Genomic DNA, 57,550 nt, shown 5'->3' with positions numbered 1-57,550 from the left:
GCTGCTTATCCTCGCCACTATTCCATTAGGCGCCGCTGGGGGAATTGTGGGGCTATGGCTAATGAATACCGTGGGAGCTCAGCTGCCAAAAATTGGCTTAAATGCCATCAGCCAGCCGTTTGATATGATCACCATGCTGGGCTTTTTGATTCTGATGGGGACAGTGGTTAACAACCCGATATTGGTTGTTCATCAGGCGAGAGAGAATCTGCGCACGGCGAGCATGGGGGTTCGTGAAGCCGTTCAAGAGGCGGTGGAGAGCCGTTTAAGGCCTATCGCCATGACGACTCTCACTACCCTTTGCGGCCTTTCGCCGCTGGTGTTTCTGCCTGGAGAAGGCACCGAGCTTTACCGCGGCGTTGGGGCCATTGTGCTATTCGGGCTGCTCGGCACGGCGATCGTCACTGTCACCTTCTTGCCAGCGCTTACCGTTGCCGTGCTGAGTTGGAAAACCAAAAGGCAAGCTGCCTAAACGTTGTCTAAAAGAAGAGCCGTTTAAGTGCCAACCCTGGATCACTTTCGCGCATAAAGGCTTCGCCAACCAAAAAACCATTAACGTTATGGTCGCGCATTAGCTCAACGTCATCGCGGGTATGAATACCCGACTCGGTAATCACCGTAACACCCTCTGGAATGCGCGGCAGCAGATCCAGGGTGGTATTCAGGCTGGTTTCAAAGGTATGCAGATTACGGTTGTTGATGCCGACCAGCTTTAGATCCAGCGCCAGCGCACGCTCAAGCTCGTTGGCGTCGTGCACCTCGACCAGCACATCCATACCCAACTGAATGGCCTGCTGATGCAGGTCGCGCAGCTGTGCATCGTCCAAGGCGGCAACAATCAGCAGAATACAGTCCGAACCAATCGCCCGCGCTTCACAGACCTGGTAGCCATGGGTGATAAAGTCCTTGCGAATCACCGGCAATGTGCAGACGTCCCGAGCGGCAATTAGATAGTCTTCATGGCCTTGGAAAAAATCGGCGTCGGTAAGCACGGAGAGACAGGCAGCGCCGCCCTGGGCGTAGCTTTTGGCGATATCCGAGGGGTGAAATTCTTCGCGAATAACGCCTTTTGAAGGTGAGGCTTTTTTCACCTCGGCGATAATCGCCGGATCACCTGTTGCGATGCACGTATTAAGCGCCTCAATAAAGCCACGCGGGGAGCTCTGCTGCTCTCCTAACGCGAGCAAATCCGCCTCTGAAACAGCCTGACGGCGCTCAGCCACTTCTTGGTCTTTGCGAGCAAGAATACGCGTTAAAATAGTCGGCGTTGCCTGTTGGGTCATGTTGATCTCTTCTTATTTAAGAACTTACGCTGAAAAACTTATTGCTTAAACACGCTGGTGAAGTGAGAAAGCTCTCTAAGCTTCTCGAGCGGCAGTTTAGACGCTTGCGCGTCCTGGGCTACCATCACACCCTCTTTTAACGTATCCGCGACGCCCGAACAGTAGAGCGCGGCCCCTGCATTTAGCGCGACCATATCGGCAGCGGCACCTTCACCGGAAAGCGCGGCCTTGACCAAACGCAGGCTGTCTTCGGCGCTGGCGGCTTTCAGCGTTGCCAGGCTCTGGCGCTCTATACCCAGCTCTTCAGGCGTAATGGTGTACTGGATAATCTCACCCTCTTTTAGCTCGGCTACCAAGGTGGGGCTGGCCAGAGATATCTCATCCAGGCCATCCTCGGAGTGAACGACCATCACGTGGCGGCTGCCCAAGGTTCTCAACACTTCCGCCATTAATGGCACTAACGCTGGGGCGTAAACACCAAGTACTTGATTGGGAGCACCAGCAGGATTGGTCAACGGGCCCAAAATATTAAACAGCGTGCGCACGCCCATTTCACGACGCGGGCCAATGGCATAGCGCATGGCCGGATGATGGTTGGGCGCAAACATAAAGCCTACACCCACCTGCTCGATACAGCGCGCTACCTGGTCAGGCTTAAGATCCAGGTAGATACCCGCCACATCAAACAGGTCCGCACTGCCCGATGAAGACGAAACGCTTCGGTTGCCATGTTTGGCCACATGGGCACCAGCGGCAGCGGCGACAAAACTGGCGGCGGTGGAAACGTTAAACAGGTTGGCGCCGTCGCCACCGGTGCCGACAATATCGACAACGTTTTCAGCATGCAGCTCAACGCGCTTCATCAGCTCGCGCATTACCTGGGCGGCAGCGCTGATTTCAACGGCACTTTCGCCCTTCATGGCAAGGCCTACCAGCAGGCCACCAATTTGCGCATCGCTTGCATCGCCGGTCATGATCTGACGCATCAAAGCGTGCATGGCATCGAAAGAAAGGTCTTCGCGGCGCATCACCGCATTAATCGCATCTCGCATTTGCATGAGCAGAGGGGCCCCTAAAAGCGTGTGAAACCGGCCATTAGCCGCGTTTTAAAAAGTTGGCCAACAGCTCATGGCCTTGGCGGGTAAGAATCGACTCGGGGTGAAACTGCACCCCTTCAATATCCAGCTCGCGGTGACGAAACCCCATGACTAAACCGGGGGTTACGTCGTCATCGCCTGTCCAGGCAGTGATTTGTAAACAGTCGGGCAGGCTCGCTTTATCGACCACCAGGGAGTGATAGCGGGTAACCTCAACCGGGTTATCCAGTCCTTCAAACACGCCTTGGTTAGCGTGATGCACGGCAGAAGTTTTGCCGTGCATCACCTGCGGCGCGCGCACAACCTTGCCACCATACACTTGGCCAATCGCCTGATGGCCCAGGCAGACGCCTAAAATAGGCAGCTTGCCTGCAAAGTGTTTGATGGCAGCCATGGAAATGCCCGCTACATTGGGGGTGCAGGGCCCAGGTGACACCACCAGGTGCGTCGGCGCCAGCGTTTCGATCTGCTCAATGGTGATATCGTCATTGAGGTGAGTGTTCACCTGCGCTCCAAGCTCACCCAGGTACTGGACAATGTTGAACGTGAAGCTGTCGTAATTATCGATCATCACCACTTTCGGCACTGACTGTTCCTGTGCTGGCTGTTTGTGCACCGACTGAGCTTGCGCCATTGCCCCACTTACTCCATTGCGTCAGTTCGACCAGGGATAAAACCACTAATAAGGTGATGATACCGCAACCGAGCACTCCCTTGCAGGGGTTAAGTGTCACCCAGGCCCCCCTTTAGACCAACAGCACTAGTGCGATAGATCACAGCCTTGGGGAGGGCCATGGCGACGCCGCAAAGAAGAAACCGTTCGGTCAGTCATAAGGCACGCTATGCTTAGGGGTGTATTAGTGTTCAGCATAGTGGCACTTATCCATTGAGGGAATCCTTCCTTGGGCAATACTTCTTGCGGCCTGGCATTGCAGTGGAACTGGCAACGGGCCACCGCAGTCTTTATTATCTGCCGTCTTTTTCGATAGTTTTTTAGCTAGTTAGGAGCGTGGGATGTCAAAGTGGTTTACCTGGGCGTGGGCGCTCTTATTCATCGCGTTGATAAGCGCTGCGCCAGCTTATGCCAACACAACACTGCGCGTAATTGCCTCCTTTTCAGTCATGGAGGAGCTGGTCAAACGAGTGGCGGGCGACGCTGTCAGCGTCAATGTCATCGTGCCACGGGGAGAAGATGTTCACCGCTGGGAGCTAACACCTCCCAACGTGCTGGCGTTAGAAGAGACACATGTTGTGTTTTATAACGGGCTTGGACTAGAGCCTTGGATACGCCATGTTGAGGCGATGTCTGACGACCAGCTAACGCTAGTGGAAGTGGCTAAAAAGGCCGACTATACGCCGCTGACGATTTCCACCGGGCAGTATAAAGGCGAGCCAGACCCGCACATGTGGATGGATCCAGAGGGCGCTGCAGCCTACATCGATGTCATTGCTGAGACCCTGGCCGAGCACTTACCCGATCAAGCCGCTGCGTTTTATGCCCGTGCTGACGAGGCGCGCAAGGCGCTGAATAATCTTAACCAAGCGGTAAAAGAGCGGCTTGAAGGTATTCCACAAACTAACCGCACATTATTGACCAGCGAGGCAGGTTTTGGTTACTTTGCCCGCACCTATGCCTTTGATGCTCAAGGGGTGTGGGGCGTTAACCACGAGACCCAAGGCAGTGCCCAGGCAATGGCCAAGATCAGCGAACAGCTTACCGAAAAACGCCCCCCTGCGCTGTTTTTTGAAAGCACCACACCTAGTATCCATATGGACGCCCTGTCTCGGGAAGCTTCACTGCCACTAGCCGGCCCGCTGTATGTCGACTCGCTGAGCGGTGAAGATGGCCCTGCTGCCAACTACTCGGACATGTTGCACCATAACGCTGAAGTGATGCATACCGCACTAGGAGGCGCCACGGCTGAATAAGCGGCTGGCCAAAACTAATCAATTACCTTTGTCGGCCGAGGTGTCCTCAACAGCAACTCAGTTAACGAACTGAGCACTAGGTCGGGATGGCTATTCTCTATCGGCTCCCCATGGTTATAACCATAGGGCAGCGCCAGAGTAGTAAAGCCTGCCGCCTTTCCAGCTGCCATATCGTGACGTGAATCGCCGACCATTACACATTCAGCTGGCGGTACTTGACAATGGTGCGCAGCGTGGAGCAGCGGCAATGGATGGGGCTTCTTTTCGGCCAAAGAATCACCGCCGATCCATAGGGTAAAATAGTTCAGCAGCTCGAAGTGATTTAACAGCGGCACAATGAAGCGTTCGGGCTTATTGGTAATCAGCACCAGTGTGAGGCCTTGCTGGTGCAGCGCCTGTAGGGCTTGTTTTACTCCCGGGTAGAGCGTTGTCAGGGTATTGGGCGCAGCGCCGTAGTGTGCCATAAACACATCATAACCGCGTTCAAGAAGCGCTGGCTCAGGCGCTGCTTTTAACGCCCAGGTCAGGGCTCTTTCCACTAATACCGGCGCGCCATTGCCAACCCAATCCCGCACCTTTGTCTCATTCGGCTCGGGTAAATCCAGCTCGCTTAACGTGCGTGCCACGGCGGCGGCAAGGTCGGGCACTGAATCGATCAGCGTTCCGTCCAAGTCGAAGGCAATTAACCGTTTTCCCTGTAGCACGGGGTGTCGTTCTGAGTAGTGACTTGGATGTATTTTCAATGCGCTCTGCCCCATTTTGATTTAAAAACCATTTTACCTGCTCAAAGCACACGTTCGCATTAGTCAGACGCGTCAGAACCTTCTATGCTGGGGCTAATTTAGTTAAAGAGGTAGTCATATGCCCACTCCCAGAATCGTGATTGTCGGCGCCGGTGCTGGCGGCTTAGCCCTTGCCACACGATTAGGTCGCACCTTGGGTAAGCGCAAACGCGCAGAAATTGTGCTGCTGGATCGCAATACCACCCACGTATGGAAACCGCTGCTCCACGAACTGGCTACCGGTGTACTGAACTCCAGCATGGACGAGGTGGATCTTCGCGGGCATTCATCGGCTCACTTCTACCGTTATCAGCGTGGTTCGCTAACCGGCATTAATCGCGAGCAGCAGACGCTGCAATTAGCGCCGATTCATGATGAAGATGGCCAAGAGGTGCTACCCGCCCGCGAGCTTGCCTATGACTATCTGGTCATGGCCATAGGCAGCGTTTCCAACGATTTCGGTACGCCCGGCGTGGCGGAGCACTGCCACTTTATTGATTCGCCCCAGCAGGCCAAGGCGTTCCAGCGCGATATGATCAACACCTTTCTGCGCTATACCGACCCCAACCTACGCCAACATACTCAGTTAACCATTGGCATCGTCGGCGGCGGTGCAACAGGGGTAGAACTTGCGGCCGAATTATTTGACGCTTCGCGCATGCTCAATGCCTATGGGGTGACGTCCGTTGATCACCAGCAAATCAGCGTACACCTACTGGAAGCGGCACCGCGCTTGCTTCCAGGGCTTTCCGAGCGGGTCAGCCAAACTGTCAAAACAGAGCTTGAGAGCATGGGCGTAACCGTCCATACCGATACCGCCGTTAAAGAAGCTCAGGCGCATCAGTTGGTCACCGGTGACGATGAAGTGATCAAGACCGATATCAACGTGTGGGCAGCGGGTATCAAAGCGCCGCCGTTTTTGGCGGAGCTAGGCCTGACAACAAATAAGAAAAACCAAATTGAAGTAAAAAGCACCCTACAAAGCGTCGATGATGAGAAAATTTTTGCTCTAGGCGACTGCGCCAGTTGTCCGATGGGTGAAAGCGGCACGGTGCCTCCTCGCGCCCAGGCGGCTCACCAGCAGGCTAAGCTGCTCGCCAAAAACCTGGTCAATAAACTGGAAGGCAAACCGCTAGCCGATTTCCGCTATCGCGATCACGGCTCACTGGTATCGCTGGCCCGCTACGATGCGGTAGGTAATTTGATGCGAAGCTCTGCCTCCCGCGGCCTGTTTTTAGAGGGCTGGCTGGCTCGCCAAGCCTATGCATCGCTCTACCGCATGCACCAGCTATCTATTCATGGGGCGCCGAAAACGGGGCTGGCCTGGCTGGTCGACAAGCTTAATCGTTACTTAAAACCGCGCATGAAATTGCACTAAACGACACTTACTTATTACTTAGCCAGCGCCGCTCGCATCTGCTTGATCACCGTGTCATAGCCGTGCGGGTCGGTGGCCTGATGGGCGCTGAAAATGGCGGAACCCGCCACAAAGGTATCGGCGCCCGCTGCGGCGATCTCGGCGATGTTATCCACTTTCACCCCACCGTCGATTTCCAAGCGCATATCAAATTTTGAGGCATCAATGCGCGCCCGTGCTTCACGCAGCTTGTCCAGCGTGCCGGGGATAAAGGATTGCCCACCAAAACCTGGGTTGACGCTCATCAGCAGCACCATATCAACTTTATCCATCACATAGTCAAGATAGGAGAGCGGCGTGGCCGGGTTAAATACCAGGCCGGCTTTACAGCCACCATCACGGATCAGCTGCAGCGAGCGATCAACGTGCTCAGACGCTTCCGGATGAAAGGTGATATAGCTGGCGCCCGCCTCAATAAAGTCGCTGATCATGCGGTCTACCGGTTTAACCATGAGATGCACGTCGATGGGCGCCGTGACGCCATGCTTACGCAGGGCCTTACACACCATTGGCCCAATGGTCAGGTTGGGCACATAATGATTATCCATAACATCGAAGTGCACCACATCCGCGCCAGCAGCCAGCACGTTATCCACCTCCTCACCCAGCCTGGCAAAGTCAGCTGATAAAATAGAGGGGGCAATCAAGAAGTTCTGCGCAGCGGTCATATTACATTCCTGCTTATCAATCAGTAGACGAAGTGAAGTGTAGACACTCGATATACCCGCGGGTGTGCAGGCAAGGGAGCAAAGCCGCTATCTTATCAGAGCCGCTTAGCAGAACCACGTATCCGCGTCTCGCATCTCATCACACACATATTCTTAAATAGAATATAAAACATGATTGTAATTCCACATTGATAGATTTAACCTTGCCAATATCGCGACATTAAGCGCTTACTGCTTTTAAGGAGTTTCTTTATGGCACTGCCAACAATTTTCCGCCGCAGCCTGATTGCCATTGCGTTAGGCGTTACGGTAAGTGGAACCGCCGCCGCCCAAGAGCGTGAACTACTCAACTCGTCTTACGATATCGCTCGCGAGCTGTTTGCTGCGATCAACCCTGAGTTTCAAGCCTGGTGGCAGGAAGAGCACGGGGAAGAGATTGCCATTAGCCAGTCTCACGGCGGCTCGTCCGCACAAGCCCGTGCCATCCTTCAGGGTCTACGTGCCGATGTGGTGACCTTTAACCAGGTGACCGACGTGCAGGTACTCGCCGATGCGGGGCTGGTGGCCGAAGATTGGCAGGATGCGTTTGAGAACAATGCCTCCCCCTACTACTCCACCACTGCTTTCCTAGTGCGCAAAGGCAATCCTAAAGGAATTGAGAGCTGGGACGACTTAGTTAAAGAAGATGTACAAATGGTCTTCCCCAACCCGAAAACCTCGGGTAACGGCCGCTATACCTACTTAGCCGCCTGGGGCTTTGCCGAGAACGAGTTCGATGGCGATGAAGAGCAAATCGAAGAGTTTATGCGCACTTTCCTAGCCAATGTGGCGGTATTCGATACCGGCGGTCGTGGCGCAACCACCAGCTTTATCGAGCGTGAAATTGGCGATGTACTGATTAGTTTCGAGTCTGAAGTCAACAACATTCGCAAAGAGTATGGCAGTGACGACTACGAAGTCATCGTGCCACCCGTTAGCATCCTGGCCGAGTTCCCCGTTGCCGTTGTTGGTGAAAATGCTGAGCGCAACGGTAACAGCGATTTGGCCCAGAGCTACCTTGAGTACCTCTACACAGAAGAGACTCAGCGCCTGCTGGCAGGCTTCAACTACCGAGTGCATAACGAAACCGTGGTCGAAGAGTTCGCCGACCAGTTCCCGGAAACCGAGCTGCTTGAAGTAGACGAGGTATTTGGTAGCTGGGATGAAGCCATGGAGACCCACTTTGAGGGTGGTGGCCTTCTCGACCAGTTACAGCGCCGCTAATATTCACTCATGAGCCAGCCTGAACTATGAGTCAACTTGCCTCCTGGCGAACCGGCAGCACCCGTGTGCTGCCGGGTTTTGGCCTTTCTATGGGTATCAGCGTGCTGTTTATCTCGCTGGTGCTGCTGCTCCCGATTACGGGTCTGTTCGGTCAGTTAGCGGAGCTTAGCTTTGCCGAATACTGGGCAATCATCACCGAAGGGCGCGTAGTTGCCAGCTATATGGTCACCATTGGCGCGGCAGCCGTTGCGGCGATTATCAACGCCATATTTGGCTTATTGCTGGCGTGGGTATTGGTTCGCTACGACTTCCCTGGCAAGCGCTTACTCGATGCCTTAATGGATCTCCCCTTCGCGCTACCCACCGCGGTGGCAGGCATTACGCTGGCAACCCTTTATGCCAGTAGCGGCTGGATGGGTGGATTGCTGGAGCCGCTAGGGTTTCAAGTCGCTTACACCTGGGTGGGTATCGCCCTGGCCATGGCCTTTACCAGTATCCCGTTTGTAGTGCGCACAGTGCAGCCGGTGCTGGAAGATATGCCAGTGGAAGTCGATGAAGCAGCTATGTCATTGGGTGCTACCGACGGCGTGGCCTTTCGCCGCGTGATCTTGCCGCATATCTGGCCTGCCTTGGTGACTGGAACGGGGCTGGCGTTTGTTCGTTCGCTAGGAGAGTTCGGAGCAATCATTTTTATCGCCGGTAATATGCCTTATGAAACGGAAATCACCGCGTTGATGATTTTCGTTAAACTGCAAGAGTATGACTATGCGGGGGCCTCGGCGATTGCTTCAGTGGTACTGTTTGTCTCGCTGGCACTGCTACTGGCCATTAATATTTGGCAGGGCCGCTTTGTGCGCCGCCTGCATGGAGGTAAGGGGTAATGCGTCGAATTGGTGATGCGCCGCTTATCCGGCGCCTGCTGATAGGTGCCGCTCTGGTGCTGTCAGCACTGTTTTTACTGCTGCCGCTGGTGGCCATTTTTGCCCAGGCGTTCTCCCAGGGCGTTATGGTTTTCTGGTCGAACGTCAGTAACACCTTCACCCTGCACGCGATTGGTCTGACGCTGATGATTGCGCTACTAACCATTCCTGTGTGCCTAGTATTTGGCGTTGCCCTAGCGTGGCTGGTCACGCGCTTCAGCTTCCCTGGGCGTCGCATTCTGCAAACGTTGATCGATATCCCCTTTGCGGTCTCTCCCGTTGTCGCGGGTCTGATTTACTTGCTGCTGTATGGCCGCAACGGCTGGATCGGCACTTGGCTGGACGGCCATGATATTCAGCTTATGTTTTCTTGGCCGGGCATCCTCATGGTGACTATTTTTGTTACCTGCCCCTTTGTGGCCCGGGAATTGATCCCGTTGATGCAGGCCCAAGGCTCCCGTGAAGAAGAAGCAGCCGTAACGCTTGGCGCTACCGGCTGGACGACCTTCCGGCGCGTCACGCTGCCCAACATCCGCTGGGCACTGCTGTACGGCGTTATCCTTACCAACGCCCGTGCGGTAGGGGAATTTGGGGCTGTTTCAGTGGTCTCCGGCGCTATACGCGGCAAGACCAATACGCTACCACTGCACCTTGAGCAGCTGTATCAGGATTATAATGCCGTGGGGGCATTTGCCTGCGCGGCCTTACTCGCCTTTATTGCCCTACTGACGCTCGCCGCCAAGGCCGGGCTGGAATGGCGCGCAGCGCGCCGGGAGGCATTTGCATGAGCATTCACTTACACAACATTGCTAAGCACTTCGGCACAACCCAGGCGTTAGAGCCAATCAACCTGGATATTCACGAAGGTGAGCTGGTCGGCCTGCTTGGCCCTTCGGGCTCGGGCAAAACGACGCTGCTGCGGATTATTGCTGGCTTGGAAAATGCCGACCGCACCGCACAGCCCAGCAAGATTTTGTTCGGTGACCGCGACGTGACTAATGTACATGTGCGCGATCGGCGGATTGGTTTTGTTTTCCAGCACTACGCGCTGTTTCGCCATATGAGTGTCTACGACAACGTGGCCTTTGGCCTGACGGTGTTGTCGCGTAAACGCCGCCCCAGCAGCGGTGAGATTCGCGCCCGAGTGTTTAGGCTACTTGAAATGGTCAAGCTGGAGCACCTCGCCAACCGCTACCCTGCCCAACTTTCCGGCGGCCAGCAGCAGCGAGTATCGCTAGCCCGCGCCTTGGCAGTGGAGCCGGAAGTACTGCTGTTGGACGAGCCTTTTGGTGCACTTGATGCCAAAGTGCGCCAAGAGTTACGCCGCTGGCTGCGCCACCTGCATGACGAGTTCAATTTCACCAGCGTCTTTGTCACCCACGACCAGGAAGAGGCGCTGGAGCTTTCCGACCGCGTCGTAGTCATGAGTAACGGCCGTATTGAGCAAATTGATACTCCCGATGAGCTCTACCGGGAGCCCAAAAACCGCTTTGTGTTTGAGTTTCTAGGCGATGTAAACCATCTGGAAGGCAAAGTGACCAACGGCGTACTTACCTGTGGCGACGCCTATTGGCACGTGGATCTGCCTGATGGCCATGAAGAGCTGCTGCTACGCCCCCATGAAGTGCGCCTCACCGAGCAACCCACCTCTGAAAGCCATTTACCGGTCACTATCACGGCGATTTCGCCGGTGGGCGCAGAAGTGCGCGTAGAGCTAGAGGCGGATTGGCTCGCCCAGCCTTGGCTTGCTACCGTGCGCCATACTGACTTTGAGCACTTGGCGCTACGCCGAGGGCAACGCTTATTCGCCCACCCCCGCCACTGGCGACGCTTTCCCAAAGCTGAGTCGAAAGCGACGGAGCAAAGCCGCGTGGCATAACGCTGCGGAAGCGCTAGCTGCCCTAAATGGAGCAGCTAGCGTTGACGTTTCATCGCATTAGCTCAAAAACGCATTTGCCTAAAGGTCAGGCTCACCCGTGGCTCAACATCTTTCTTGGTTTTAGGCAGGCTATGTAGCCAATTTTTCTGTGTGGTGCCTTTCATAATTAACAGACTGCCGTGCTCTAGATTAAGCGACACGCTCTCCCCTGTTGGCTTATGTTTAAACGAGAATTTCCTTGCGCCGCCTAGGCTCAACGCCCCGATTGATCCACTCTCAACAAGGTCTTTTTCGGCGTCACTGTGCCAGCTCATGCCCTCATCGCCTGAGCTATAAAAATTACCCAGACACGAATTAAACATCTCCCCGCAGTGGCTCTCCACCACCTGCTTAATCTCTCGTAAAAAATCAGGCCATACTAACGCCATCTTTGTATATCCTGAGTATGTATAGGAAACCGGCTTATCCGCATACTAGGCTATTTTCCTCTTTGTAACGATCTCTTTGCCGTAAATAAACGCACGATCATGCTCCCAGGTTAATTCGCTTAGGCACTTATCCAGATACATATCGGCGGTAACTGTATCCAAGACTTTTCCGTGGTAGTAAACCTCACCATCCCTTGGAAGCAGATTAATCAACTTCATCTCGTCGTTTTCAAACAGATCCATTTTACCCCCTCTAATGCGCGAAGCCGCGGAAAGCGGCGCTAGCCGCCCCGTGGCACGAAGCCAACCCCGACGCCTCAAACCATAAGCCTTCACATTCCGGTTTAAAAACACGCAACAAGAGCAAGAAACGGGTTTTTTTCGATGCTATCAAAAGCCAATACTGCATTGCCATGGAGCAAAAAACCAAGAAACACCCTGACCACTCCAGGTAAAAAACTTAAAAAAGCCAACCATCACTTAGCGGCTTGAGGCTAAGAGAAAATCTTGAAAAGGGACATAAAATGAGAGCAATAGACTATATACGACTGCTGTCGCTAGCCGCTATCTGGGGAGCAAGCTTCCTTTTTATGAGAATCGCCTCACCGGCGATAGGCCCAATCAACACAGCATTTTTTAGAGTCTTTTTTGGCCTTATTGGTTTGGCTTTTATCATCGTTATCATACGTAAAAGTCTGGCGTTCAGAGGCAAACTAGGCAAAATTTTGATTTTGGGTGCTATAAATTCAGGCATCCCATTTCTTATGTACAGCATAGCAGCAACACTACTACCTACTGGCTATTCAGCGATTCTAAATGCGACAACGCCTTTAACAGGTGCCATGATTGGCTTTTTTATCTTTAGCGAGAGTTTAACTATAAAAAAATGGCTGGGCGTAACGCTAGGAATTGTTGGCATCACTGTTATCACCACTGTGGGTGACTCAAGTATCGTTGGCAACATCTATATTGGCGTGGCTGCCTGCATGATAGCCACTATTGGTTACGGCTTTGCTGGCTTTCTTACCCGCAAGTGGATAACCCAACAGGGTGGCCTGGATTCAACGCTGGTTGCGTTTGGCAGTCAAATAGGCGCTACCGCTTTTCTCAGCCCTTTTTTGCTTTGGAATATTTCATCTGGCCCCAGCATTGACTGGCTTCAAGGTGATGTGTGGATCAGCCTGTTCGCAGTCGGCTTTTTATGCACCTCCCTCGCTTATATCCTTTATTTTAGATTGATCGCCGACATTGGGCCGTTACGGTCGCTCACCGTTACATTCTTGGTGCCACCCTTCGCTGTGTTATGGGGCTTTTTAATCCTTGATGAAACGATTTCCAGCGGATTCTTACTTGGCTCTTTGATCATTTTACTTTCCGTTTGGCTAATCGTGAGTCCCGATTCTCAGAAAAACAGCCTAACGAGCTAGCTTGTTTCACTGCTTTCGCATTCACAACAGTGTGCAAAGGCAATATAGAGTGAGACATCGGAAGTGATTGAGCAAAGCCGCATCGCCAGAACATACCGCCAACGCGCTACCCGCGTTATACTGGCGTTTTAGCCATAGCGGAGGAAGACCATGCTTCGGCGTCACTTTTTACGGATTTCGGGTGTACTACTTGCCAGTGCTTGGCTTGCCGGTTGCACCAGCCCTCAATATTTACAGCTCAGCCCTGAACGCAGTGCCCAGGTGCCGCAAGTTGGCTCAGGCCAGCAGGTGACTGTGATTGCCCAGGATGGACGCGATAGCGACATCATTGGCAACCGAGCAGGCGGCGGCATGTCAACGGCGCATATTACCGTGAGCAGCCACGAGCTAATTCCGCGCCTACAAGAAGAAGCTGAGCGCGCGGTACGCGATATGGGCTTTAGCCCCACCACCGAGCAGGCCGAGGGCCGCCCGAGCTTAACGCTGGAGCTTGCTAGTCTGAACTACGCCCGAGGCGATAGTGGTCAGCCGCTGGTCGATGAAGCGCGTCTTGAAGGCGTTTTCCGCGCTATTGCTAAAAATAAGGGCACTACCTATACGGGCACCTACACCTCGCGCCGTACGCAGGGCTACGCCCTTAAGCCCGATGCCGACAGCAACGCACGGATGCTTAGCGATCTACTTAGCGATGGCATGAACCGCGCCTTTAGCGATCCAGAACTGGGCAATTTACTCGCACGCTAAGATACACCTTTATAGAAACACCTTTAACACGGGCTGCGCCTCTTTACTTCTAGAGCCGCGGCCCGCGTCGTTCCAGTGCCCATACGCTTTCCGTTCGGCCACGCTCATCAGGGCTGCCCTCTTCCAGAAACGTCAGCGTGAAGTTGGGGGTGAATAGGCTTTCGATTTCACTTTTGGGCACGCTATAAGGCGGCCCAGCACTGCCATCAGAATGCGACAAACTAATCAGCAAACCCTTGGCACCAGGCGGCACCAACTGAGCAAGGTGAAACGCATAGCGCTGCCTTGTTGCAGGTGGCAACGCTATCAGCGAGGCGCGATCATAAAACGCCCCGATCTCGGCGGCTTGCTGGATATGCAGGTGAAAAAAGTCCCCGCACCATAGCTCCACGCTGCCTTGGCGGGAAATCGTAAAACCTGCCTGACGGTAGCGAGATACCGATGTGCTACGCTGAGCCAAAAACTGCTCAATGGCTTCCGGGGCAAACTCAATTCCCAGAACGGGATAACCCTCGTCTGCCAACCAGCGCATATCAAGGCTTTTACCGCACAGCGGCACCAATACCTTGGTGCCTTTAGCAACACCAAGCGACGCCCAATGACGCAGCAACGCCGGGTGCGCCTGCTGCAGGTGAAAGCCAATACGCCCTTCTTGCCAGCGCTTGCGCCATTGATCGCTCATTATTTGGCCACCGTGAAGTCGATTGCACTATCGAAGAGGAGGCTTATCGCGCCGTTAAAACCAGCGGTCACGCTTTTTACGTCGACGCGGAAGGTGCGGCACAATCAGCCCCACCAACAAACCTGCGCCAGCCACACCGCCGCCATACATGAAGTAACGCATCAGCAGGTCTTCTTCCTGGGTTTCCAGCCGTGCTTGGAGCGCCCTAACTTGCCGGCGGGACTGCTCCGCTTGCGCATCCAACTCTTGGTTGCTGGCCTCAAGCTCGGCAATGCGACTCTCGCGCAACTCTAGAGTCTCAGTCATTGAGGCCGTACGCTGTTCCCAGGTTTCATTGATACTCTCAAGCTCAGCGGTGAGCTCCTCTACCTGGGTTTCTAACGCAGGCAGCTGTTCAACCGCACTGGGTGTTTCTTGAAGCTCATTGCTCAACACCCAGACAGCATTGCCATCACTGTTACGCACTCGGGTGTAGTCACCGCTGGTCTCCAGCACCTCTACCTGCTCGCCTGCGTTGAGCGTGCCAATAATGCGATAACCATCGGTTGGGCCGCTGCGCACATAAGTGCTCAGTTCATCAGTTATCCAGGCTTGGTTAGCAGATTGGGCAGTGGCATTGAGGCTGGTTACACTAAGCAAAATTCCAGCAGCAGCGGCGTAATTTCGATAACGAGTTCTGTTTACTAGCATGACATCATGTCCTGATTAAAAACGCTGCAAGGCGGACGAAGCCAACAGCGCTTATCGCCTAACTTAGCGGTGCGCTTGTCTCATACGCTTACCCTTCTCCGCGCGGGGGCAACGGAAAGGGACGGGGGAACTCCGCTACTCGGGCATCGGTTTTGACCGCTTTCAATGGCCCTTCGCGCTCTACTTCATCAATGCGCACAATAGCATTTAACGGTAGGTAGCTACGCTTGACGCCATCGAAGGTTCGTTGCAATTTTTCAGTCGCAGGGTCAACCACTACCCGTGAAGCATCGTCAAAGACAAACTCCTCGACTTCAATAAAGCCCCAGAGTTCGCTTTGAAAGATTTCTCGGACGTATAAATCCCAAATTTCACCCTGCTGGTGAACCACCACACGGTAGATCGGCTTGGCCGCCATCTTGGCCTAATCCTCTTGCCATTCGTACATTAAAAGTTGAACCGCCTAGCTTACCATATTCCCATCGCCACGCCTTTAGGCTTAACCCTTAGCAAGCTTAGCGTTAATGCGACGGACAAAGCGCTCATTAGCCCGGCATGCCCCCCTCGTGTATGGTAGTTAGCGTGGTTTGGCAATAATATTTTTTCACCAAGAAGGAGTCATCAACATGCAGAAGGATCCAAATAAGGGCTATATCGCTCTGTTAGGCTGGAGCCTCAATGCGATTGAAGCGGCCGAAAATTTTGACCGTCGCTACATTGTCGTTGCACCTGATTGGGCGGAAGAGTATTGCCAAAAACACGACATTCCCTACGTGCCTTGGAATTTCGAGCGACTCAATGACCGCTCGATGGAAATTGCCGAGACGCTTAAAGAGAAAGGCGTCGATGTCGCCATTCCGCTCTACGAAGAGACCGTTGAGTGGGCCGGGGCCATCAACTCTGTGCTACTGGATAACCCGCGCCTTTACGGTCAGTCGTTGCTGCTACGCGATAAAGCGTTGATGAAACGTCGTGCCCAACTTGGCGGCATTCGCGTGGGTATTTTTGAAGAAGCCCACGATAAAGAAGATGTAGTGCGCTTCCTAAAGCGCGTTAACCAGACACTGCTGAAGTTGGACGGCGACCCCAACGACCCGATTCACCTTAAAGCATTTGATAAAGCAGGCTGTCTCGGTCACCGCGTCATTCGTACGCCAGATGAAGTCGATACCATCCCGGAAGAGGAGTTCCCGGTGCTGATGGAATCGCACCTGGATGGCTGGGAATTTGCCGTTGAAGCGTGGGTGCATGATGGCAAAATCGCTTTCTTGAACATCTCTGAGTACGTGACGTTGGGTTACTCAGTGTTTGTGCCAGCGTCACCTGAGCTTGAGATTTACCGCGAGCAGATCACCCAACAGATCGAGAAGTTAATTAAAGCGTTCGACATTGAATTTGGCTTGATCCATCCGGAATACTTTGTCACCAGCGATGGTGAGATGTACTTTGGCGAAGTAGCTTACCGTCCGCCCGGCTTCAAGGTTTTCGAGCTGCTAGAGCGCGTTTACGGCTTCAATGCCTACCAAGCTTCCATGCTAGTCTTCGATCCGAAAACCACGAAAGAAGAAGTGACCACATTTTTCCCGAAAGAAGTGGTCGATGCCAATGGCTTCGCCGGTTGCTTTGGCGTTTACCCCCGCCGCCGTGTGGTCAGCCGCTTGGAAATTCCCGAAGAGACCGAAGATCACCCCTACTTTGAGTCTCATGAGCTAACCTCACCAGTAGAAGAAACCGTTACTAAACGCACCGCGTTTGGTACCCATTGGGGTCTGGTCTACTTCAAAGGCGAGGATGCGCATACGATTCGCGATCTGCTAAAACGCCAAGAAGACCTCGACTTCTATGTATAATCCCCGCTAACGCTGGGATAAGGAGTCACCGTGGAGACAGATCAAGTAACGTCTTCTCAAGAAGATAGCAAGCTCAATGGATTGTTGAGCAAATTTGATGACGCCGTGCGCCTGCTTACCCAGGCGCCCGCCTTCTCAAAGCCCGCCAAGTTGCCTCGTGTGATGGACACTGCGCGGCGAGTACTGCTTCAGGATGGCGGTTGTGCAGCACTGGAGTCCCGCGCGCAAGCGTTTGAGGACTCCGGTGTATTTTTGGGCTCCGATTGGGAAACACCTCAATATTTGGTGCCGACCCTGACAACCTTCTCGCTGAAAAGCGCGGATGCCAATGTGGTCGTCATCGAGGCGCTAAGCGAGCTTCGACTCCTCGCTGTGGCTAAAGGCAATTTTGAGCATCCACTGGTGTCCACAGAGCATGCACACCATTACCTGACTCAGGTAATGGCGATCAATTTGTGGCTACTGTTTTTACCGCCCAGCGAAGCTGAGCGGGAAACCCAGGGGCGCTTGGCCACTATTCCCCGCCAGCTTTTCCAGCATTTAGCCGAGCGGATCGGCTACGAGCACATTGTTGATCGTCTGATTGATGAGATTTGGCGCATTTTAAAACAGCGCCCTATTCAGGTTGATTCGATCAAACAGATGATCACCCAAATTGCGCTGTGTCAGGCCAACCCGGAAATTGATCTTGGCGCCAGCGGCCAGGGTGCCGACCGTTTGGTGAGTTCGCTTTACGGCCCAACTCAAGCCTGTCGTGAAGACCCTGGGGTCGACATTTACCGTGATCGGTTAGAACATATGGATCAGGCTGCTTTGCAGGCGGAATCCACTGGTTTCGCCCGGGCGATGCACGACACCGGCCTGGTATCGCCATATCACGCCGTGTTACTGCGTCATCTACTCGAAGAGGGGGATCACTTACTCTCCGAGGCGCTGGGCCTTTCATCTACCGGCCGCGACTGCCTACTCTGCTATCGCGAGCTGGTTCAAGCGCTGATTCGGGGCGGCGTTTATCCAGCCACCGCACAAGCGGTTTACGGCCTGGCGTTGATGCTTGAACGCGGCATTCTCTATCAGCCGCCGGTAGCACCGGCAATGTGGCGTCAGCTTAATCTACCTCTATCAGAGTGGGCGCAGTCACGACTCACCATGGCCTATGGAGACACTGTTTCTCCCCGGGCACGCTTGATTGAAGGCGTGCTCTGCATGTTGGGACTACCGCTAGGCGTTGGTCAGGGCAACAATCCTACCTGCCAGTCGGCACGGGCACTCTCCATGTGGGCCTATAACGACCCAGATTATCTGCTGCAGATGGTGGCCTGGGCAGCCCGGGATGACGAAATCATTATGCATTTTGAAGGGCAAGCCATTTCATCCATGGCGAGCCTCTCCGGTGTGGCGACCCAGTTACCCATAGACCTCGACCCGGTTTCGCTGATTGTCGTGCCACACCTGGATCGAATTTATGCCGAAATGGGCCGGCGCTGCATTGGTCGCGAAGGGGACCCTCACCGCTGGGTAAATCCTGAATTTCACGGTTGGTGGTCGGGCCGTGGCTTTCGCATTAATGTCGATGTTGCCACCGGTCAACTCAACGATGTGGATGACTTTATTCGCCACTTCTTCGCCTATTACCACCCCTATTACAATGGCAACCAACCGCTGATTCACCCCCAACCAGCGGGCATTGCAGTCACCGATAGCGCAGCGCGCTTTATCGGCTGGCACGCGATTACCATTTTGCGGGCCTCCCTCGACCCCTCTGATGTTATGCGGATTTACTTCTATAATCCCAACAATGATAGCGGCCAAGATTGGGGCGATGGCGTCATTGTGAGTACATCGGGCAATGGTGAACGTTTTGGCGAAGCCTCGCTGCCTTTTGAGCGCTTTGCATCGCGGCTGTATATTTACCACTACGATCCCCTGGAGCGCGTTGACATCGCCGATGTCACCAGCGAAGAGGTGGAAAATGTTAAACACTTCCTGCATCGGAGCTGGGGAGCCTCGCGCCTTCCACCTACTGAACTGCAGGCGGATCAAGGTTCCAACTCAACCCTCCCTCATTCACCGCTACCCGAAACGCCTCACGACGAAGGGTAACAAGCACGCTTAGCGACACTTTCAATCACTATGATGCGACTCGATCAACTGTTGGTCAGCCAGGGGCTGGCCAACTCGCGTACCCGCGCCCAAAGACTTATTCGGCACGGGCGGATACGGCTTACCGAGAACGGTAAACCGTTAACCAAAGCGTCCGAAAAATGGCCCGACGATACCCGGTTTGAAGTAGAAGACGATCCCGAAGAGCGCTATGTGTCCCGAGCGGGGTTGAAATTAGAGGCGGTGCTCACAGCGCTTGAGCTGCGTTTTAACAACGCGGTTGTGCTCGATATTGGTCAATCAACCGGCGGATTTAGCGACTGTGCGCTGCACTTTGGCGCCCGCCATGTGATTGGTGTAGAGGTTGGCCACGGACAGCTTGCACCTGAGTTGCGCGGCGACCCACGCGTCACCTGTCTGGAAGGGGTAAATGCGCGCTCGATGAGTAGTAGCGGCGCCCTCAATAACGCGCTTGCCGCTTTCCCCATTGATAGTGCCATCATGGATGTATCGTTTATATCACAAACGCTGATTCTGCCCGAGATCGCCGCCCTGCTGCCATCGGGCGGTCAGTTGATTTCGCTGGTGAAACCGCAGTTTGAGCTAAGCCCTGGCGCCCTGGATAAACGCGGCGTAGTACGCGACGCTAAACGTTTTGCAGAAGTAGAAGCCAATATTCGCAGCGCCTGCGACGGCTGTGGACTTACCATTCAACACTGGCAGGAGAGCCCAATCACCGGTGGCGACGGCAACCGCGAATTTCTCCTGCATGCAGTAAAAGAGCCTTAAAAAAAGAGAGCTTAAAAGTGCATTACGTCGATGCTGGGGGCAACTGATTCGCCGACTGCACTTTAACCGCCTCGCCTTGCTCAGGATGTAGCCACACATCCATTTGCTCAAACGCCACGCGTACGCCCGCTTCGCGAAACAGTGCATCTACCCGGCAGTTGATTTCATCGGCAGCAAACAGCCGGTCGAGCAGATCGTTGACGAAAATACGCAGTTCAAAGTTAAGGCTGTGCTGCCCATAGCTTAAACAGAAAACCTGAGGCTCAGGATCGGTTAGCACGCGGGGGTTTTCGTCCGCCACTTTACGCAATAGCTGATGCACCTTGGCCATGTCGGAGCCGTGGGCCACACCGTAGGTGAGCACAACGCGGGTGATATTATCCGACAATGACCAGTTGATTAGTTGGTCGGTCACAAAGGTCTTATTGGGGATAATAATCTCTTTACGGTCGAAATCGGTGACGGTGGTCGCGCGGATACGGATACGGCTGACGGTGCCGTGCAAATTTCCCAGGGTAATCGTATCGCCAATCCGAATCGGACGCTCAAACAGGATGATCAAGCCCGAAATAAAGTTGGCAAAAATTTCCTGCAAGCCAAACCCCAACCCCACACTCAAGGCGGCCACCAGCCACTGCAGCTTGTCCCAGGAAACGCCCAGGGTCGACAGCCCCATGACAACCCCCGTGCCCACAATGGTGTAGGAGAGCAGCGAGCTAATGGCATAGGCGCTGCCCTGCTTCAAGGACAGTCGGGACAGCACCATCACTTCCAACAGGCCGGGTAGATTGCCTGCCATGATAAAGGTAATCGCAACAATCAGCAGAGCAGCAAACACGTCGGAGATCGACAGCGCATTGTCGACTAAATCTCCATCCTGAGACTCCCACAGCGATACATTGTCCAAATAGCCAAGCACTGACAGCAAATCTGACCAGACCAAGTAGAGCAGCGCACTAAAGCCAATCAACACTATCAGCTTGGAAAGCCGCAGGGACTGGCTATTGATCTGCTCCATATCCAGCGGCGGCTCTTCCACGACTTCGAGGCCACCTTCCGCCCCTTCCTGCACTTGAGCACGACGGCGCGCCAGAGCACGGCGATAGGCAAGCCGCCTTGCAGCCACCGCAAGGCTTCTTACCAAGGTAGCCTCCACCACAACCCATAACCCCAGCAAGTAAAGCGTGATCGCGAATCGCCCCACTAGTCGCAACGCGGTGTATTCGTAGCCCCAGACAACCAATCCCAACAGCATCAGCGGCACCGAGGCCATCGCTAGCCCCAGCAGCAAGCGAAACAGGCGCACACCAAAAACGGGGATATGCGCCAGTATCAACTGCGCCAGCCACCAACTCATCGCCAACAACCCAAGCGACAGCAACCCCAACGCAACGGGACGCAGTGCCAGCGGGGTTTCCATCTCCCCGGACATCGCTGCAATGGCTATGACGGGCATCAAGGAAATGCCGAACCCACCTAACAGCCGACGTAACCGAGCGTTGTAGTGCGGCGACCAGGTAAAGTGGCGCTCGGCGACGCCATCGGCGACCAGCAGTCTGCGGCCCCAGGCGACCACCGCCCAACTTAATGCCAACTGAAGCAGCGCAGGGGCAACGCTATTAGCCAATGGCCCAGTTGCCCCCAAGAGCCCAACCCCAACCCCCGCCAAGGCCAGCGGGCCGGAGAGCGCCAGCAGCGCATTCAGCAGCACCGCTTTGGGGGTATGCAGCTGGGTATCGCTTTTTAACCGACCAATCTGCGAGTGCAGTTTGTCCAACCGGGCTTTAATCTGGCGTCGTGACCCGATTAATACCAGGCTTAACACCATCAGGGGCGCCCCTCTGAGCACCTCCCAAGAGAGCCCTTTCCAGCGAGTGGGTAAAATGGCTCGCCACTCCCCTTCCTGCCACTCCAGTTGGAGGTTGCGGGGTAATTGACGAAGCCAATTGATATCCAAAGGGCGACTATTAGCGACCCAAAACAGCTGCTCATCGATGGTTTTACGCAGCTCACTGGTCGTTGTGACTAGCTGCTGCTGGTTGAGCTGAAGCTCAATCGCCGCACTTAATAAGCTACCGTACGACTGCTCCAACTGCTCGACCAGTTCACGGCGGGATTGATAAAGCTGCGAAAGGGAATCGATCAGTCCTGGCGTCGCCTCAATACCCACCTCGGACAGCCGCGTAGCAGCATACTGTTCACTTTGGCGTAGCTGATCGCGCTGGCGTACTAAATCAAACTGCTTTAAGCGCAGGTCGGCAATTTCGTCCTGCAAATCTCGGGGTGCAGACAAAAGAGGCAGCGACTTGCGCTGTTCGCGCAGAATTCGCGACAGCAGTTGGCTGCCGCGAATGGCCTCGATTTGCTCATTAAGGCTACGCTGTAGCTGACGCACGTTCTCCAACTGCCGCTGGGCTTCAATATTGTCACGCACAACAGTGTTAGCACGGTCGGTTGCCCGTAGCAGCTCCAGGCTTAGGGTCTGGTTGGTTTGCTGCGCTTGCACCACCACCGGATGTCCCGCGGCGATCAACGGGTTATCCCTGGCGGCGTCGGCAATGGCTTGTTCAGAGGCCAACCGACGCTGCCGATCAATCACCCCTTGTAACATCGTTAGCTGCTGCTCTTGGTAATCGATCTGCAATAACAGCACATCGCGCCGCTCCTGGGCTAATTCGCGCAGGCGGCTGTTAGCGCTTAGCTCGCGCTGATAAAAGCTTACTTCGCGCTCGGCCACCGCTCGTTCAAGGCGTAATTGGATCAGTTGCGCATCGCTAAGGGCAGAAAGTTGACGATCCGCCAGCAAAGCCTCGCGCTCATCGTGCTGTCGGCGTAAACTCTCCGCGCGCTGGAGGGTTTCCGCAATGGATTGCTGGGCCCGCTCAGGGAGTGTTTGAGCGGCTAACAGTTGCGAGTTCACTTCTGCCAATTGGCTTTGCAACTGCTGCAGCTCGACCACGGCGTTAGTTTGCAACGTTTCCAGCTCGTCTAGGGAACGGTCACTCAAGTCGGCAATCGTTAGCTGCTGCGAAGCCTCTTCCGCTTCGCTCAACTCGCGCTGCAGGCGTGCTAACATTTCAGGGGCTTGTTCTACCCGGGTATCTAGCGCAGCAAGACGCTCGTCCACAGAGGCCAGCCGCTCATAAGCTTCAAGGGCCGCTTCCAGGGCCTCTTTATCGTTGGCCTGCTGGGCGGTCAAGGGTTCTTCAAGGGCTTCTAACTGAGCAAGCCTTGATGCCAATTCAGCCTGCTCAGGCACCCGCTCCAGCATATTGGTCTGAAGCGCAGAGTAGGCTGGATTAATAGCGACACTGCTCATGACGAGCAGCAGGAACAAACAGGTTATACTCCACTTACAGGCGCATCTCACCACGTTACTTATGCCTCGTTGACATCAAAAGCTCCGCAGACACGGATAATAGGGTTATTGTCAGGCGTTCTGATAGCCAGCGCAATCAGAGGTGTTGACTTCCGCAGGCGGCGTGATAGAAACAAGCTTGGCATTTACTTATTCCTTCATTTTGCGAGTCACCTTGATGGTCACCCGAAAATTGCCGTTGACGAAACTTATTGTTCTGCTGAGCCTTGCTACGTTTAGTTTGAATGCCGTTGCCGAGTCTCAGCAAGAGATTGAGGCGCGTATCCGTGCCCTCAACGCTGAACTGTATGACCTGCATCAACAGTTGCAGCAGATAGAAAATCCCGAAGACGCCGCGCTAGACATACCGTTTGAACAGTTGCCTGAAGAGGCTGCAAGGGAAGATTTAAGCGATCGCCGTGAACTTGAGCAGGAATCAAGCCGAAATCCATTTTCAATCACTACCCACCGCACCAACTATCTGTTTCCTGTTAGTTACAATGCTAACCAAAATCGTGAAAGCTTCCGCACGGTGGCTAACGGCACCCCCGCAGATAACGTGGAGTTGAAATTCCAGTTCAGTGCCAAGGTTAATCTGGCTGAACAGGTATTCGGTAACTACGGTGACGTCTACTTTGGCTACACCCAGCGCAGTTGGTGGCAGGCTTATAACACCGACGCCTCATCGCCCTTTAGAGAAACCAACTACGAGCCGGAAGTGTTTATCGACTTTGACAACGCCTGGGAAGCGCTTGGCTGGGTGAATACCCGCAACCGAGTATCCCTCAATCACCAGTCTAATGGTCGTTCAGCTCCTCTCTCACGCAGCTGGAACCGGGTATACCTTGAAAGCACCTTCCAGCGCGGCGACTGGGCGTTCACCCTGGCACCCCACTGGCGGGTACCGGAATCCTCAGAGGATGACGACAACCCGGATATCGAACGCTACATGGGATACGGCGATATTCGCCTCGCCAAGCGTCTCAATAATAACCATGAAGTGAGTGGTCAGTTACGCGGCAATCCCAGCGCTGGCAATATCGGCACCCAGATTGATTACAGCTGGCCCGCTTTCAACAGCTTGCGAGCGCATGTACAGTACTACTACGGATATGGTGAAAGCATGATCGATTATGATCATCGCGTGCACCGCTTGAGCCTTGGGTTTAGTTTAAATCCCTTATTTAGTGCGACAGGGCTGAACCGATAGACGCATTGGCTTGTCTGTTATCAGGTGGCTGCTATGCTTGTGCTTGTAGTCAGTGACTAAACACAGTGACTCATAGTTAGTAGCCCAATCATTCACTCGTCAAAGGAAGACTCCATGGCTAAACGTCAACCCACTTACTCTACTCAAGCCGATCAACTCAAAGATGATCTGCGCCACTTGAGTGAAACCGTTGAAGAGCTGGTCAATGCGACCGCTAAAGATGCCAGCGGAGAGATGAACGATTTACGTACTCGCGCCGAACGTCGCTTGAAAGACACCCGTGCGCGCCTCGAAGCTCGCGGTGAGCGTATTTATGATGAAACCCGCGACTCGCTGACTCACCAGGCAGATGCGTGTGATCGCTACGTCCATGAAAATCCCTGGACGAGTATTGGCATTGGTGCCGCAGTAGGCATGGTTGTAGGTATGCTGCTCGGTCGTCGCTAATGGCTTTGGGCCCCACCCAACGCGTCTTCTCTGCCGCCAAACGCTTGCTGAAATCGCTGATTGCTAATAGCGAAACCCGTCTACGTTTGGCGGTGTTTGAGTTAGAAGAAGAGCGTGCTCGCTTACTGGTTTTACTTCTTCTTGCAGGAGCAAGCTTACTGCTGCTCTTATTGGGTATTGCCACGCTGACGGCACTGGTTGTCGTTCTGTTCTGGGATACCTATCGCTTAACCGCCATTGCCATCAGCGCAGGTGTGTTGATCGGCGCCAGTTTGCTACTTGCGGTTATTGCGATTCGCCAGTCCAAGCAACACTCTCTGTTAAAAGAAACACTCAAACAGCTTGCTGCTGATCGAGCACTGCTTGAGGAGCCAAGTGATGAAACCATCCGCAGACACCGCTAAGCCACCAACAAAACCGCTTAGTCGCGCTGAGCGCAAAGCGCTTTTGCTAGCCGAGCTAGAGCAGCAGCGCGTGGATATTTTGGTTGATAGCGAATTTTTACAGCAAGCCGCCTCACCACTGGATAGAAACTGGCAAAGCTTCAAGCTGCCGCTCTACGCGGTTGGCGGCTTTGCTGCATTCAAGCTGATGCGCCACCCAGGTGGAGCAATGGCGGCAGGCAGAAAAGTCCTTGCTGGCTATATGCTGCTCAAAAAACTTAAATTATTAGCCAAAGTGGCTAGTTAATTCTGATGCTATTGCCTGGGTTTGTGGCGTTGCCTAGCAGGATTGCCCGCAGGCTACGCCACTCGCCCACGCCCACTGAAAGTTATACCCGCCTAGCTCTCCCGTTACATCTAACACTTCTCCGATAAAGCGCAATTGCGGCAATCCTTTGACCTCAAAGGTTTTAGACGAAAGCGCGTCGGTATTGACCCCGCCCATGGTTACCTCTGCGGTACGCCAACCTTCTGTTCCTGCTGGCTTCAGTTGCCAAGCGTTGAGTCTTTGCGCCCACTCATCCAATGTAGCATTAGCATACTGGGCCAGAGGTCTCACCAAGTCATTGTCGGGATACCACTCAAGCAGTGCTTGCGCAAAGCGTTTCGGGAAGCGTTCGCCAAGCCAGGTCGAGAGCTGACGCTTAGGCGTCTCTTGGCGTGCATCACGCAGGGATTCCGCCACGTTTTCGTTGGGCAGCAGATCAATACTAATGCTCTCCGCTGGCTGCCAAACGCTGGATATCTGCAGCATCGCCGGCCCAGACAAGCCGCGATGGGTAAACAGCATGGGGTCCACAAAGCGGCGACTGCCAGCACTAACCGCTACGGGCACGCTCACACCTGAAAGCGCTGCTGCGCGCGCTTTCCAGCTATCGCTTAAGGTAAACGGCACCAGCCCAGGTCGAGTAGCGAATACCTCCAGGCCAAATTGACGGGCAACGTCGTAGCCAAAACCCGTCGCACCCATACTCGGAATGGAAAGCCCACCGCTCGCGACCACTAACACACCCGCATCGATTTTACCTATCGAGGTTGTTAGCCGCATGGCACTGCCCTGCTGCTCCACGCGGGTAACCTGTGTGCTGAGCCTGATTTCAGCCCCTGCCCACTCACACTCTGTCAGTAGCGTACGGACAATCTCTTTGGCCGTAGTGGCACAGAATAACTGGCCCGGCGTTTTCTCAACATGTTCAACACCATGGCGCTCTACCAGCTCAACAAAGTGCTCAGGGCGGTAACGTTTGAGCGCCGAAATACAAAAGTAAGGATTTGAAGAGTAAAAGTGCTGTGGCGTTGTGCCAAGATTGGTAAAGTTGCAGCGGCCACCCCCGGACATGAGAATCTTCTTGCCCGCTTTGTTAGCATGATCAAGCACTAAGACTCGCTTTCCGGCATAACCCGCTTGCGCTGCGCACATTAAACCTGCGGCGCCAGCACCGATGATGACAACGTCATAGATCATAATGGACAGCTCATATTAAGGGCGACTCCCGTCGTAAAAGGCAGGCATTCTAACAGGGTCGCACTTAAAAATTATTATATGACCAAATTACCCTATACAATAATTGTATAAATATTATCTAACGCTGAGAACACTATGCTTTTTCCCTTTCATCGACGACGGCTGTTGCGACTCACACTCGTGCCTATCACCCTTCTGCTTTCCAGCGTGACGTTCGCCCAATCGGCGCCATCAGTCATAGGCACCCGAGCGATCGTGACTACCTGGTCGGATCCACTAGAAGCCTTGGGCACCCTTCGTGCCGATGAGAGCGTCACACTATCGGCTACCGTCACGGATATCGTTGCCGAGATCAATTTCCGTGACGGCGAGCAGGTCGAAGAGGGTCAGTTGCTTATTCGCTTGGAGGATGCGGAAGAGCAGGCGCAGCTGAGAGCGTCCCAGGCACTACGCGAAGAACGACGTAATGCGTCTAATCGCGCTTCTCAGTTACAAGAGCGCAACCTGGCGGCCCGGGCCGATGTAGAAGACAGCCAATCACGGCTGCGCCAGGCAGATGCCGATATTCAAGCGATTGAGGCTGAATTGGCTAATTACCAGATAAAAGCACCCTTTAGTGGCCGTGTCGGCTTTCGCAATATCAGTGTTGGCGCCCTGGTCACCCCAGGCATGGATCTGGTGACGCTCGATAAATTGGATGTTATGCAGCTCGATTTCAGTGTCCCCGAAGTATTTCTCGGCCGCCTGTCGCCAGGCTTGATGCTAAATGCCACAACTGCCGCCTACCCTGACGCCCTCTTTAGCGGTGAAGTTGCCACCATCGGCACACGAGTGGATCCAGTGACGCGCAGCGTAAGCGTCCGCGCTGATCTCGAGAATACCGATGGCCGCCTGCGGCCTGGCATGCTGATGGAAGTGATCGTTCAACAGCGCGTACGCGATACGGTTGTTATCCCTGAGGCTGCCATAGAGCCTAGCGGTGACCGTCACTTCGTGATGTTAATTGAACAGAATGAAGGCAGCACACGCTTGGCACGTCGCGAAGTGATGATTGGCGAGCGTCGCAATGGCGAGGTGGAAATTCTTGAGGGACTCTCCGCCAACGATTTAATTGTCTTTCATGGCCTACAACTGGCCCGTGATGGACAAGAAGCCAGGTTAATCGGGATCGCCGATGACGAGACCGGTATACGAGCGCTGTTGGAGGCCGACCGCTAATGCGTTTATCGGATATCTCTGTTCAGCGACCGGTATTAGCGATGGTGATCGCGGCGCTGATTATTGCCTTTGGTCTGCTGGCGCTCAATCGTCTGCCGCTGCAAGAGTACCCCACCATCGACCCGCCAGTGGTCACCATCGATACTCGCTACCCCGGTGCCTCGGCCAGCGTCGTCGAAACACGTATTACCCAAGTGTTAGAAGACCGCATTGCTGGCGTTGAAGGCATTGAACTGATTACCTCGCAAAGCGAGGATGGTCGCTCTCAGATCGAGATCGAGTTTGGCATCGATATGGATATCAATGCCGCCGCTAATGATATTCGCGACCGCATCTCCGGCGCGTTGCGCAACCTACCCGACGACGCTGACAACCCAGAGGTTACCAAAGCCGATAGCAGCGAAGAGATAGTGGTGTGGCTAAGCCTTTCTGGCGAAGACTACTCCATCACCGAGCTAACCGACTACGCTAACCGCTTTCTGGTCGACAGCCTCTCCGTTCAGCCGGGGGTGGCACGGGTGCGTGTCGGCGGCGGCAGTGACTACGCCATGCGCGTGTGGTTGGATCGCAATGCCTTGGCCGCACGCGGACTCACCGTTAGCGATATCGAAGACGCACTGCGGGCAGAGAACGTAGAGCTACCGGCAGGCTCGCTTGAATCCGAAGATCGCCAGTTTATTGTCCGCCTCCCCCGTAGTTTTGCCAGCGCCGAAGATTTTCAGCGCCTCGCCCTCAGCTCTCCTCAAAACCAGGAGGAAAACGGCTATCTGGTGCGCCTTGCTGACGTAGCAAGAGTAGAGGTCGGCGCGGTGGAGGATCGTTCTGTCTTCCGCTCTAACGGCATCCCCATGGTCGGCCTGGGTATGATCATGCAGTCGACGGCCAATGTGATAGAGCTCTCTGAAGCCGTTCAGGTCGAACTTGAACGCCTACAAGGTACGCTGCCTGAAGGGATGTCACTGAGCCTGAACTACGACGCCTCGCTGTTCGTCTCCGGGGCGATTGAGCAGGTCGTTATGACGCTGTTTATCGCCATGGGCTTGGTGGTGGTGGTGATCTTTATGTTTTTGGGCAATTTGCGCACCACCCTGGTACCCGCGGTGACCGTTCCGATTGCCGTTATTGGCGCCTTTACTGCTCTGGCAGCGATGAATTTCTCCATCAACCTGCTAACCCTGCTGGCGCTGGTGCTGGCGATCGGTCTGATTGTCGATGATGCCATCGTCGTGCTTGAAAATATTAACCGGCGTATGCACGACTACGGCGAGACACCGCTAGTCGCCGCCTTTCGCGGTACCCGGCAAATCGCCTTTGCTGTCATTGCCACCACCCTGGTGTTGGTGGCGGTTTTCTTGCCACTCAGTATGTTGCAAGGCGATATTGGCCGACTATTTTCCGAGTTCGCGCTAACCATGGCCGCTGCGGTAGTGGTCTCTACTCTGCTGGCACTGACGCTTACGCCGATGATGGCGTCTAAAATTCTTAAGCCGGGCATGCACGACAGCCGGATTGGCAAGGCTGTGCAGTGGCTGCTCAGCGGCACACAGCGCCGCTATCAGGCCATGTTAGAGTGTATGCTCAAAATGCGCTGGCTGGTGGTCGCGGCGTTTGTATTGTTGATTACCGCCACCGCCTGGCTGGCCACGGTACTGCCCAACGAATACACACCTCAGGAGGATCGCGGTAACTTTATCGTATTAGTGAATGGCCCTGAAGGTGCCACCTTTGACTACATGATGGACTATATGGATGAGATCGAAGCGCGGATGACACCACTGGTGGAGAGCGGTGAGCTGGAGCGCGTAGTCGTTCGCGCCCCTCGTGGCTACGGCAACATAGAGAATTTCAATAGCGGCTTTATTATCGTCAATATGGCCGACTGGGGCAGTCGACGCAGTGCCTGGGAGATCATGGGCGAAGTACGCGAAAAGCTGCGTACGTTGCCGGGGGTACAAGCCTTCCCGGTGATGCGCCAAGGGTTTGGGCAGCGTACCCAAAAGCCGGTGCAGTTTGTGCTGGGCGGTGGGACTTACGAAGAGCTTGCCCGCTGGCGCGATACGCTGATCGATCATGTGCGCGAAAACAACCCGCGCTTAATGGCATTAGAGAGCAACTACAACGAAACCCAGCCGCAGCTAAGAGTCGATATTGACTACGAGCGTGCCGCTTCGTTGGGCGTTACGGTGACCGAGATCGGCAGAACGCTTGAAGTGCTGTTAGGTGGCCGTAACGTCACTCGCTATGTTGATGATGGTGAAGAGTACGACGTCATTTTGGAAGGTGACCGCGGCAGTCAAAACAGCCCGAGGACGTTGGATAACATTCAGGTTCGATCTGCTCGCACAGGTGAACTGATCCCCCTGGCCAGCCTGGTCACCCTCTCCGACTTTGCTGGCGCCAGCACCCTGAACCGCTTTGACCGAATACGAGCGATCACCATTGAAGCCAATCTGGCGGATGGCTATCCCCTGGGCGAAGCCTTGGCCTATTTAGAGCAGAGCGCAGCGGAGCTACTGCCGGAAGAGGCGCAAACCAATGTGGCAGGCGCCTCAAGGGACTTCCAGCAGGCCAGCGGCGCTACCGCGTTCCTGCTAATACTGGGCGCGCTTGTGGTCTTTTTGGTGTTAGCAGCGCAGTTCGAGAGCCTGATTCATCCCTTTGTGATAATGCTAACGGTACCGCTCGCGATGAGCGGCGCACTCCTCGCCCTGCTGCTAAGCGGTCAGTCGCTTAATATCTATAGCCAAGTTGGCTTGGTGCTGTTGATTGGACTGGCGGCTAAAAACGGCATCTTAATTGTCGAGTTTGCCAACCAGTTGCGCGATGAGGGTAAAGCGTTTCGTGCGGCGTTGATTGAAGCCTCTGTGACGCGTTTAAGGCCCATATTAATGACCGCTGTGACCACCATGGCCGGCGCCATTCCGCTGATTATCTCGACAGGGCCGGGGTCTGAGTCTCGCTTGGTCATCGGCACCGTGATTATGGCGGGGGTCGGCTCGGCAACGCTGTTTACGCTGTTTGTCGTGCCTGTGGCTTACGACTTATTGGCACGCCACACCGGTTCGCCCGGGGCAGTGAAAAGGCGGTTAGAGGAGGAAATTGCTAATGCGCCATCTGACTGATGTCATTGTCAACGCAGCGAAGCAACCTAGTTTTTAGAGGCTACCGCACGCTTGAGATTGCCGCGTCGCTGCGCTCCTCGCAATGACGACCTCAATGAAAAAGGGTGCCTGTTGGCACCCTTTGAAAAGAGAGCTAGCGATTACTCACACTCGCCAAGATACTCGCCTTCAATCACGGTATTCATGCTCAGCTCACCCATGGGGGACTGGGTAAGAATATCGACGCTGCCTTCGATACGCTCGCCCATAAAACGCATTTCGCCATCGATGGTGGCTTCGCCACCCTCAGCGCGACACACCATGCTGTAGCTTAGACCGTCCGCATTCAGCTCCTGGTCGAGCAGTTCGCAGCCTTCTTCTTCCTCGATGAAGCCAAATTCAGCTCCCTCAAGCTCTTCCTGACTAATACACTGTCGCTCGGTTTCCGTTTGATCCGGAATTTCCATTTCGCCGGTGACGCTGGTTTTGCTCACAAACTCCCACTCACCAGCGGTGACATTGGGGGTTTCAGCCAACGCGACCATCGGAAAGGCCACTAGGGCCGCTACTGCCATGTTACGTAACATCATCGCTACTCTCGCTGCGTTGCTTTGGGAACTTAAATCCTGGGATATCCTACCTGATTCAATCCCACGATGCCCTACCCGACGACCACACTGCTACACTCATTGGGTAAGAAACTGATTTAGCGCATCCGCTATACAAGGTAGCCAACAATGCAAGACGACGCCCTGGTCAATTATGACTTCCACTGCCCCTACTGCGATTCGCCGCTGACCTTCCTGATTGATACGTCACAGGGCAGCCATGATACCTGGGAGGATTGCCATCAATGCTGCGCGCCCATCCAGCTACAGATCATCGTCTCACCGATGACCGGAGAACTCGATAGCGTCGTCGCCGGGCGCGACGACGACGTTCTATAGCTTGATCTAAACGTCTCGTAGAGCAGCCTTCCGCCGGGTCTCATTACGCCGCATAAAAAACCACGCTAACAGCGTCGCCAGCGATACCGTTAGGATGATCAATGTAGCAAGCGCATTGATCTTCGGCGACACCCCCATACGCACAGACGAAAACACCACCATCGGCAGCGTATTGGCCCCTGGGCCTGAAACAAAGCTGGCGATCACCAGGTCATCCAGAGAGAGGGTAAACGCCAGCAGCCAGCCTGCAGCCAGCGCGGGGGTAATGATCGGCAACGTGATAGAAAAAAAGGTTTTCACTGGAGGTGAGCCCAAATCCATGGCGGCCTCTTCAATGGAGTGATCCACTTCCCGCAGCCGCGCAGCCACCACGACCGCCACATAGGCACTGCAAAAGGTGGTGTGAGCAATCCAAATGGTTGCCATGCCCCGATCGGCTGGCCAACCGGTAATCTGCGCCATCTGCACAAATAGCAGCAGCAGCGAAAGACCCGTGATGACTTCAGGCATCACCAGCGGCGCTGTGACCATACTCGACAGTGCCGTTTTGCCTCGGAAGTGGCCATAGCGCGTCATTACAAAGGCTGCCACGGTGCCCAGGCAAACCGCCATGCTGGCCGCGAAAAATGCGATGCGCAGGCTCGTCCATACCGCCGACAAAATCTGCTGATCTCGAAACAGCTCGCCGTACCACTGAGTGGAAAACCCCGCCCACACCGTGACCAGTTTCGATGCGTTAAACGAATACACCACCAGCACAAACATCGGCAGGTAAAGAAACAGCAGACCAAGCACCAGCATGACCGTCGAGAAGTTCGGCCGTCGCATGCTCATTATTCAAGCTCCTTGGACTGATAGCGATGAAACCAGACAATCGGCACCAGTAACAGCAGTAGCATCACCATGGCCAGCGCCGACGCCACCGGCCAGTCACGGTTGAGGAAGAACTCCTCCCACAGCACTTTGCCAATCATTAACGTATCAGGGCCACCAAGCAGTTCAGGAATCACAAACTCCCCTACCGCAGGAATGAACACCAGCATCGAACCGGCCACAATACCTCCTGTAGAGAGCGGCAAGGTGACTTTGATAAAGGTATTGAGCTTGCGCGAGCCAAGATCTGCAGCGGCCTCTAGCAACGAGTTATCCATGCGCGTTAAGTGGGCATATAGCGGCAACACCATGAACGGCAAGTAGGCGTATACGATGCCGATGGTCACTGAAAACTGGGTATTCATCATGCGCAGCGGCGAATCAATCAGACCAATCCCTATCAACAGGTTATTGATTAACCCACTGTTGCTTAGAATTCCCATCCAGGCATAGACACGAATCAAAAACGACGTCCATGACGGCAACATGACCAGCAGCAGTAACAGCAGCTGCCAGCGTGCCGGGGCTCGGGCCATGGCATACGCCATCGGGTAACCGAGCAACAAACAGGCCAGCGTGGCAATAAACGCCGTTTTCACCGAGCCCCAATAGGCGGCGATGTACAACGAATCTGAGAGCAGAAAGAGATAATTGCCCAGATTAAGAAAGACATGCAGCGTCTGATCGGCGTACTCAAGCAGCGGGCCATAGGGCGGAATCGCAATCGCCGCTTCGGAGAGGCTGATTTTGAGCACCAGCGCAAAGGGCAGTAAAAAAAACAGCGTCAGCCACACGAGCGGAAACGCGATCACTGCTCGGCGCCCCAGCTGCAAGCGTTTGAGCAGTGCTGAAGAACGAGATAACTTCATTAAAGGCAGTCTCCTCGCGGTAAGGAATGCGCCACTATCGCAATTCAAAGCGTTAGCAGCTCAAGACGCTAGCGGTTCAAAACAATCGTACTGTGATCTTCCCAGTAGACATACACACTGTCTTCCCAGGTAGGTCGATCACCGCGACGCTCTGTATTGGCCATACTGACTTTAATGATTTGGCCCGACTGGGTGCGCACGTAGTAGAGCGAGAAACCGCCTAAATAGGCAATATCATCCACCTTGCCAGCCGCCCAGTTGTACTCCGTAGTGGGCTTTTCACGGGTGAGCCAAATTTTCTCAGGGCGCAGCGCGACCCAAACCCGCCGATCTACCGCCTGGGTAGTAATACCGTGGTCAATATAGATGGGCCGCTCGAGCGCGGGAGCGACGATGCGGCAGTGGTCAGCAGCATCTTCGCTAATCTCGCCTTCAAACAGATTCACCGTACCGACGAATTCCGCCACCATACGGCTCACCGGGCTTTCATAAATATCGATCGGCGAGCCTATCTGCTCAATCCAGCCATCGGCCATGATCGCCACACGATCGGCCATGGTCATCGCCTCTTCCTGGTCGTGAGTGACCATAATGCAGGTAACGCCCACCTGTTCGATGATCTCGACCACTTCAAGCTGCATTTCAGTGCGCAGTTTTTTATCCAGTGCGCCCATGGGCTCGTCTAATAGTAACAGCTTAGGCCGCTTGGCCAGCGAACGCGCCAGTGCTACACGCTGGCGCTGGCCGCCAGAGAGTTGATGCGGTTTGCGTTTGGCAAAGCGCTCCATATGCACCAGTTTCAACATTTGCGCGACGCGAGCGTCGATATCCGCTTTGGGGAGCTTGTCCTGCTTTAAACCAAAGGCAATATTCTGCGCCACCGTCATATGCGGAAACAACGCATAGGACTGGAACATCATATTGATAGGCCGCTTGTGCGGAGGCATAGCGGTGATATTTTCACCGTCTAATAAAATACGCCCTTCGGAGGGCGTCTCAAAGCCCGCCAACATGCGCAGCAGGGTTGATTTACCTGACCCGGAACCACCTAATAGCGCGAAAATTTCTCCGCGCTTAACCTGCAAATTGACATCATCCACCGCCAGCGCATCATCAAACCGCTTGCTTAAGCGTTTTACTTCCAGCACCACATCTTCAGCAAACCGCGGGGTTTTACCCTGGGGGCGCGACGAAGAAGGCGTGATTGGCGAAGCAGATGAAGGCTCGTTCGACAGGGGCGTAGTGACCATTCGCCACTCCCATCAAAAGGCCCGGCAATCCGGGCATTAAAAAAGACGAGCAGCGAGCCAGAGAGAATTAACCCCAGGCCCGCCGTCGGATAAATGTCGGTTTAACGACCAGACTTTACGCGGTTCCAAATGCGCGTACGAGCACGCAGCACATCTTGAGGCTTTTCAGCCTGCACGTATAGGTTTTGCATGACCTCGGTTTCTGGGTAGATAGCCAGGTCATTGATGATCTCTTCAGAGAGATATTCATTGGCCGCCGCGTTAGGATTGGCATAACGCACGTACTCGGTAATTTCAGCGGCGATTTCCGGGTCGAGGATAAAGTTAATAAAGGCGTGAGCGTTTTCAGTGTTAGGTGCATCGGCAGGTACTGCCATCATATCGAACCAGAGCGCGGCGCCTTCTTTAGGAATGCTGTAGGCGATGGTGAAATCACGCCCTGCTTCTTCGGCACGATCGGCGGCCTGGAAAATATCACCCGAGTAGCCAGCGGCTACGCAGATATCACCATTCGCCAGATCGGACACATAGCGGGAGGAGTGAAAATAGGTCATGTCGTCGCGAACGCCGGCAATCAGTTCACCAGCGGCTTCAATATCGTCCAGATTTTCACTCAGGGGATCAAAACCCAGGTACGCCATGGCGGGCGAGAGCATTTCATCGGCAGAATCCAGCATCGACAAGCCGCAGCCTGCTTCGCTCAATGCAGCGGTTATTTCAGGATCAAACAGCAGTGCCCAGCTATCTACCGGTGCGTCGTCACCCAAAATTTCTTTTACCCGGTCAACGTTATAGCCGATCCCATTAGTACCCCACATATAGGGAACCGAGTATTCGCTACCGGCATCGATGGTTTCCAGGTTGGCCATCAGTTCGGGGTTAAGGTTGTCTAAATTGGGCAGCAATTCATGATTGAGCGGCTGAAAAACACCTGCCTTCACTTGGCGGGTGAAGTAGTAGGTAGAAGGAACCACTACATCGTAGCCGGAACGTCCGGCGAGCAGTGCGGCATCCAAAATTTCATTGCTGTCATAAACGTCATAAGTCACTTCAATGCCGGTTCGCTCGGTAAATTTTTCCAGCGTTTCCGGAGCAATGTAGTCTGACCAGTTAAACACCCGCACCTCTTCGGCGTGGGCAGCGCTAGCCGCTGCGGCGAATGAGATAGCCGCAACGGCCGCGGAAAGTTTGTGGATGTTCCCCATTATCACTGCTCCTGTTGTCTTAGCCATTCACTAAACAATTCAGCCAAATGTTTTGCCAATTTTTTTACCAAATGTGCCCTACCGCTGTCGGAAACAGCCGTCAGCGGCTAACAATAGCGTAGGCCATAATGCTGACCGTGCGAATTTTGCGGTGCAGTGACGCCTACCGCAAGCCAATGTGAAAAATTCTTGTATTTTTGTCTAACGCCCCCATTAATTGTCTAGCAAAACAGCGACCTTTGATTCGCCAATAGGGTAATGCTATTAGCTGGATGGCTTTTTTTAATTTTAGACATTAGTCGTTAGCCGTTAGCATTAGCACTACTTTATAAACCCTACACTCATGACAACTGGAGATTATCTGAATGTCCTTGATCAACACTGAAGTAAAACCGTTTAAAGCCACTGCTTACCTGAATGGCGAATTTGTCGATGTGACTGAAGCGGATCTACAAGGCAAGTGGTCTATTTTCTTCTTCTACCCGGCCGACTTTACCTTTGTTTGCCCCACTGAGCTGGGCGATTTGGCCGATAACTATGCCGAGTTCAAGAAGCTGGGCGTTGAAATCTACAGCGTTTCAACCGACACCCACTTTACTCACAAAGCGTGGCATGACAGCTCAGAGACTATCGGCAAGCTGCAGTACCCAATGATCGCCGATCCCACACTACAGATTTCACGTAACTTCGAAGTGTTGATTGAAGAAGCGGGGCTCGCTGAGCGTGGCACTTTCGTTGTCGACCCCGACGGTAAAATCCAAATTGTCGAAATCAACGCTGGCAACATTGGCCGTAACGCCGAAGAGCTGCTGCGTAAAGTGAAAGCTGCTCAATACGTTCGTGCCAACCCGAACGAAGTGTGCCCGGCTAAATGGAAAGAAGGCGAAGAAACACTCGCGCCCTCGCTGGATCTCGTAGGCAAAATCTAAACTGCCCACGGCTGCCAAACGGACATTTTTTAAGCCTCTAGTAGCTCTATTTGGCAGCGCGACACCCGGGCACCAGCTCGGGTGTTTTTTTAAGGGCACGTTTTTACTGTGTGTCCTGTGATCAAACACCGACATGTTTACTGCGAGGAAGCGATCGTCATGCTGGACGCCAATTTAAAATCCCAGTTAAAAGCGTATCTGGAAAAAGTGACTCAGCCGTTCGAGATCGTTGCCTCCCTCGATGACGGTGCCAAGTCACAAGAACTTCTCGGCCTGCTTGAGGACATCAGCAGCCTGAGCGATAAGATTACCCTACACAGCGATGGTCAGGACGCCCGCACGCCATCGTTTGCGATCAACCGCCCTGGTGAAGAGACTGGCGTGGTGTTTGCCGGTATCCCCATGGGCCACGAGTTCACGTCGCTGGTGTTGGCACTGCTGCAAGTCGGCGGCCATCCACCTAAAACGTCTACTGAGCTACTCGACCAAATCAAAGCCCTCGACGGTGAGATGCTTTTCGAGACTTACTACTCGCTCTCGTGCCAGAACTGCCCTGACGTGGTTCAAGCGCTTAACCTCATGGCTATCTTCAACCCGAACGTTCGTCACGTCGCTATTGACGGGGCTCTGTTTCAGGACGAAGTTGAGTCGCGGGAAATCATGTCAGTGCCAAGCATCTATCTGAACGGTAAGCCGTTCGATCAAGGCCGCATGACCCTTGAGCAAATTTTGGTCAAAGTTGATACAGGTGCCGCAGAACGCGATGCCAAAAAGCTAAACGAGAAAGCCGCTTTCGATACGCTTGTCATTGGTGGTGGCCCGGCAGGCGCGGCAGCCGCTATTTACTCAGCACGCAAAGGCATTAACACCGGCATTGCCGCTGAGCGTTTCGGTGGTCAGGTGGCTGACACCATGGGAATTGAAAACTTTATCTCCATTTCCCATACCGAAGGCCCCAAGCTGGTTAGCGCGCTTGAAGAGCACGTAAAAGATTACGAAGTCGATGTCATGAACCTGCAGCTTGCCACAGCATTTAAAGCAGCCGAGGCTGAAGGTGGGCTGCACGAAATTACTTTGGAGTCGGGTGCGACGCTTAAGAGCAAAACCCTGGTACTGGCGACGGGTGCCCGCTGGCGCGAAATGAATGTGCCCGGCGAACAGCAGTACCGCAACAAAGGGGTGGCTTACTGCCCTCACTGTGACGGCCCGCTGTTCAAAGGTAAGCGGGTAGCGGTGATTGGCGGAGGTAACTCTGGCGTTGAAGCGGCGATTGATCTGGCGGGTATTGTCGGCCATGTCACGCTCGTAGAGTTTATGGGTGAGATGCGCGCCGACGCGGTGCTGCAGAAAAAGCTCAAGAGTCTGCCTAACGTCGATATTATCCTCAACGCACAAACCACCGAAGTAACGGGCGATGGCAGCCGTGTGAATGGCTTGAACTATAAAGACCGCACCACCGATGAGAGCAAATCCATCGCGCTGGAAGGTATTTTTGTTCAGATTGGTCTGGTGCCTAACACCGAGTGGTTGAAAGGTTCTCCAATAGAAATGACGCCCCGCGGTGAGATCATCGTCGATGCTCACGGTATGACATCGGTGCCCGGCGTCTTCGCTGCAGGCGATGTAACTACCGTGCCCTACAAGCAGATCATCATCGCCATGGGCGAAGGCGCCAAAGCGTCGCTGGGCGCTTTCGACTACTTAATTCGTAATTGAACCATGATAAAACGAAGCCCGCTGATTTTCAGCGGGCTTTTTGGGTTTTGACATCAGCGACGACGCCATTAAGACACGCCATTAAGACTTAGACGGGACTTCTCCCAGCACTTCGGGAATGGTGGTTTTCACATAACGCCCTGGCGCAGGCTCGATCACCTTGAGCTCGCCGTCACCGGGTTGACGTACAGGCACCATTTTTTCGCTATCGGCATAGCCATTGTCGGTCATCCACGCCTGCCAGTGAGGCCACCAGGAGCCCTCCTGAGCCGTAGCACTTGCAAGCCACTCCTCATGGTTTTCAGGTAGTGTGTCGTTAGTCCAGTAGCCATACTTATTTTTATTAGGCGGGTTGACGATACCTGCGATATGACCCGAGCCGCCTAGCACAAAGGTAACCGGCCCTTTGGGTAGCAACGCCCCATAGTAAGTACTGTTCCATTTGGCGATGTGGTCTTCTTTGGTGGAAACGAAATAGCTGGGAGCCGACACCTTGCGCAGATCAATTTTCACGCCATCCAGCTCAATGCCGCCGGGCTCAACCAAGCGGTTCTCTAAGTACATATGGCGTAAATACCAGGCATGGGTACCTGCGGTTAAATTGGTACCATCGGTATTCCAGTAGAGTAGATCAAAGGCGGCAGGCGTCTCACCCTTCAAGTAGTTATTAATGTAGAACGACCAAAACAGGTCATTCTCACGCAACAAGTTGAAGGTGTAAGCCATCGAGCGGCCATCAAGGTAGCCCTTCGCTTCTAGCGTTTGTTCAATCCCTTCAACCACCCGCTCATTGAGAAATACACCGATATCGCCAGGATCACGGAAATCCTGCAGCGTGGCCATATAGGTCACCGACTTTACTTTGCGCCCACGCCGAGTGCTGGTGAGGTACGCTACCGTCGATGCCGTTAACGTGCCGCCGACACAGTAGCTGAGTAGATTAACCGATTTCTCGCCACAGGCCTGCTCGATAGCTTCTATCGCGCTGATCGGCCCCATCTGCATATAGTCAGCCCAGGTGATATCGCGATGCTCCGGGCCAGGATTACGCCAAGAGATCAAGAATACCGTATGGCCTTGATCCACCAGCCACTTCACCATTGAGTTATCTTCGCGCAGATCGAGAATGTAATACTTATTGATCCACGGCGGCACCATTAGCAACGGCGTTTTAAAGGTCTTTTCCGTCGTTGGCGTATATTGGATCAACTGGATCAGTTCATTTTCATACACCACCGAACCGGGCGTTACCGCAATGTTTTCGCCCACGCCAAAGGCAGCGCGGTCTGTCATGCGGACGTTGATACCTTCACCAGAGTTACCTAAATCTTCACGTAAACGGGCTAAACCATCCACTAGGTTTTGACCACGGGTCTCAATAGTGCGGCGCATAACCTCTGGGTTGGTGGTCATAAAGTTAGTTGGCGCCATCGCATTGACCAACTGGCGGGCGTAAAACATCAAGTTACGCTTCTGGGTTTCATCCAACCCACTTAAGCTTTCAACCAGCTCTTCTACCATCTGCGAGAACAGTAAGTACTGCTGCATAATGGCCATGTAGTGAGGGTCTTGAGTCCATGCTTCATCTTTGAAGCGACGGTCACTTTTAGCCGGGGTAATCAGCGGCGTTATTTGCTCGCCAGCCATGCCACGCAGGGCTTGCTGCCACAATAGCCACTGGTCTTGAAGCAAACGGTTCTGGGTTTCCCACAGCAGCGTAGGGTTTTGCATTAATGACTGCGCACCCGCTTCAAAGCTTTCACGCATATCACTGTAAATTGAGTCGGCGGCTTCACTGGGCGCAATACGGGAAAGCAGATCCTGCATCAATCCTTGGTACTGTTCGCTAATCTCTTTAAGCTGATTATTCCAGGCTTCTATCTCCGCTGGAGATAACCCTTCAGGCAGTCCTTGAGAGAGTCTTTGAGAAAGTCCTTGAGACAGGCTGTCAGATAGCCCTTGTGATATTGCCTGGAACGGATTGTGCCACGCTGACTGCATACTCATTCTCCCTACGCCTATCTTCGGGCGCACCGACCACTTTGGCTATGTAAGCATATATAAATTTAAGCTTATAAATGCATCGCGGCGCCCTTGAGCGCCGCGATGAAGTCACTAATCAGCTTTTGCGCGATGACTGACTAGAGGCTTTGGCAGGTTGCTCGCTTTTAGTAGCAGCCTTGGCTTGCTCGGACATTTGCTGACCGGCTTCGCTGAACATTTTTTCCATTTCAGACTTAAACTGCAGGCTCATTTCGCTCATGACACGCGCGTCTTCCTGCATCTGCTGGGAAAGCTCGTTCATCATTTCAGCTTGCTTGGTGCCAAAATCACGCAGGCTTTCTGCGTCTTGAATTTCAGTGGCGCTACGGATGCGCTCTGTACCCATCTGGCTGTAGCGCTTCATGGCTTCCAGCTGATACTGGGTCATTTTTTCCATGTTGTTGAGCATCAGCGAATTAATTTTACGCATGGGCTCAAACATTTGCTTAGTTTGGGCGTTGAAGGCGTCCATCATATTATCTTGCATAGTGTCTGCTCCTGTTTAGTTCCTTGGCATGAGCCTTGGAGTGACTCATAGTGATCTAACTGATCTTGCCTTACCTTGATTTGCTGCACTGCAAAAAGAGTAGTCCTTGGCATGCTGCATTGCAACAGCGACACTGTTTTAAGTAGCTGCATTCAGTAACGCTGCAAAAACGTCTCTGCATTGCCTCTCTCATATCGCCATTAGCGATCTTTACCAAGCGCTTTCTCACTTCCCCACAATCTATTTTTGCCAGTCTATCGTTACTGATTTATGAATCACTGCGCTTGGATGTTGAGCGTGTGCTTGAGCCGGAACGTGAGCGCGACGACGCTGTTGACTTGGCCTTACCACCACTACTGGTACTTTTATTGGCACTATTATTAGTACTGCTCGCCCTGGAACTCGCCGCACTGCTTTTAGTGCTGGTGTTACCACCCTGCTCAGACGCACTGCCGTTAGCCGAAGAGGTACTAGTGGAATTAGTGCTGGCACTGCCCGCTTGGCGCAACATATCCAACATCATTTGCTGATAAGTGCCGAAGTTGGCTAGCCCTTGAGACAGCCCTTCAGATAGCCCTTGAGAGAGCCCTTGCTGCATCATCGGCTGCTGGAGAAAGGGCCTCATAAGACTCATGGGGTCGTAGCCCTCTACCCCAGACTCCATTTGCCGCTGGATATTTTCCAGCAGATTTTTCTGGAAGGCTTCGACATCCGGCAACCCCAGAGATTGGCGAAACTCGTCCGGGGTAAGATCAAACTCAACGTTAATCTTCATAGGCGGCTCCTGCACTGTTTTGTTTGAGTGTAGCAGTGAACTGCAAACCTCACCGTATTGCGTTAGCGCTGGGATAAACGCGGCGTATCAACGCTCACCTCACTATTCTGGCCGCGATGACGCAGCCAGTGATCCAGCAACGTAATCGCCATCATCGCCTCAGCAATGGGCGTTGCGCGAATACCCACGCAGGGGTCGTGACGCCCTTTGGTAATCACTTCGACGGCCTGTCCATGGATATCGATAGAGCGGCCAGGTGTGGTAATGCTGGACGTCGGTTTTAGCGCTAAGCGAGCCACAATGGGTTGGCCGCTGGAAATACCACCCAGTACGCCTCCAGCATGATTGGAGTGAAAGCCTTCAGGCGTCATCTCGTCACGGTGTTCACTGCCCCGCTGGGCCACACAACCAAACCCTGCGCCTATCTCCACACCTTTTACCGCATTAATACTCATCAAACCATGCGCTAGGTCAGCATCCAGGCGGTCAAACACCGGTTCGCCCAGCCCTACCGGCACCCCTTCGGCAATCACGGTGATCTCGGCACCTACCGAATCCTGATCGCGGCGCAGCTGATCCATATAGGCTTCCAGTTCGGCGACGCGCTCTGGATCGGGGCAGAAAAAGGCATTTTTATCCACCGACTCCCACTGTTTAAAATCAATCTTAATGGGGCCTAGCTGGCTCATATAACCGCGAATCTGAACACCTTGGGTGGCCAAATATTTCTTGGCAATCGCCCCTGCGGCTACTCGCATAGCAGTTTCACGGGCGCTGGAGCGCCCGCCGCCGCGGTAGTCGCGGTGGCCATATTTATGGTGATAGGTGTAATCCGCATGCGCTGGCCGAAACTGCTCTTTGATTTTTGAGTAGTCGTTAGAGCGCTGGTCGGTATTTTCGATTAACAGGCCAATAGAGGTACCGGTGGTCTTGCCTTCAAACACCCCTGACAGGATGCGCACCTGATCAGGCTCTTTACGTTGGGTGGTATGCCGTGAACTGCCCGGCCGACGGCGATCCAGATCGTGCTGCAAATCTGCTTCGCTTAACGGTAACCCAGGCGGACAGCCATCAACGATCGCGCCGAGCGCAGGGCCGTGGCTCTCACCGAAAGTAGTGACGGTAAATAGTTTGCCAAACGTATTGCCAGACATGGCGGTTAGTTCCTCACTGGAAAGACGCCGCATGGGCGTCGAGTTCAGCGGCGCTCAAGGCAAATACGCCCTGGCCGCCACGCTCGAATTCAAGCCATAGGAAAGTCACGTCGGGAAACGCCGCTTCCACATGGCGATCAGAGTTGCCGACTTCTACAATCAGCCAGCCCTCATCGGTTAGGTGTTCCCGCGCTTCACGCAGTATGCGCCGGACAATATCCAAGCCATCGTTGCCTGCCCCCAGTGCCAAGGAGGGCTCATGGCGGAACTCAGCAGGCATGGTGGCCAGGTCACGGGCATCAACATAGGGCGGGTTGGAGACGATGAGATCAAAACGTCGACCTTCCAAGCCGCTGAATACATCCGACTCCACCGCTCGCACCCGGTCTCCCACATCATGGCGGGTAATATTTTGCCGTGCCACGGCCAGGGCATCCTGGCTGATATCAGCAAGCGCCACTTCGCAGGTGGGCAAATAGAGTGCCGTAGCAATGCCGATACAACCGGAGCCAGTGCATAGATCCAGTACGCTAGCGGGTGGCTCTTCGGGAAACCAGGCGGCAAAGCCGTCTTCAATCAGCTCGGCAATCGGCGAGCGCGGAATCAGCACGCGCTCGTCAACGCTAAACGGGTGACCGGCAAAGAAGCTTTCGCCGAGCAGATAAGGCAGCGGGCGGCGGGTGGTAACACGTTCCCGCGCCAAGGCAATAATCCGCTGGCGCTCCACGGGCAGCAGCCGCGCTTCTAGCACACTGGGGTCGATATTCCACGGCAGGTGCAGCGCACCCAAGCAGAGTGCCACCGCCTCATCCCAGGCAGAATCGGTACCATGGCCGTAGTGCAGGCCCGCCAGATAAAACTCGCTGGAGACCCAGCGCAGGTAGTCGCGCAGCGTAAAGAGCTGGCTCACCAGCAACGACTCCGACAGGGAAAGGGTTGAGTGAGAATGCTCAACGTTTAAATGCGTGGTCACAGCGGCTCCTGGTTAACGATAATCATGACTGCAGGCAATAGAAGCTGAGCCATATGACGAATAAAAGATTGTACCTTTCACGCCGCCCGGTTCACAGCAACGCTCAGCCCGCTATACTGTGCTTCTTTAACTGTTTCACCTGTGCTACCCCATTTTTCTGCCACCCGAGCCTGACATGACGCGACACCGCCACCTGCCGAATGATGACGATATCAGTGCCTTCCGCGACGCCTTGAAGGCGGCGGGGGTACGCCCTATCGCCACCAATCAGGCCGACCCAGGCAAACCCAAGCGCGACGTTAAGGCCCATGAAGCACGGCGCAACGCGGCAGTCGAGAGCAGCGCCCCTCAATCCAGCGGGCGCACTTCGGATGGCCGGGTGGAAGCCGTGCGCCCCTCAGAGTACCTCGAGTTCAGCGTGCCCGACTTGCCATGGCGTACGTTTAGCCAGCTAAAGCGCGGCCAAACCGCATGGCAGGCGGGGCTTGATCTGCATGGTTATACGCTGGAGGAGGCCCGCGCGGAGTTGGAGAGTTTTCTGCGTGATTCAGCGGGGCAAGGTCTGCGCTGTGTGCTGGTGGTGCATGGCAAAGCGTGGGGTACCACCTCTGACTTTCCTGTACTCAAAAGCCATACCAATACCTGGCTACGAGAGTGGCCGGGGGTGTTGGCGTTCTGCTCGGCCATCGATATCGACGGTGGCACTGGGGCAGTGTACATCCTACTGCGCAAGCGGAGTCAGTAGCCGTTACTCGGTAGCATCGGAAGCGATACCGGGCATCCGGCGTTCCAGCGCTTCATCTGCCAAATGGCGGCCAAGACGAATCAAATCTCGGCCCCGGTAAAATTCGTAAGTACTACACACTGTTTTGGGGATTTCGATCAGCACATCGGGTGGATACCCCGCCACTTTGTACTTTGCCAACGCCGCCTGGGTAATATCGAATGACTCCAAAATCATATCGAGCTTGCTCCACTCGCGCTTGCCGCGCGCTTCAGTGGTTTCTTCTAGCTCTTTGTCGTCGTTCTCCCCGTTTGCGCCATCACCATTGCCGCCCAGCCCAGCCCACAGTTTTTGGGTAGCAGCACGCACCTCGCCTATCCAACTGCCCATGCGTTGATCGCGGTCGATCTCGCTTTGGGTGCGACTATCGGCGGCTTCCTCCTCTTTGGGCAGTAACTCCTCTAAGGTCACCGGCAATGGGCTATGGGCAGTCACATTAACTGCGACCACAAAGTCTGCTTGGTGCGCGGCTACCATGGGCATAATCGGCAGCGGGTTGAGCAGCCCGCCATCCACCAGCACCTGCTCGCCCAGATGAACAGGGGTTATAACACCCGGCACGGCCATTGAGGCACGAATCGCCTGCAGCAATGGGCCACTTTGAAACCACACTTCCCGTTGCCGCACTAAGTCTGTCGCTACCGTGGTAACGGGGATCGCTAGGTCTTCAATCAGAATATCGCCGACCAGCGCTTCCAGTTTGCTCATGACTTTGCTGGCACGCATCGCCCCCATCGAGCTCCAGGTTACGTCAACCAGCTTGAGCACATCCAGGTAGTCAAGTTGACATACCCAGTCACGGTATTCAGGCAGCTTACCTGCGGCATAAATACCGCCAATCACTGCGCCCATTGAACACCCTGATACGGCAATAATTTCAAACCCCCGCGCCTCCAGCGCCTCGATCACGCCGATATGCGCGTAGCCACGGGCGCCACCGCTGCCCAATACCAGAGCGACTTTATTACCACTGCTCACGTGAGCCAATTCATTCATGCTGCTTTCCTTTCCTAAACGGCACCAGTGTTACCCCAATGAACGCCGATAGCCGAGGCGACTTGCGCCACTGCTCTAGGCTCCAAGTGTAAATGATGCCCCCCCTTGAGCACCTTGCGGGTTAATCCTTTGGCCGCTTGCCGTGCCTCTTGAGCCCATTTTCGCTCGCCTAAAATCCCCTGCTCGCCTTCTATCAATAGCAGCGGAGCGTTAATTTCCGCCAGTAGCGATAGCACTTGCTGCGGAGTAAAACGCACCAGGGACGGCTTAAGTAGCCGGCTGTCGGTGCGCATTTGCACATGCCCGTCGGCAGTAGGCTGGGTGTTACGCTCTACTAACGGTGTTGCCGTGATGCTATCCATCGGTGTAACTCCACCAGCAACACGCGCAGCGACAGCACTCTCGATATCGGGGTAACGCGGCGCTCGTGATAGCGGCCGACGGTAGGCTGTAAGTCCCTTACGCAGCTGGTTGGCAGTCTCTTCAATGGGCGTATTGAGCGCCCCAAGTCCATCAATTAGCGTTAGCCGCTCGACACGCTCAGGTAACGAAGCGGCGAGCAAGCAGGCCACTGCCGCCCCCATGGAATGGGCCAGTAAGCTGGTTTGCTCCAGACCCAAGGACTCCATGGCATCCAACACGTCATGGCAATAGTCCCAAAGGGCATAGTCACCGCCCTGTGGTGCGTGTGCCGAATGACCATGGCCGCGAAAATCCAGCGCCACAATGCGAATATCCAACGCCTCTACCAACAGCGGGGCTAACCGGGTAAAGCTGGCCGCATTATCCAACCAGCCGTGTAAGGCTAACCAAGTTGGGGCGTCAGCATGGCCCCAGCTCAGCGCCGCTAAGCGACCTTGGGCAAGCGAAAGCAGCTTTGGCGCAACAGAGAGCGCTGCCGGGGTGGTGTGGGGCATAAGTAAAAGTCCTGAATAAACAGCTAATAATCCTAAACAAACGGTCGCGTCACTGGGCCAGCAAGATGACGGCGTAGGCGACAAACGTTACCATGCTAGGAATATTTCACCTCAACATAGTGTTGGTGCCGTTATGAAACCACGTCGTGATACCCGCGCCCGTAATATGGTCTTTTTTGTTGCTGTCATCAGCGCCACCGTTGTCGGTTTTTGGCTGGCCCGCTGATTCATAAGTCGTCAAAGCCTCATCGAATTAAGCTTCACCCAGTAGGCCCAGGCTGGCTGCCGGCGCCTGACGACGCAAACCCCGCGAAAGCGCATGCCCAATGACACCGATCAATAGCGCCCCGCCAACGGGAAGGAAAACCCATAGTCCCAGGTGCAAACGCGGGGTAAGATCCAGCAGGTAAATATACAGTACGGCTGAGGTTAGCTCCGCAAGTACTGCGCCCATCAAACCACTGGCAAAACCCAACAGCGCGTACTCAGCTCCCTGTACCCGTGAAATCATTCTGCTGCCTGCGCCAAATACGCGCAGCAGGCCGCTTTCATGGGCACGCACCGGGCGGCTTGCGGTCAGCGCGGCATACAGCACGCTAATCCCTGCCAGTAGCACCAAGGCGAGCACCAACTCCACTGCCCGGGTGACCTGGGCAAGCACATCCCGCACCTGACCTAAAATCGCGTCCACATTAAGCAACGAGACGCCAGGAAAGTCGGTGATCAATTCACGAATCAGTTCCTGTTCCGCCTCTGGCAGGTGAAAAGCGGTAATGTAACTATGGCCAAACTGCTCCAGCACGTCCGGCGGGAAGATGACGAAGAAATTAGGCTGGAAGCTATCCCAATTCAGACTGCGCAGGCTGGTAATTTGGGTAGTGATCTCGTCGCTACCCACCGAGAAGGTCATCTCATCACCAATGCTTAGTCCAAGCCTTTCGGCGAGCCCATCCTCCATTGAGATGGGTACTGGCTCCAACTGTGGCGCTGTCTCCACGGCACTCATCCAACCTTGGCTTTCATCGCTGCTCTCACTGCCTGAGTTGCTACCCAGCTGCGCCGGCGTGAACCACTCGCCAGCCACCACTTGGTTGCCTTCTGGCACTTCAGATTGCCAAGTAAGGTTGAGTTCGCGGCGTAGCGAGTTGTCGCCACGGGCATCCGGCGGCACGGCCTCTCTGGGTGGCTGATCATTGATCGCGATCACTCGCCCACGCACCATCGGGTAGAGGGTGCTTTGGGTTTCCACGCGCGGCGAAACCGCCGCTTCAAAAGGGTCACGCTCGGAGGGCTGAATATTGATGGCAAAGTAGTTGGGCGTATTTTCAGGCAGTTGATCCTGCCAGGTGCTTAGCAAATCGCCACGTACCAAGACAATCATCGCCATGGCAAAGAAGGTCACCGAGAAGGCCAGCAACTGGCCTAGGCCCGCTTGGCGACGCCGTGCCAATTGACGTCCGCCTAAGCGAAGTGCCTGTGACCACTCACTGCGTCCCGAGAACCGCTGCACAGCACGCAATAGGCCGCTAAGCAACAAGGCGCTAATCATCCAAAGCACGCCAAGCAGCAGCGCACCGCCGATCAACAGTCCAATCGCCAGTGGCAGGCTACCCGAGTAGAGCCAAAGCAACCCACCAAACACGATGCTCGCTACGCCGACGACCAGCCAGGCCGATGGAGGCAGTGGATCTAGCTCACGACGCAGTACTTTTAGTGCGCTGACTTGCTTGATACGTAACAGCGTTGGCCCGGCAAATCCAACGAGCACGGCAAGCGCGGTAAAGACCCCCAACCCAAGTGGCATCAGCCCCGGTGGCGGAAGTGTCATGGGTAGAAAACTCACCAACAGCCAAATCAGCACCGCTTGACCAAGAAGGCCAAGCAGCGCTCCGATGACTGCCGCGACCAGTGCCAAGCCGAGTAACTGAAGGGTGAAAATCGTCACTAACTGACGCTGGCTGGCACCAAAACAGCGCAGTAGCGCAGCGGTATCCAAATGGCGCTCGACATAACGCCGGGTAGACATTGCCACGGCCACACCCGCGAGTAATACCGCCGCTAACCCGGCTAATCCCAGGTAGCTTTCTGCCCGCTGTAACGCATTGCCAAGCTGGGGGCGGTCAACGCGAACATCCCGCACCTCTACTCCGTTGCGGCGTAACTCAGCAAGCAAGCTTTGCACTTGATCGAGCGCCTCCGGCGGGCCTGCGGCTAGAATTTCAAACTCAATCCGCGAGCCCTCTTGAACCAGGCCCGTTGCCTCGACATCTGCCGTATTGAGCATCAAGCGCGGGTTAAAACTACCAAAACCACCGGATTGATCCGCTTCGCGCTCGATGATCCCCGTTACTGCCAGTTCAGTTTGACCCACCTGTACTCGATCACCCAGCTCGATTTCGACCAGTTCCATCAAGCGTGGATCCGCCCACGCCTCTCCTGGCGGAGGACCAGAAGCAATTTGCTCGGTGCCATCGCCAAAGTCTACGTAGGAGACACCGTAGTGAGGGTAGACTTCATCCACGGCTTTTAAGCTGGCAGGCTGAAAGCGCCCCTCGCGGCTAATCATCGACACCAAGTCCACTTGGTCGCTAAGCACAAAACCAGCGTTTTCCAAGCGCTCTCTCAGCTCCGCTGAAAAAGGGTCACGCTGCTCTAGCACCAAATCACCGCCCAACATCTGCCCTGCCTGGCGCTCCAGACCGCGCTCTAACCGATCAAGAAAAAACGCAATCATGGTGGAGGCCGCGACAGCCAATACCAGGGCAATAAATAGCGCACGCACATCAGCTGCGCGCAGATCCCGCTTGAGGCTGCGCATCGCCAAACGCCAATTCACATCACTCATTGCGCGCCCTCATCAATCGAAGCGGCAGTTGGCACGATGTTTTCAAGTACGGCTTCTAACTTGCCATGATCTAGTCGCAAGCAGCGATCACAGCGCCGCGCCAAGGCGTGGTCGTGAGTAACCAGTATAAGCGTAGTGCCCGCCTCACGGTTGAGCTGGAAGAGCAGATCAATGACTTGCGCACCGGTATCCGGATCCAGATTGCCGGTGGGTTCATCAGCAAATACCAGCTCGGGGTCGGTCACGAAAGCACGAGCCACGGCAACGCGCTGCTGCTCGCCACCAGAAAGCTGTTTGGGTAAGTGATTCACTCGCTCACCAAGCCCAACACGCTCCAACCACTGAGCAGCGGTTTGCGTTTCCCCGGCGCGGGGCGATAATTCAAGGGGCAACATGACGTTTTCAAGCGCGCTCAAAGTGGGCAACAATTGAAAGTTCTGGAATACAAAGCCTACTCGTCCGGCACGCAGCGCTGCTCGACCATCTTCATCCAAACGGCTTAATGCGTGCCCAAACAGCGTTAGCTCACCGTCGCTCGGCGTATCAAGACCCGCTAATAGCCCCAAAAGCGTTGATTTACCCGCACCGCTCTTACCCAGAATCGCTACACTCTCTCCCGCCGCTACGCTCAGCGACAGGTCGTGTAAGATGGTGAGCGAGCGTTCACCGCTGGTGACTTTTTTAGAAAGTTTGTCAGCGTGCAGCACGGCTTGCCTAACAGCGCCGCGGGGAACATCGGCTACCGCTTGATTGTCGGTAGTAGCTTGGCGCTCACCTTGGGATGCCTCGCTCGACATGGATATATCCGTAGCAGCATTGGCAGCTTTATCTGAGGAACTTGAACTTGAAGAGCTTGAACTTGAGGAATAAGACATGAAGCGTGGCATCCCTATGGCATGGCATGGACTGAACCGCATGGTAACCGGATGGCTAGTGCTGCTGATAGTCACCTTTGCCTCATCGTCTATCAACGCAGAGCCTGTCAACGCAGACATAAACCCAGGCCCCACTCTGCTTGTGATGGGTGATAGCTTAAGCGCCGCTTACGGCATAGAGCGTGATGAGGGCTGGGTGAGCCTACTGGAAGAACGCTTGGCAGGTGATGCCCAAGTCATTAACGCCAGCATTAGTGGTGAAACGACGTCCGGAGGATTACAAAGGTTCACTGACCTTCTCGGACAGCGGGAGCCGGATATTGTTCTCATTGAGCTGGGCGGCAACGATGGTCTACGCGGCTTATCACCCAATCAAATGCAGGCAAACCTAGCCAGTATGATTGAGCAGAGTCAAGACGCTGGTGCTCAGGTGCTGCTGCTGGGGATCGATATCCCGCCTAACTATGGCCAAGCATACCGAGACGCCTTCACCGGGGTTTTCCACTCGCTGGCGGAAGAGTATGACGTTTCCCTAGTGCCTTTTTTATTGGAAGATATCGCCCTGAACGAGGCGTTAATGCAGAGCGATGGCATTCACCCTACCGCCGATGCTCAGCCGATTATCCTCGACAATGTATGGCCCGAACTTGAGCCGCTACTTGATTCCCTATTAGAAACAACGCATCAGGCAACGATTCAATAACCCCAGCCTTTTGACTGAGAGGTGTAGCACTTCCACCCGTCAGCTTGTAATCTTAAGCCCTATTTGGCGGTTACTAACGGCGACTCATGCCTGCATCCTCGCATCACACTCCTACATTCTCGCGTCGACAGTTCTTAGCAACAGTCGGCGCGCTTTGGTTAGGCGCAGGTCTTGGCATTCATCCAACGCCTGCCGCAGCGTTTGATCCGCAACGCCTACGCCAAAGCATGCAGCAACAGTATGGGCAGGCTGGTTTGTCCGTATTAGAGGAGTGGTTTAACCTGCTTCAACAGCTACAAAACCAAGACGTTCAAGCCAAGCTGCGTGGGGTTAATGACTTCTTTAATCGCCGCATCCGGTGGATTGACGATATCCAGGTGTGGGGGCAAGAGGATTATTGGGCTACGCCTTTGGAAGCAATGGGTAAAGGCCAGGGAGATTGCGAGGATTACTCCATTGCCAAGTACATTACCCTTAAACAATTAGGCGTTACTAGCCAGTACCTACGCATGATTTATGTCCGTGCGCGCATTGGGCGTAGTCAAATTACCCAAGCCCACATGGTGCTAGGCTACTACTCGTCCCCAGATGCAGAACCGTTGGTGCTAGACAATATTGTACCGTCTATCACCCCTGCCTCTCAGCGTACGGATCTCGACCCACTGTTTAGTTTTAATAGCGATGGACTTTGGGCAGGTGGTTCTTCTGAATCACGCGCTGACCCATTGGCTCGGCTATCACGCTGGCGCAGCGTCATCGAACGTATGCAAACCCAGGGTTTCATTTAAGAGGAATTGGCACGATGTCACTTATCAAACAACTTTGGATTGCCATTATCGCCCTGCTGCTGCTGTCGTTCATTGGTAGTCTCGCCATTAGTATTACCACTAGCCGCGATTATATCGAACAGGAAGTGCGCATTAAGAACGCAGACAATGCTACCGCTCTGGCGCTTTCAATGAGCCAGCTCGATAAAGACCTTGTCACCCTCGAACTGTTAATCGCAGCTCAATTTGACACCGGCTACTACCGCCGAATCACCCTGCGCAATACGGACGATAGCGTGCTTATTGAGCGCTCAGCCGAAGAGTACAGTGGCGATGTGCCCGCCTGGTTTCGTCAGCTTATTGAGTTTGATGTGCCCAACGGCACCGCGACGATTCAAGATGGCTGGCGACAGTACGGTACGTTGGAGCTTGAGAGCCAACACAGTTTTGCCTACGCCTCTTTATGGCGCAGCATGCTGGAACTCGCTGCCTGGTTTTTACTTGCCGGAGTGATTAGTTTAGCAATTGCTACCGTGATCGTTCGTGGTATTAAGCACCCCCTTTCCCGCGTCGTCACTCAAGCTCAGGATATCAGTGCGCGGCGGTTTACCACTATTAAAGAGCCACGCACGCTGGAGTTACGCCAAGTCACTCAAGCAATGAACGTGCTGTCTGCCAATGTCCATCAGATGCTCAGTCATGAAAGCCATAAGTTGGACGAGTTACGCCGCCATTTGCAGCATGACCGAGTCACCGGTGCGCTGAATCGCGATGTGTTTATGGGTAAGCTTTCGTCTCAATTGGGCAGTGAAGATGCCCGCGCAACAGGCATGTTGATCATGGTTCGCGTCCAGGCATTAGAGTCACTCAACGAGCAGCTCGGCTACGCTGCCACCGACCAACTATTAAATACGCTAGTTACCCAGTTGGGGCAATTGGATAGTGCGTCGGCAGAACCAATGGTAGGCCGCCTTAACGGCAGTGATTTTATCTTTATGCTGCCGCTTATGGATGATGTTGAGGAACTTCGAATTCAGGTGATGGCAGCTTTAGCCGAGGTAGCCGCCACGCAGCCCGACGTGGAGGTTTATCTACCAACGGCGATTGTACCTTATGCTCCACATGATGATCGCGGCACACTGTTAGCCACTCTGGATGACGCTTTGGCACAAGCCGAAAGCCTAACGTCCTTTGAACAGGTAGTCGTGCGTCAGCGCAAGCGTATTTCACTCTACAGCAGCCATGCCGAATGGCGAAATGCACTGGAAGCAGCAATCCTGGTTGGCCCTGAGTTAGCATACTTCCCGGTAGTAGACGCTCACGGAGACATCATCCATTACGAATGCCCGGCTCGCTTACTGCTAGGTGGGGAGTGGCAAACCGCCGGTGTCTTTATTCCCTGGATAACTCGTTTTGAGATGGAGCCAGCGCTTGATTTAGCCGTAGTCAAAAAAGCGCTTGCTAATCTAGAAGATGATCTAAAACCGGTAGGCATTAACCTCTCTGCGGCATCGATCACTAATACACAGTTTGTTAACGAGCTACGGACTCTGTTGGCAGCACACCCACTATTGGCAAAGCAGCTCTGCTTTGAAGTGCCCGCCACGCTTAGCACGCACGCGATTGGCAGCTTACGGGGTCTTTGTACCGCCTTACGTCCCCTTGGTTGTACGTTTGGTATAGAGCATGTAGGGGCAGAATTCACCAAACTTGCAGACTTACACGATGTGGGACTTGCTTACTTAAAAATGGATAGCAGTCTAATTCACCAACTGCATGCTTCAAATGAGCAGCAAACCATCGTCCGCGGCATGGCCACGCTCTGCCATTCACTGGGCATTCAGGTGATAGGAGAAGGCGTCGCAGACGATGAGGAAATAGCCTGCCTGTTCCGTGTGGGTGTCGATGGAGCCACCGGACCAGGCGTACGTCTTTAACGCATAACCGCAATCGACGACGACTCTAGATAGTGTCGTCGTCGCTTAGCAAGCCTACATCATTTTTAACCCGCAAAGACTTACGTTCCATCACTTTCGCCTGTGCAGCTTCAGGCAGGTCAGTGAAAGTGATGACTCCCTTGTTTAGTAACACCTCAAGAATATCTTCTACCACCCTCACAAACGCTAAGTCAGACGCTATAAAGTGTGCGGAGGATCCTGGCTGATCAGCAAGGAATGCCAGTACCTCAGGTGAATCAGGGTCAATCGTTTCGTTGCACTCTGACGTTGGCTCTTTGCTGAGCATCAGGATCTCGCCGGATGTATTGCGTTTGGTGTAGAGCATGATAACCCCCTAAATGAAACGGTTCGCAATCAAGAAAGCCGCCCTTTTCAGGGCGGCCATCAAGCTAATCAGTAGAACAATTATAGATTATTGGTCGATTTTCAGTTGACCATCCGCGATCAGCTTAGCGATCAAATCCTCTCCATTATTGACCCCAAAGTCACTAAAAGATTTACCTTCAAGCGCTATCTGCTGATCAGCACCGCTCGTACTACCTTGAGCGCTGATATTAAGGACGACATTGCCTGCACCATCTTCCTCGGCAAAGATGTACTCGCTACTATCCTCCCCCTTCAGAAGATCAGAGAGGTCGAGTCTGTCAGCATTGTCGTCCTTACCGAACTCTCCCTGAGTGAAGTCCATTACCTGATCTGTAGCCGGCGTGTCAGTGGTGCCCTGATCCCCAAACTCCCACTTGAAGGTATCGGCACCAAGCCCACCAACCAGGATATCATCGCCAGAACCGCCAATTAGCGTGTCATTCCCACCTTGCCCAAACACGATATCATCGCCATCCCCTCCCATCAGAAGATCGTTACCGCCCGTCCCTGTAGCGTTATTAAACTCTTCATGATTTTCGCTGATGTACTGATGGATTTGCTCGGCAGAAACTTGGTTAGGATCTGCGATACCCAGTTGGCCTGCAATATAAGCCTTCATAGCCGGCAAGCCGTTACCTTCTATTCCCGCGAAGGTAACCTGATCTCCAAACAAGATATCATTTCCCTCACCTCCGGAAATTGTGTCATCGCCGGAAGGCAATTGGACATTTTCACCAAGTATGGCATCAGCAAGTTGCTCCGGATCGATATTCGACTGAACTATGCCATCAGAGTCATATGACTGAAGGCTATTTTCATTCAGTTCGTTGCCTAAACCGATTGCATTGACCGAGGACATATCCTCTAGCAGCGCAAACGCTTCCGATGAGTTCTGGACTACCGTATGTGTGGTGCTATTGCCATTACCACCAAGTACAGAAATCTCATAGCCACCTACCCCATCTGGATTGACCTGCCCGATGACTTCACCACTCGTCCAACCACGACCAACCCAACCTACGAAGGGTAGCCATATCCCAGAGTTAAAATTCCAATTAGATACATTACCGTTTACGTCGATGACTTCCCTGTCTTCACCATCAATGTTCATCGAATAAGCTTGACCAGGTACATAATCAATATCATCGATGTTCAAGTTCCAGCGGCTGTCTCCCCTCGAAGCGACAACAACACTCTCCTGTTCATGAGCCTGATAATATGTTGGCAAACCATCGGTAATAAAGTAGGTCAGGTTAGTGCCGGCATTAGCTTGGACAGTATCCGTAGCGAACCAGTTGGCAGTAGTTTTAAATGCATCTTCGTAGTTAGTACCACCACCTTGCTGGAATCCATCTAACACTGTCTGCAGTTTCGACAGCGCTTGTGGATCCGACAGATCAACACTGACATTTCTCCCTGCCTGGGTATCGAACTCTACCAAGAAGATGTTTACTGTGCCGGCGTTATCCTCGCCTACACTCTCTTTAAGAGTATTGAACACTTTGGTTAGCGATGCCTTAGCATTGGCAATATCGGCATTCGACATACTGCCCGATGTGTCTACCATGAACGCCAAATTGTAGTTTTCACCTGGTACTAACTGCAGACCAGCAACATCACCAATAATGATGTCATTTGCACTGGTACCCGTGATGGTATCACCACCGGGTGAACCCACCACGATATTATATTGCTCTACTGCGGTGGTATCAGTGCTTGTTTCACTGTCGATGACTTGCTGGTCTCCAGTAGCATCTTCGTATATCTCGCTGGAAGTTACCGTAGCCGTGATATCAAAAGCTCCGACACTCACCGGCACTTTCATCGTCAACATCAACTGATCGATGCTATCCCCAGTAGGATTAGCCACCAGCCAACTGCCATCCGGCTGCATAACGACACCCTCACCGGTCAGTTCAACTCCAGCTGGGATGTCCGTCAAAATAATATCCGAAAGTACCTCACTGCCATCAGTATCAGTTAACAGGGCAGAGAGTTCGACCTCGATAATGTCATAGCCTGTCTGGGCAATAGTGGTAGTCGCATCACTGGGCAACCTAGTGGAACCATCGCCAAATATAATCCCACGAATGTTGTTGACGCTAATGGTCACACCCGTTGCTAAATCGGTGATGGTTCCGTCATACCCAGAGTTTTGGTGCTGTTCGCCTAGATTAACGGCATAGCTCGTTAACGGCTTGTTTAAGTAGATATAGTCTTTGTCATCACCGTTGATCGAGTTGACTGCTTGGTTACCATTCACCAGCTTATTGAAGTCACCGATGAGCGCAATAACATCAACACCGTTAGTATTATTGTCACTACCAGGGTTTAGGTTGCCATCACTAAACGGTGGTTTGATAACCTCGCCAGTGATTCCTTCAGCACTGATGTCAGAGCCCTCAATAGTGATAGTAGAGCCGTTATGCTCAACCGTGATGACTGAGGCACGTACAGACTCAAGCGTGTCACCCAGCGACACTGAGATAGCGGGTGCATCGGCAACAGGCTTGATATCGATGGTGAGAGTAGCTTCAGTTCCTTCGTTGTGCGCATCAGTGGGTAGGAACTGCAACTGAGCATAGTCAGCTTCCTGGTTCCCTACCCCTTCACCACCATAGCTGTCGAAGCCTGATTCATTAGTGGTTGGCTTAAAGCGCAGTTGCCCAGCATCTATTTCCGCTCTGGAGAAGCTTGCATCCTCAGCCACACTCTGCCACTGACCACTGACATCTTGGAACTCCAATGTTCCAGAGGCTGGCAAATTAGTAATCACAATTCCCTGTTCAGCAGCAGGTGAATCGTCAGTGATATTAAAGTCACTCCATTTCAATACTAAAGCGGTGTCTTCCTCACCTGTTACTTGTCCACCCGCAGCCTCTGGGGCTACATCCACGCCGTAGTCACGCGCAGCGTCGGCGCTGT

The 57,550-nt window shown here is 54.0% G+C and carries 51 protein-coding genes and 2 pseudogenes (1 of these 53 cut by a window edge); 25 read left to right on the top strand and 28 right to left on the bottom strand.

Features of this window, described 5'->3' with window-relative positions:
* Positions 1-472, top strand: partial view of an efflux RND transporter permease subunit gene (locus HZU72_RS20810; RefSeq protein ID WP_180095555.1) — the 3' end only. It extends 2,672 nt beyond the left edge of the window; only the last 472 of its 3,144 coding nucleotides appear in the window; the start codon falls outside the window, past its left edge; its stop codon occupies positions 470-472.
* A gap of 7 nt (positions 473-479) precedes the next feature.
* Here HZU72_RS20810 and trpC read toward each other — a convergent pair whose 3' ends face one another.
* From trpC to HZU72_RS20795, 3 genes are read right to left on the bottom strand one after another with little or no spacing between them, the layout of a single operon-like run.
* Positions 480-1,283, bottom strand: a complete 804-nt coding sequence (gene trpC, locus HZU72_RS20805) for an indole-3-glycerol phosphate synthase TrpC (protein ID WP_180095553.1) — start codon at positions 1,281-1,283, stop codon at positions 480-482.
* Between the two features lie 38 nt (positions 1,284-1,321).
* Complete coding sequence (gene trpD / locus HZU72_RS20800; RefSeq protein WP_180095551.1) at positions 1,322-2,341, bottom strand: anthranilate phosphoribosyltransferase; 1,020 nt, start codon at positions 2,339-2,341, stop codon at positions 1,322-1,324.
* Positions 2,342-2,378: 37 nt separating this feature from the next.
* Positions 2,379-3,014: an anthranilate synthase component II gene (locus HZU72_RS20795; RefSeq protein ID WP_180095549.1), complete on the bottom strand. Its 636-nt coding sequence runs from the start codon at positions 3,012-3,014 to the stop codon at positions 2,379-2,381.
* 380 nt (positions 3,015-3,394) lie between these two features.
* Between HZU72_RS20795 and HZU72_RS20790 the strand changes: the two genes are divergently transcribed.
* Complete coding sequence (locus HZU72_RS20790; protein WP_180095547.1) at positions 3,395-4,309, top strand: metal ABC transporter substrate-binding protein; 915 nt, start codon at positions 3,395-3,397, stop codon at positions 4,307-4,309.
* 14 nt (positions 4,310-4,323) lie between these two features.
* Here HZU72_RS20790 and HZU72_RS20785 read toward each other — a convergent pair whose 3' ends face one another.
* Positions 4,324-5,067 (bottom strand): phosphoglycolate phosphatase, encoded by a 744-nt coding sequence (locus HZU72_RS20785; protein ID WP_180095545.1) that lies wholly within the window; start codon positions 5,065-5,067, stop codon positions 4,324-4,326.
* 103 nt (positions 5,068-5,170) lie between these two features.
* Between HZU72_RS20785 and HZU72_RS20780 the strand changes: the two genes are divergently transcribed.
* Complete coding sequence (locus HZU72_RS20780) at positions 5,171-6,469, top strand: NAD(P)/FAD-dependent oxidoreductase (RefSeq protein ID WP_180095543.1); 1,299 nt, start codon at positions 5,171-5,173, stop codon at positions 6,467-6,469.
* 14 nt (positions 6,470-6,483) lie between these two features.
* Here the strand turns inward: HZU72_RS20780 and rpe are convergent, their stop codons facing one another.
* Entirely contained in the window at positions 6,484-7,176 is a 693-nt protein-coding gene (rpe, locus tag HZU72_RS20775) for a ribulose-phosphate 3-epimerase (RefSeq protein WP_180095541.1), read from the bottom strand.
* 252 nt (positions 7,177-7,428) lie between these two features.
* Here rpe and cysP point away from each other — a divergent pair, with 252 nt between their 5' ends.
* From cysP to HZU72_RS20755, 4 genes are read left to right on the top strand one after another with little or no spacing between them, the layout of a single operon-like run.
* Positions 7,429-8,439 carry a thiosulfate ABC transporter substrate-binding protein CysP gene (gene cysP, locus HZU72_RS20770; protein ID WP_180095539.1) on the top strand — a complete coding sequence of 337 codons (1,011 nt, stop codon included), beginning with the start codon at positions 7,429-7,431 and terminating at the stop codon, positions 8,437-8,439.
* A 26-nt stretch (positions 8,440-8,465) separates the two neighbouring features.
* On the top strand, positions 8,466-9,320 hold the full coding sequence (gene cysT / locus HZU72_RS20765) for a sulfate ABC transporter permease subunit CysT (protein WP_009287982.1): 855 nt from the start codon (positions 8,466-8,468) through the stop codon (positions 9,318-9,320).
* Entirely contained in the window at positions 9,320-10,147 is an 828-nt protein-coding gene (gene cysW, locus HZU72_RS20760) for a sulfate ABC transporter permease subunit CysW (protein ID WP_009287981.1), read from the top strand. Before cysT ends, cysW begins: the two co-directional genes overlap by 1 nt.
* Positions 10,144-11,238 (top strand): sulfate/molybdate ABC transporter ATP-binding protein, encoded by a 1,095-nt coding sequence (locus tag HZU72_RS20755; protein ID WP_138800521.1) that lies wholly within the window; start codon positions 10,144-10,146, stop codon positions 11,236-11,238. The genes cysW and HZU72_RS20755 overlap by 4 nt, the downstream gene beginning before the upstream one ends.
* Positions 11,239-11,300: 62 nt before the next feature.
* On the opposite strand, the pseudogene HZU72_RS23930 reads toward HZU72_RS20755, so the two are convergent.
* Together HZU72_RS23930 and HZU72_RS23925 are read right to left on the bottom strand one after the other, a co-directional pair.
* Positions 11,301-11,690 (bottom strand): annotated as a pseudogene (locus tag HZU72_RS23930) (alpha-ketoglutarate-dependent dioxygenase AlkB family protein); the annotation flags it as partial.
* Positions 11,691-11,711: 21 nt separating this feature from the next.
* Positions 11,712-11,909 (bottom strand): alpha-ketoglutarate-dependent dioxygenase AlkB family protein, encoded by a 198-nt coding sequence (locus HZU72_RS23925; protein ID WP_235976196.1) that lies wholly within the window; start codon positions 11,907-11,909, stop codon positions 11,712-11,714.
* A 281-nt stretch (positions 11,910-12,190) separates the two neighbouring features.
* Between HZU72_RS23925 and HZU72_RS20745 the strand changes: the two genes are divergently transcribed.
* Positions 12,191-13,093 (top strand): DMT family transporter, encoded by a 903-nt coding sequence (locus tag HZU72_RS20745; protein WP_180095537.1) that lies wholly within the window; start codon positions 12,191-12,193, stop codon positions 13,091-13,093.
* 150 nt (positions 13,094-13,243) lie between these two features.
* Complete coding sequence (locus HZU72_RS20740) at positions 13,244-13,837, top strand: YajG family lipoprotein (RefSeq protein ID WP_180095535.1); 594 nt, start codon at positions 13,244-13,246, stop codon at positions 13,835-13,837.
* A 49-nt stretch (positions 13,838-13,886) separates the two neighbouring features.
* On the opposite strand, the gene HZU72_RS20735 is transcribed toward HZU72_RS20740, so the two are convergent.
* The 3 genes from HZU72_RS20735 to HZU72_RS20725 form a co-directional block, all read right to left on the bottom strand.
* Entirely contained in the window at positions 13,887-14,519 is a 633-nt protein-coding gene (locus tag HZU72_RS20735; RefSeq protein ID WP_180095533.1) for a class I SAM-dependent methyltransferase, read from the bottom strand.
* A 54-nt stretch (positions 14,520-14,573) separates the two neighbouring features.
* Complete coding sequence (locus HZU72_RS20730) at positions 14,574-15,209, bottom strand: TIGR04211 family SH3 domain-containing protein (protein ID WP_180095531.1); 636 nt, start codon at positions 15,207-15,209, stop codon at positions 14,574-14,576.
* An 88-nt stretch (positions 15,210-15,297) separates the two neighbouring features.
* Complete coding sequence (locus HZU72_RS20725; protein WP_007113264.1) at positions 15,298-15,627, bottom strand: DUF1820 family protein; 330 nt, start codon at positions 15,625-15,627, stop codon at positions 15,298-15,300.
* Positions 15,628-15,835: 208 nt separating this feature from the next.
* Between HZU72_RS20725 and HZU72_RS20720 the strand changes: the two genes are divergently transcribed.
* From HZU72_RS20720 to HZU72_RS20710, 3 genes are read left to right on the top strand one after another with little or no spacing between them, the layout of a single operon-like run.
* Positions 15,836-17,059, top strand: coding sequence for an ATP-grasp domain-containing protein (locus HZU72_RS20720; protein WP_180095529.1), 1,224 nt, complete (start codon positions 15,836-15,838; stop codon positions 17,057-17,059).
* A 30-nt stretch (positions 17,060-17,089) separates the two neighbouring features.
* A complete protein-coding gene (locus HZU72_RS20715; RefSeq protein ID WP_180095527.1) occupies positions 17,090-19,162 on the top strand; it encodes a hypothetical protein in 2,073 nt (690 codons plus the stop codon).
* Between the two features lie 30 nt (positions 19,163-19,192).
* Positions 19,193-19,951, top strand: coding sequence for a TlyA family RNA methyltransferase (locus tag HZU72_RS20710; RefSeq protein WP_180095525.1), 759 nt, complete (start codon positions 19,193-19,195; stop codon positions 19,949-19,951).
* Positions 19,952-19,973: 22 nt separating this feature from the next.
* On the opposite strand, the gene mscK is transcribed toward HZU72_RS20710, so the two are convergent.
* Positions 19,974-23,288 carry a mechanosensitive channel MscK gene (gene mscK / locus HZU72_RS20705; RefSeq protein WP_268896499.1) on the bottom strand — a complete coding sequence of 1,105 codons (3,315 nt, stop codon included), beginning with the start codon at positions 23,286-23,288 and terminating at the stop codon, positions 19,974-19,976.
* A gap of 199 nt (positions 23,289-23,487) precedes the next feature.
* Between mscK and HZU72_RS20700 the strand changes: the two genes are divergently transcribed.
* The 4 genes from HZU72_RS20700 to HZU72_RS20685 all read left to right on the top strand — a co-directional run bounded on the left by HZU72_RS20700 (position 23,488) and on the right by HZU72_RS20685 (position 25,656).
* Positions 23,488-24,519, top strand: coding sequence for a phospholipase A (locus HZU72_RS20700; protein WP_180095523.1), 1,032 nt, complete (start codon positions 23,488-23,490; stop codon positions 24,517-24,519).
* Positions 24,520-24,633: 114 nt separating this feature from the next.
* Complete coding sequence (locus tag HZU72_RS20695; protein ID WP_022522789.1) at positions 24,634-24,966, top strand: ElaB/YgaM/YqjD family protein; 333 nt, start codon at positions 24,634-24,636, stop codon at positions 24,964-24,966.
* Complete coding sequence (locus HZU72_RS20690; RefSeq protein WP_071693730.1) at positions 24,966-25,370, top strand: phage holin family protein; 405 nt, start codon at positions 24,966-24,968, stop codon at positions 25,368-25,370. Before HZU72_RS20695 ends, HZU72_RS20690 begins: the two co-directional genes overlap by 1 nt.
* The gene (locus HZU72_RS20685; RefSeq protein WP_180095521.1) at positions 25,345-25,656 is read left to right on the top strand and encodes a YqjK-like family protein; all 312 of its coding nucleotides are present in this window, start codon (positions 25,345-25,347) and stop codon (positions 25,654-25,656) included. Before HZU72_RS20690 ends, HZU72_RS20685 begins: the two co-directional genes overlap by 26 nt.
* Before the next feature lie 33 nt (positions 25,657-25,689).
* Here the strand turns inward: HZU72_RS20685 and HZU72_RS20680 are convergent, their stop codons facing one another.
* The gene (locus tag HZU72_RS20680; protein WP_180095519.1) at positions 25,690-26,874 is read right to left on the bottom strand and encodes a BaiN/RdsA family NAD(P)/FAD-dependent oxidoreductase; all 1,185 of its coding nucleotides are present in this window, start codon (positions 26,872-26,874) and stop codon (positions 25,690-25,692) included.
* A gap of 135 nt (positions 26,875-27,009) precedes the next feature.
* Here HZU72_RS20680 and HZU72_RS20675 point away from each other — a divergent pair, with 135 nt between their 5' ends.
* Together HZU72_RS20675 and HZU72_RS20670 are read left to right on the top strand one after the other, a co-directional pair.
* Complete coding sequence (locus HZU72_RS20675; RefSeq protein ID WP_180095517.1) at positions 27,010-28,092, top strand: efflux RND transporter periplasmic adaptor subunit; 1,083 nt, start codon at positions 27,010-27,012, stop codon at positions 28,090-28,092.
* Complete coding sequence (locus HZU72_RS20670; protein ID WP_180095515.1) at positions 28,092-31,214, top strand: efflux RND transporter permease subunit; 3,123 nt, start codon at positions 28,092-28,094, stop codon at positions 31,212-31,214. Before HZU72_RS20675 ends, HZU72_RS20670 begins: the two co-directional genes overlap by 1 nt.
* A 140-nt stretch (positions 31,215-31,354) precedes the next feature.
* Here the strand turns inward: HZU72_RS20670 and HZU72_RS20665 are convergent, their stop codons facing one another.
* On the bottom strand, positions 31,355-31,783 hold the full coding sequence (locus HZU72_RS20665) for a DUF3617 domain-containing protein (protein ID WP_022522778.1): 429 nt from the start codon (positions 31,781-31,783) through the stop codon (positions 31,355-31,357).
* Between the two features lie 147 nt (positions 31,784-31,930).
* Between HZU72_RS20665 and HZU72_RS20660 the strand changes: the two genes are divergently transcribed.
* Positions 31,931-32,140 carry a zinc ribbon domain-containing protein gene (locus HZU72_RS20660; RefSeq protein WP_180095513.1) on the top strand — a complete coding sequence of 70 codons (210 nt, stop codon included), beginning with the start codon at positions 31,931-31,933 and terminating at the stop codon, positions 32,138-32,140.
* 6 nt (positions 32,141-32,146) lie between these two features.
* Here HZU72_RS20660 and HZU72_RS20655 read toward each other — a convergent pair whose 3' ends face one another.
* The 4 genes from HZU72_RS20655 to HZU72_RS20640 form a co-directional block, all read right to left on the bottom strand.
* Complete coding sequence (locus HZU72_RS20655; protein WP_133732798.1) at positions 32,147-32,974, bottom strand: ABC transporter permease subunit; 828 nt, start codon at positions 32,972-32,974, stop codon at positions 32,147-32,149.
* Entirely contained in the window at positions 32,974-33,882 is a 909-nt protein-coding gene (locus HZU72_RS20650) for an ABC transporter permease subunit (protein ID WP_133732799.1), read from the bottom strand. Before HZU72_RS20650 ends, HZU72_RS20655 begins: the two co-directional genes overlap by 1 nt.
* A 68-nt stretch (positions 33,883-33,950) precedes the next feature.
* Positions 33,951-35,132 (bottom strand): ABC transporter ATP-binding protein, encoded by a 1,182-nt coding sequence (locus HZU72_RS20645; protein ID WP_022522774.1) that lies wholly within the window; start codon positions 35,130-35,132, stop codon positions 33,951-33,953.
* A gap of 101 nt (positions 35,133-35,233) precedes the next feature.
* Positions 35,234-36,337 carry a polyamine ABC transporter substrate-binding protein gene (locus HZU72_RS20640; protein WP_180095511.1) on the bottom strand — a complete coding sequence of 368 codons (1,104 nt, stop codon included), beginning with the start codon at positions 36,335-36,337 and terminating at the stop codon, positions 35,234-35,236.
* A 371-nt stretch (positions 36,338-36,708) separates the two neighbouring features.
* Between HZU72_RS20640 and ahpC the strand changes: the two genes are divergently transcribed.
* Positions 36,709-37,266, top strand: coding sequence for an alkyl hydroperoxide reductase subunit C (ahpC, locus tag HZU72_RS20635; protein ID WP_443089501.1), 558 nt, complete (start codon positions 36,709-36,711; stop codon positions 37,264-37,266).
* A 159-nt stretch (positions 37,267-37,425) separates the two neighbouring features.
* Positions 37,426-38,982, top strand: coding sequence for an alkyl hydroperoxide reductase subunit F (gene ahpF / locus HZU72_RS20630; RefSeq protein ID WP_180095507.1), 1,557 nt, complete (start codon positions 37,426-37,428; stop codon positions 38,980-38,982).
* Between the two features lie 81 nt (positions 38,983-39,063).
* Here the strand turns inward: ahpF and phaC are convergent, their stop codons facing one another.
* From phaC to prmB, 5 genes and pseudogenes are all read right to left on the bottom strand, one after another.
* Complete coding sequence (phaC, locus tag HZU72_RS20625) at positions 39,064-40,983, bottom strand: class I poly(R)-hydroxyalkanoic acid synthase (protein ID WP_180095505.1); 1,920 nt, start codon at positions 40,981-40,983, stop codon at positions 39,064-39,066.
* 118 nt (positions 40,984-41,101) lie between these two features.
* The gene (locus tag HZU72_RS20620; RefSeq protein WP_007113285.1) at positions 41,102-41,512 is read right to left on the bottom strand and encodes a phasin family protein; all 411 of its coding nucleotides are present in this window, start codon (positions 41,510-41,512) and stop codon (positions 41,102-41,104) included.
* 483 nt (positions 41,513-41,995) lie between these two features.
* Positions 41,996-42,287, bottom strand: a pseudogene (locus HZU72_RS24265) (hypothetical protein); the annotation flags it as partial.
* A gap of 62 nt (positions 42,288-42,349) precedes the next feature.
* Positions 42,350-43,441 carry a chorismate synthase gene (gene aroC, locus HZU72_RS20610; protein ID WP_180095501.1) on the bottom strand — a complete coding sequence of 364 codons (1,092 nt, stop codon included), beginning with the start codon at positions 43,439-43,441 and terminating at the stop codon, positions 42,350-42,352.
* A 13-nt stretch (positions 43,442-43,454) separates the two neighbouring features.
* Positions 43,455-44,414 carry a 50S ribosomal protein L3 N(5)-glutamine methyltransferase gene (gene prmB, locus HZU72_RS20605; RefSeq protein ID WP_180095499.1) on the bottom strand — a complete coding sequence of 320 codons (960 nt, stop codon included), beginning with the start codon at positions 44,412-44,414 and terminating at the stop codon, positions 43,455-43,457.
* 175 nt (positions 44,415-44,589) lie between these two features.
* Here prmB and HZU72_RS20600 point away from each other — a divergent pair, with 175 nt between their 5' ends.
* Positions 44,590-45,159, top strand: a complete 570-nt coding sequence (locus tag HZU72_RS20600) for a Smr/MutS family protein (protein WP_180095497.1) — start codon at positions 44,590-44,592, stop codon at positions 45,157-45,159.
* Between the two features lie 3 nt (positions 45,160-45,162).
* Here the strand turns inward: HZU72_RS20600 and HZU72_RS20595 are convergent, their stop codons facing one another.
* The 4 genes from HZU72_RS20595 to HZU72_RS20580 all read right to left on the bottom strand — a co-directional run bounded on the left by HZU72_RS20595 (position 45,163) and on the right by HZU72_RS20580 (position 50,753).
* On the bottom strand, positions 45,163-46,194 hold the full coding sequence (locus HZU72_RS20595) for a patatin-like phospholipase family protein (protein WP_180095495.1): 1,032 nt from the start codon (positions 46,192-46,194) through the stop codon (positions 45,163-45,165).
* A gap of 14 nt (positions 46,195-46,208) precedes the next feature.
* The gene (locus HZU72_RS20590) at positions 46,209-47,111 is read right to left on the bottom strand and encodes an alpha/beta fold hydrolase (protein ID WP_180095493.1); all 903 of its coding nucleotides are present in this window, start codon (positions 47,109-47,111) and stop codon (positions 46,209-46,211) included.
* Between the two features lie 253 nt (positions 47,112-47,364).
* Entirely contained in the window at positions 47,365-49,956 is a 2,592-nt protein-coding gene (locus HZU72_RS20585; protein ID WP_180095491.1) for an ABC transporter permease, read from the bottom strand.
* Positions 49,953-50,753, bottom strand: coding sequence for an ABC transporter ATP-binding protein (locus tag HZU72_RS20580; RefSeq protein WP_235976195.1), 801 nt, complete (start codon positions 50,751-50,753; stop codon positions 49,953-49,955). Before HZU72_RS20580 ends, HZU72_RS20585 begins: the two co-directional genes overlap by 4 nt.
* Positions 50,754-50,829: 76 nt before the next feature.
* Here HZU72_RS20580 and HZU72_RS20575 point away from each other — a divergent pair, with 76 nt between their 5' ends.
* The 3 genes from HZU72_RS20575 (at position 50,830) to HZU72_RS20565 (ending at position 54,238) form a co-directional block, all read left to right on the top strand.
* Complete coding sequence (locus tag HZU72_RS20575) at positions 50,830-51,534, top strand: arylesterase (protein WP_180095489.1); 705 nt, start codon at positions 50,830-50,832, stop codon at positions 51,532-51,534.
* An 86-nt stretch (positions 51,535-51,620) separates the two neighbouring features.
* A complete protein-coding gene (locus HZU72_RS20570) occupies positions 51,621-52,322 on the top strand; it encodes a transglutaminase-like cysteine peptidase (RefSeq protein ID WP_180095487.1) in 702 nt (233 codons plus the stop codon).
* Positions 52,323-52,336: 14 nt separating this feature from the next.
* On the top strand, positions 52,337-54,238 hold the full coding sequence (locus HZU72_RS20565) for an EAL domain-containing protein (protein ID WP_180095485.1): 1,902 nt from the start codon (positions 52,337-52,339) through the stop codon (positions 54,236-54,238).
* A 25-nt stretch (positions 54,239-54,263) separates the two neighbouring features.
* Here the strand turns inward: HZU72_RS20565 and HZU72_RS20560 are convergent, their stop codons facing one another.
* Entirely contained in the window at positions 54,264-54,584 is a 321-nt protein-coding gene (locus tag HZU72_RS20560; protein WP_022522757.1) for a hypothetical protein, read from the bottom strand.
* 87 nt (positions 54,585-54,671) lie between these two features.
* The coding region (locus HZU72_RS20555; RefSeq protein ID WP_180095483.1) for a type I secretion C-terminal target domain-containing protein at positions 54,672-57,550 on the bottom strand (2,879 nt) is incomplete at its 5' end.

Origin of the sequence: Vreelandella sedimenti, from assembly GCF_013416325.1 — a bacterium.
GTDB classification, from domain to species: Bacteria; Pseudomonadota; Gammaproteobacteria; order Pseudomonadales; family Halomonadaceae; genus Vreelandella; species Vreelandella sedimenti.
The sequence above is the reverse complement of the archived record's forward strand: the minus strand, read 5'-3'. Positions and strand labels throughout refer to the sequence as shown.

Bases quoted from the DNA above. Each gene is read 5' to 3' on its own strand.
- trpC (WP_180095553.1), bottom strand. From the start codon at position 1,283: ATGACCCAACAGGCAACGCCGACTATTTTAACGCGTATTCTTGCTCGC.
- trpD (WP_180095551.1), bottom strand. From the start codon at position 2,341: ATGCAAATGCGAGATGCGATTAATGCGGTGATGCGCCGCGAAGACCTT.
- HZU72_RS20795 (WP_180095549.1), bottom strand. From the start codon at position 3,014: ATGGCGCAAGCTCAGTCGGTGCACAAACAGCCAGCACAGGAACAGTCA.
- HZU72_RS20790 (WP_180095547.1), top strand. From the start codon at position 3,395: ATGTCAAAGTGGTTTACCTGGGCGTGGGCGCTCTTATTCATCGCGTTG.
- HZU72_RS20785 (WP_180095545.1), bottom strand. From the start codon at position 5,067: ATGGGGCAGAGCGCATTGAAAATACATCCAAGTCACTACTCAGAACGA.
- HZU72_RS20780 (WP_180095543.1), top strand. From the start codon at position 5,171: ATGCCCACTCCCAGAATCGTGATTGTCGGCGCCGGTGCTGGCGGCTTA.
- rpe (WP_180095541.1), bottom strand. From the start codon at position 7,176: ATGACCGCTGCGCAGAACTTCTTGATTGCCCCCTCTATTTTATCAGCT.
- cysP (WP_180095539.1), top strand. From the start codon at position 7,429: ATGGCACTGCCAACAATTTTCCGCCGCAGCCTGATTGCCATTGCGTTA.
- cysT (WP_009287982.1), top strand. From the start codon at position 8,466: ATGAGTCAACTTGCCTCCTGGCGAACCGGCAGCACCCGTGTGCTGCCG.
- cysW (WP_009287981.1), top strand. From the start codon at position 9,320: ATGCGTCGAATTGGTGATGCGCCGCTTATCCGGCGCCTGCTGATAGGT.
- HZU72_RS20755 (WP_138800521.1), top strand. From the start codon at position 10,144: ATGAGCATTCACTTACACAACATTGCTAAGCACTTCGGCACAACCCAG.
- HZU72_RS23925 (WP_235976196.1), bottom strand. From the start codon at position 11,909: ATGGATCTGTTTGAAAACGACGAGATGAAGTTGATTAATCTGCTTCCA.
- HZU72_RS20745 (WP_180095537.1), top strand. From the start codon at position 12,191: ATGAGAGCAATAGACTATATACGACTGCTGTCGCTAGCCGCTATCTGG.
- HZU72_RS20740 (WP_180095535.1), top strand. From the start codon at position 13,244: ATGCTTCGGCGTCACTTTTTACGGATTTCGGGTGTACTACTTGCCAGT.
- HZU72_RS20735 (WP_180095533.1), bottom strand. From the start codon at position 14,519: ATGAGCGATCAATGGCGCAAGCGCTGGCAAGAAGGGCGTATTGGCTTT.
- HZU72_RS20730 (WP_180095531.1), bottom strand. From the start codon at position 15,209: ATGCTAGTAAACAGAACTCGTTATCGAAATTACGCCGCTGCTGCTGGA.
- HZU72_RS20725 (WP_007113264.1), bottom strand. From the start codon at position 15,627: ATGGCGGCCAAGCCGATCTACCGTGTGGTGGTTCACCAGCAGGGTGAA.
- HZU72_RS20720 (WP_180095529.1), top strand. From the start codon at position 15,836: ATGCAGAAGGATCCAAATAAGGGCTATATCGCTCTGTTAGGCTGGAGC.
- HZU72_RS20710 (WP_180095525.1), top strand. From the start codon at position 19,193: ATGATGCGACTCGATCAACTGTTGGTCAGCCAGGGGCTGGCCAACTCG.
- HZU72_RS20700 (WP_180095523.1), top strand. From the start codon at position 23,488: ATGGTCACCCGAAAATTGCCGTTGACGAAACTTATTGTTCTGCTGAGC.
- HZU72_RS20695 (WP_022522789.1), top strand. From the start codon at position 24,634: ATGGCTAAACGTCAACCCACTTACTCTACTCAAGCCGATCAACTCAAA.
- HZU72_RS20690 (WP_071693730.1), top strand. From the start codon at position 24,966: ATGGCTTTGGGCCCCACCCAACGCGTCTTCTCTGCCGCCAAACGCTTG.
- HZU72_RS20685 (WP_180095521.1), top strand. From the start codon at position 25,345: ATGAAACCATCCGCAGACACCGCTAAGCCACCAACAAAACCGCTTAGT.
- HZU72_RS20680 (WP_180095519.1), bottom strand. From the start codon at position 26,874: ATGATCTATGACGTTGTCATCATCGGTGCTGGCGCCGCAGGTTTAATG.
- HZU72_RS20675 (WP_180095517.1), top strand. From the start codon at position 27,010: ATGCTTTTTCCCTTTCATCGACGACGGCTGTTGCGACTCACACTCGTG.
- HZU72_RS20670 (WP_180095515.1), top strand. From the start codon at position 28,092: ATGCGTTTATCGGATATCTCTGTTCAGCGACCGGTATTAGCGATGGTG.
- HZU72_RS20665 (WP_022522778.1), bottom strand. From the start codon at position 31,783: ATGATGTTACGTAACATGGCAGTAGCGGCCCTAGTGGCCTTTCCGATG.
- HZU72_RS20660 (WP_180095513.1), top strand. From the start codon at position 31,931: ATGCAAGACGACGCCCTGGTCAATTATGACTTCCACTGCCCCTACTGC.
- HZU72_RS20655 (WP_133732798.1), bottom strand. From the start codon at position 32,974: ATGAGCATGCGACGGCCGAACTTCTCGACGGTCATGCTGGTGCTTGGT.
- HZU72_RS20650 (WP_133732799.1), bottom strand. From the start codon at position 33,882: ATGAAGTTATCTCGTTCTTCAGCACTGCTCAAACGCTTGCAGCTGGGG.
- HZU72_RS20645 (WP_022522774.1), bottom strand. From the start codon at position 35,132: ATGGTCACTACGCCCCTGTCGAACGAGCCTTCATCTGCTTCGCCAATC.
- HZU72_RS20640 (WP_180095511.1), bottom strand. From the start codon at position 36,337: ATGGGGAACATCCACAAACTTTCCGCGGCCGTTGCGGCTATCTCATTC.
- ahpF (WP_180095507.1), top strand. From the start codon at position 37,426: ATGCTGGACGCCAATTTAAAATCCCAGTTAAAAGCGTATCTGGAAAAA.
- phaC (WP_180095505.1), bottom strand. From the start codon at position 40,983: ATGCAGTCAGCGTGGCACAATCCGTTCCAGGCAATATCACAAGGGCTA.
- HZU72_RS20620 (WP_007113285.1), bottom strand. From the start codon at position 41,512: ATGCAAGATAATATGATGGACGCCTTCAACGCCCAAACTAAGCAAATG.
- aroC (WP_180095501.1), bottom strand. From the start codon at position 43,441: ATGTCTGGCAATACGTTTGGCAAACTATTTACCGTCACTACTTTCGGT.
- HZU72_RS20600 (WP_180095497.1), top strand. From the start codon at position 44,590: ATGACGCGACACCGCCACCTGCCGAATGATGACGATATCAGTGCCTTC.
- HZU72_RS20595 (WP_180095495.1), bottom strand. From the start codon at position 46,194: ATGAATGAATTGGCTCACGTGAGCAGTGGTAATAAAGTCGCTCTGGTA.
- HZU72_RS20590 (WP_180095493.1), bottom strand. From the start codon at position 47,111: ATGCCCCACACCACCCCGGCAGCGCTCTCTGTTGCGCCAAAGCTGCTT.
- HZU72_RS20585 (WP_180095491.1), bottom strand. From the start codon at position 49,956: ATGAGTGATGTGAATTGGCGTTTGGCGATGCGCAGCCTCAAGCGGGAT.
- HZU72_RS20580 (WP_235976195.1), bottom strand. From the start codon at position 50,753: ATGTCGAGCGAGGCATCCCAAGGTGAGCGCCAAGCTACTACCGACAAT.
- HZU72_RS20575 (WP_180095489.1), top strand. From the start codon at position 50,830: ATGAAGCGTGGCATCCCTATGGCATGGCATGGACTGAACCGCATGGTA.
- HZU72_RS20570 (WP_180095487.1), top strand. From the start codon at position 51,621: ATGCCTGCATCCTCGCATCACACTCCTACATTCTCGCGTCGACAGTTC.
- HZU72_RS20565 (WP_180095485.1), top strand. From the start codon at position 52,337: ATGTCACTTATCAAACAACTTTGGATTGCCATTATCGCCCTGCTGCTG.
- HZU72_RS20560 (WP_022522757.1), bottom strand. From the start codon at position 54,584: ATGCTCTACACCAAACGCAATACATCCGGCGAGATCCTGATGCTCAGC.